This window comes from Afipia birgiae 34632, from assembly GCF_000308295.2.
In the GTDB taxonomy this organism is placed as follows: Bacteria; Pseudomonadota; Alphaproteobacteria; order Rhizobiales; family Xanthobacteraceae; genus Afipia; species Afipia birgiae.
The window spans coordinates 170486-227584 of the sequence record NZ_HG326655.1; the positions used below are offsets into that span (position 1 = coordinate 170486).

Sequence of the window (57099 nt, forward strand, 5' to 3'; positions counted from 1 at the left end):
GCCATGCCCGATTGCACCGGACAATGCGATGGGGCCGTCGAACCATTGCCGGGTCTCGGCCACGAAGGCGAACGGCGAGATCGCGCCGGCATGCCCGCCCGCGCCGGCAGCCACCAGCACCAGGCCGTCCGCGCCCTTCTCGACAGCCTTGTGCGCGAACTTTTGATTGATGACGTCGTGAAACGTGATGCCACCCCACGCATGCACGGCCTGGTTCAACTCCTCGCGCGCGCCGAGCGAGGTGATCACCATCGGCACCTTGTGCTTCTCGCAGACCGCGAGATCCTGATCGAGACGGTTGTTGGATTTATGCACGATCTGGTTGACCGCGAACGGCGCCGAGAGGCGATCGGGATGCGCCTTGTCGTGCGCGGCGAGTTCTTCCTTGATCCGGTGCAGCCATTCATCCAGCAGCGCGGCCGGGCGCGCGTTCAATGCCGGGAACGAGCCGACGATTCCCGCCTTGCATTGAGCGATGACGAGATCAGGGCCCGACACGATGAACAATGGTGACCCGATCGCCGGAATCGAAAGGCGACCTTTGAACAAGGCAGGCATCGACATCAGAAAATCCTCTCCGCCAAAACTGAACCATCAACTGAAACCGTCAGGCGCGCGTCCGCGCTGCGGCAAATGTGCCACGGTCTTAGGGGTTACAGCCATTTCTTGAAAGGGGCTTGCGTCTACTGGCAGACCGCCTTGGTGACGAAATTTTCTGTCCGGCACGCGCCCTGGCCCGAAAAATACGACTTTGCGGAGCATTTCTGAGTGGATTCGATGTCCACGCTTTTGCCCTCGGCGTAGCCCTTTTCCTTGCAGAGCTGGTCTGCCGCGGGTTTGCAGTCGGGGGCACCATTGGCAGCCGCCGGACAAAGCGTGCGACCGCTGGCCATCGTCTGGCCGGACAACGGCGCGATCCGCTTCAAGCTGTCGGTCGCATTCCGGGCGCTGGAGTTCAGCCCGTCGAGCGCCTTCCCTGGGCTGGGAAAGCTCAAACCCGAAGCGGAGTCCTTCAATAGCTTGCCGATTTCCTCGACCAGTCCCGGATTGCCGGCCGAAGGTGGAGGCTGAGGCGTCGGCGGGGCGGGTTGTTGAGAAGGCGCGACCTGAAGCTGCGGCTGAGCTTGCTGCGACCAAGCCGCCGCCGTCCCCCACACGAGCGCGAGACCGGCCACCATCAGGACCATGCGTCCTCGCACGTTCACGAACAGATCGCTGGTGTGATTGGACATGACTCGAGAGTATCCTGCCGCTTCCCTCTGGAAAAGGCTTTATGTCTGGCGCGATTTTCGCTGAACGCCGCCTAGAACAGCCTAAAGGCAATGATGAAGCCAAGTACCAGCGTGGCGGTGGCAACGATCACCCACAAGCCGAGACGTTTCTCGATGGCTTCGCGAATCCACGTGCCGTAGCGATTGAGCAGAATCGCGACGATAAAAAACCGTCCGCCACGCGCGATGACCGAAAAGATCACGAACAGCAGCAGATTGTAGTTGGCGAAACCGGACGTGATCGTCACGAGCTTGTAAGGAATCGGCGTGAGTCCCTTCAGCAGAATGATCCACGCGCCGTATTCTGCGTAAGAAGCACGGAACGCCTCGACCTTGTCGCCGTAGCCGTAGAGATTGATCAGCCACTGCCCGACGCTGTCATAGAGCAGCGCGCCGATGGCGTAACCGACAACACCGCCCGCAACCGATGTTACGGTACAGACCAGCGCGTAGAGCCACGCTTTCTGTGGCCGCGCCAGCGACATCGGAATCAGCATGACATCCGGCGGAATCGGAAAGAACGAGCTTTCAGCGAACGACACGGCTCCCATCAGCCAGAGGGCATAGGGCTTGTCGGCGGCGGCGATGCACCAGTCATACATTCGTCTCAGCATGGCGCGATGAACCACCGTCCGGGCAATTTGTCCATGTGTGGAAATGTGTAATTTAGCCGCTAATCAGCGGCGTTTCTTCAACCGGCCACTCTGGAGCGCGACAATTGGTCGCCGCGCTACGCTTTCGGTGGTCTGTGGTGGCGCAATCTTGGCAGCGGCCTTTGCGGTGGCACCGGATTTCCCTGGAACCACCGTGGTGGTGTGCGGCTTGCCCGCGGACGCTTTCGGCAGTTTTTCGGCGATGCCCTGAGCCCGTTCGCGACGATCCATTTCGGCCCACACGTCTTCCGGGCGAACACCGGCGGCCACCCAAAGGACCGACAGGTTGTAGAGCAGATCAGCGCTTTCCCGGATCACGGCTTCGGAGTCGCCGTTGACCGCGTCGATGACGACTTCGATAGCTTCTTCGGCAAGTTTCTTGGCCATTTTCGCTGGGCCGCGCTGAAACAGCCGCGCCGTTCGCGACGTCGCCGGATCGAGATCCTTGGCCGCAATAACCGCGTGATAAAGCCGTTCTAGCGAATCACTCATCTGTTGAACCTAGATCAAATCTCTCGCCAGCGTGTTAACGGCCACCCCAAATGACTGAAAATGCTCCAAAAAAGCAAGCCGCCGGGATTGCTCCCGGCGACATGATTGCCTAGTCGATCAGTAGGTCGGAATGCGGTAGTAGCCGCCGCCCTGATACGGATAGCCGCCGTAGTAGGCCGGGCCGCCGTAGTAATGGCGTCCGTAATACGGACCACCGCCGTAATAATAGTTGTCGCGATAGTAGTCGCGGCGGCGCTGCTCGGCGACGATGGCACCCACTGTCCCCAGCGCCATGCCCATGAAGGCGAGGCCAGCAGCATTGTTATTATAGCCGCGGCGCACCACACGGCGGCGGGCACGAGAGCTGAAATCAGTGGCCTCACTGGCATTCGCTGGCTCAGCGGAAGTTGTTTTGGCAGCCGGTGCGGCGAGCGGATGTGCCTGTGCGGCCGGCGGTGGAACAACCACGGTCAAGACCAGCGCAGCAGCCGTCGCCAGAACCACAGCCCAGGTGAATGGCGAAGGCAAAGTCTTACGAATGAGCATTTCAACGTCCTCACAGGTCATCCCTGGCCAGACCGGCTAGTTGGAGGATAATCCTAGTCTTTACACTAGGTTCCTCAACCCCAACGCAAGCTGAACGACAAATGGCGAAACTGCGGCAAACTGGCGCGGAAAGGGCCAAAGGGTGACGGACAGGCGCTTGTGTGCTTGTCATCATGCCAACACAGCCGATGCTCAAAAGTAGCCTCACGTCTCCCAAGTCCAAGTGCCGCGCATGTCCAGACGCCGTCTCCGCAAAACCCTGTTGCCGCTGATCGCCCTCCTGTGGGCATACGGTCCGGGCACGACGCCGGGAACCGCCGCGTCGGCGCTGCACTTCTCATATGACCGGCCGATCGACGGCGCTGCGGCGCCGTTCGTGCTGGCATCCGCCAGGGGTTTATTTCGCACCGAAGGTCTCACCGTCACGACCGGCCAAGCGGCCGATTCGGTCGACGCCATCGCGCGCGTCGCATCCGGAAGCAGCGACATCGCGCTCGCAGACATCAACGCGCTCATTCGCTACCGCGACAAGGAAGGGGCGGCGCCGGTCAAGGCGGTGTTCGTACTCTACAACAAGGCGCCCTACGCGATCATCGCGCGCAGGAGCCGCGGCATCGCGACCATGCCGGACATCGAAGGCAAGACCATCGGCGTCGTCGATGGCGATCTCGCCGCGCGGCTGTGGCCGGCGATCGCGCGCAAAAACAACATCAAGCTCGACAAGATCAGGATGGAGAAAATCAGCGCTGCGGTGCGCGAGCCGATGCTCTCGGCGGGCCAACTCGATGCCGTCACCGGCTTTTCGTTTCTGTCCGCAATCAACCTGCGCGACCGCGGCGTCCCGGCAAACGATCTCGCGGTGCTTCGCTTCTCCGATTTCGGCAGCGAAGTCTACGGCCACGCGCTGATCGTCAATCCGAAATTCGCAGCCGCCAATCCTGACGCCGTGAAAGCTTTCGTGCGCGCGACGATCGCGGGCGTTCGCCTGAGCCTCAAGGATCCGGCGCGCGCGATTGACGAGGTCCTCCTGCAGATGAGCGGCGGCTCGCGTGACGTTGAACTGGAGCGGTTGCGCGCCGTGCTGGGCGACAACATCGCCACCGACGAGGTCAAGAAGAGCGGTCTCGGCGGCATCGACAGCAGCCGTTTCGACGCGGGCATCAGCCAGATCGCGGACGATTACGAATTCCGCAAGCGGCCCTCCACAACCGACATTTTCGACGACACGTTCCTGCCGCCCGTGAGCGCGCGCACGATCAATTGAAACCGCGCAACTTCGGATTAAAATTTAACGGCAGCGGCAAAGTCCGCGATCCGCCAATAGCGAACGCGGATCTACATTTTACGAGCCTGATATCGGAGCCAAGCCACTCAACTCGCTTTCAGCTTTGAGACGGTTGCAGTTCTCGGGCGCTTCGCGGGGCGTGAGTAGTCGCGTGCGGCCACGCGCTTCACCTTCTTCACGTCGGCCTTTTTCACGTCCGGTCTCGCCTGCTTTGAGCCGCGGTTATGCGCCGCATATTCCCGGCCGTCGAGCGGTGCGACATGCGGCGGGTCCCTGCCGAGATATGGGCGTCCGATTCCGAACTCCTTCCCATGCGCATCAACCCACTTCCAGAGCTTATCGGAGGAAGCCCATCGCTGGTTGCGAGTTCCGCCCTGGACGCTCACGATATCGGCCGCAAGCCCATGCCCATAGCCACCGCGGGAGCTCCCGCCATGAAACGACTTGTTGCTCGCCGCCTTCAGGCCGCTTGCGATTGACTGGCGGTAGTCATCACGGAATGCGCTGGTGATGCCGGGCGAAAGGCCCGCCGCCTCCGCCGCGTGAAGCATATGAAACAGTTTTAGCTTGAAGCTCCGATCCATGCCTCCGATCACGTAGTCCATCATCGACATGCGGACTCGCTCCGCCGCCTTCGGATCCTTCCACCCAAAATCCTGATCAACAAGCTTGGTGAAGGTTCTGGAGACAGTCACCATCTTGCCCTTCCGCTTGACGGTGACCTTCCTCCGCTCAGGCACCTTGATGGTGTCCTCCTTGGGCGTCCGTTGATAGAGCGCCCACAGATATCGATCGACACAGATGTCCACGATCAGGCACTCGTCGATAATTTCGATGGAGCTCACGGCCCTGTTTGCATCGCCAATTTGGATATCCGACGGATCCACGCTTGCGAGTTGCATATGCGCTGGCTCGGTTGGCGGCACATCCGGCGAATTGGTCGAGGCCGTTTCGATGACCAGCTCCGGTTTGTTCAAGGCGATCAATGCGTCGGCGACTGCTCTCGATAGTTCGGCCATCGCACCATCGGTTTGACCGGGATTGTCATTGAGCATTGGCTGCGGTGCGTCGGCCAACTGCTGTCTGGCGGAGTGCGAGAGCGCGCTGATGTCGTTGCCTGGCGCCGCGCCGCTGTTCTGGATTCCTCCTGGCCCGGAGGTAGCGAGCAAGCCGACAACCCCGGTCGCGAGAACGACTGATCGCAACAATGGCGACGGCTCTGTTGAAAGTCGCTGCAGGTTCATCATTCCAGCCTCATCGGAACCGGATTGCACAAGCATGCGGACGCCGCTGATTGTTCGGACAAGGCAGCGCCCGCGCAATGGCGCAAACGGACAGGCCGTGCGCTTTTCCCGAAAGTGTTGCCTGTGTGCAACGGCAGGCCGCAGGCCCGCTGTAATGCTCGCTGTCCGTTTTGTGCCAATTTCAGCTGCGAGCATGCTTGTTCCTCACGAGTCGGATATGTGAGGTTGGTCACGGCATCGGACACGTGCTGCAACGGGGAATGGAATGGTGAATCGATTGACGCCGACGCAATCCAACGCGGTGATGCGCCATTGGGGATCTTCGGCCATTGTGATGATCGCGGCGATGGCCGCGCTGATGGCGCCGACCGCCGACGCCGCAGCGAAACAGGCGCGCCGCACGCAACCCGCCGAGACAACGGCGCCGCGCGAGGCAGGCGAGCCGATCATGGCAATCGTGTCGATCAAGAGCCAGCAGGTCACACTCTATGACGCCGAGGGCTGGATTCTGCGCGCGCCGGTGTCGACCGGCGTCAAGGAGCGCGAGACGCCCGCCGGCGTCTTCGCCATCGTCCAGAAGAACAAAGAACACCGCTCGAACATGTATGACGATGCCTGGATGCCGAACATGCAGCGCATCACCTGGAACGGCCTCGCGTTGCATGGCGGGCCGTTGCCCGGTTATGCGGCCTCACACGGCTGCGTGCGAATGCCTTACGGCTTTGCGGAGAAGCTGTTCGACAAGACGCGGATCGGGATGCGCGTGATCATCTCGCCGGACGACGCGGCCCCGGTCGACTTTTCTCACCCGGCGCTATCGCTCTTCGTGCCGAACACCGAGGTCATCGCAGCTGCTCCGGCAAGGGCCGAGATACTCTCACGCGAGGCCGCGAACGCTATCACGACAGCCGACGAGGCCAGGAAGACTGCTGCGACAGCGGCCCGCGAGTCGGCACCGCTCGCAGCGTCTCTGCGCAAGCTGGAGCGGCTCAAGGCCCGGGCCGACGCCGAGCTCGTATCCGCAGACAAGGCGGTGGCCGCCGCCAAGACCGACCAAGCCAGGGCGAAAGCCGAGGACCGTAAGCAAAAGGCCGCTGCCATGGCAGCGGAGCTGAAGACTCGATACGACGCCGCCAAGGCGGACGCGTCATCAAAGCTCGACGCAGCCAGCGCCGCAAAGGAAGCGGCCAAGACGGCTCAGCAAAAAAGGCCGACACCGCCAAGGCGGCACTCGACGCGAAGCTCGCGCTCGAGCCGGTCTCGATCTACATCAGCCGCGCGACGCGGACGCTTTACGTCCGGCGCAACACGCGTAAGCCGGCGCCGGACGGCGGCGGCGAGGTGTTCGATGCGACCATCGAGGTCCCGGTCGCGATTCGCGATCCCGGCAAACCACTCGGCACGCACGTGTTCACCGCAGTGGCACGCACCGCCACGGGCCTGCGCTGGACCGCCGTCACGATCGAAAATGGGAATGACGCCAAAAACGCGCTCGACCGCATCACCATCCCGAAGGAAGTCCTTGATCGCATCGCGCCGACCGCATCGCCGCGATCCTCGATCATCGTCTCAGACGAGCCCCTGAGCGAGGAGACCAACTATCGCACCGAGTTTGTTGCGGTGCTGAGCGACCAGCCCCAGGGCGGCTTCATCACGCGCAAGCCGAGCGAGGTTCTCATGGCGGACGACGACAGCTGGGGCAACGGCAACCGACAGAGCGACGACGGCTTCGGCTTCCTTTTCCAGCGCAATCCGAATCCCCAACCGAGCAATATGCGCCGGGGCGGCGGTCAGTTCTTTCCTCCGGTGCAACGAGGGTGGTGATACGATGCAGCACGCCGCGCGTTGCCCTGCATGTCTGCTTCGGGTCATTGGCGGACCTTCGATCGCGGCACCTCGACAATACGCTCCTGCCGCCGCTTGGCGCGCGCAAGATCCATTGAGTTGCGTAACGTGAAGGTAGCGGACGGACGCCGCCCCCATACTCTCAAAGATGCTTGCCGGAAGCCAAGCGTCGCAGCAGTCCCATTATCGTGCGTTGCGCGTCGGTTACAAACTGCGCGTCGGCCAGTGCCGCTCGTGGAACCAGGTGCGATACTCCGACGACATCTTGGCGCGCTGTGCCTGCGGCGCATGCCGCTTGCACGTCGCGACCTCATCGGTATTTTCCCGCGCCGCCCAACGTAATTCGGCGCAGTCGTTCGGGTTGTAGGCCATCTCGAAATCCGACATCCGATCAATCACGTCCTTCAGCGACAGCGTCCACTGCGAACCATCGCTTCGGGTATAGGATATTTTGCGCGAGGCAAGTTCGGAGGCGAGCACGCCCTGCAATTCGCTTTTCACTGCTTCAACGCTCTTGCCGGTCGGCACCGCGTAGCGCGCTGCCCGTCGTACGAAGCGATCCGGAAATCCCCGCACGACATCGATCGCAATCAGCAGACGGAAATCGCGCGCCGGCGTGGAGTAATCCTCCCAGGCTCCTGTCGTCTGGAAGATCGCAGGGCCGTTCGGCATCGCAATCTCGCCGGGCTTTTTCTCCTGATATTTTCGCCCGTTTTCCACCGAGGTGACGCGCGTCTTCACCTGCTCGTGGAGACTCGCGATGGCGTCCGCCATCGCTTTCACCGGATCGAGCGGATCGGGCGACATCACGTCATCCATGCGATCGTAAAAATCTTCGACACTCATCTGCGACTGGTCCAGCGAAAAATCTCCGTAACTTGGATTCTTGGCAATCTCGGCATTGGCCAGCCGCCGCAGTGCGCCGCTTCTGTCCCGCACGATCGGCCGGAAGTGCTTGAAGCCGGAACTGCCGAGCGCAGGATCGTGAGCGAACAGAAAATTGCCGCGCCAGAACCGCTTTCGCGTGATCGATCCATCAGGCTCGGCGTCGATGGCAAGGAAGACGCCGGGCTTGCCATTCAGTTCCGGCACACGATGCACCAGCATCAGCACATGGCCGTAGGGATCGGCGTACACCGTACCCGGGCGCAACGCCTGCTGTGTCAGCGCGACCGTATAGAAATCGGTGTTGTCGTCGGCACCCGCCACGCGCACCGCGCCGGTATGCACGACGTCGCCAACGTCCCTTAGATACTCGCCGAACGTCGTCGGTCGCTTCGGCACCAGTGGCGTGGCAGGGAGCGGCGCAGGCATCTCGGCTGGCTGTGACGCGGCGAACAACCCCGCAGGCGCGGCCGCGCCCGGTGTGGTGGATGCAGTCGATGCGCTGTTCGGTTCGGGCGGTGGCGGCGGACGCGTGACCTCGGGATGCTCGATATCGAACCACTGGTAGCACTTGGGCGGCTTGCCGCCAGTACCGCGCGAGCAATTCGAATAGCCAAACGGCAGACCCATTTTGTAAGCGAAATATGCGCGCAAGAAATACACGAAGTCCGCGCAATCAGGGCGAAGGCCCGACCGCGCATTGTCTTCACCCCGACCAAGATGATTGAACAGGAAATTGCGCGATCGATCATGCAGCACTTCATGCCACACCTTCCACGACAGATCCTGATCCGGCGGCGCGTCGAACAGCTTCTCGATCCACGCCGAAAACAGTGTTTCTGTGGTGTTGTTCCAACCGCCGCGCACCTGCCAGAAACTTCCCGGCAGTATCGGCACGGGCGCGGGTTTGCGCGCGCTCACCACAATGTCACGAGTGATCGTGCGGCATTCCATCGGCCCTTGATTGAGCACCAGCGTCGCATGCCAGGTGCCTGCGGCCGGTACAGCGATCTCGGCGAGCCAGAAATAGGGCGACCCGCCGTGACGGTCGGCCGATTTGGCCGCAACACTTCCATCGGGCGCGATCAGCGACAGCATGCCTTCGACCGGTTTCTCGGTCACGACCATGACACGCAGCGGTGCGCCCTTCCACGGCGAAAGCGGCGAAGGCAATACCCTAAGCTCAGTTGCATCCTTACAGACGCCGGCTGGGGTTTGGGCCCGAGACTCCACCGCTGAGAAGAGCAGAATGAAAAATGCACCTGCGATCAGCAACCGTGCCGTCGCAGCAACAGTAAACCGGCGTGCGAGAAGCATTTGAATATCACCTTGCTGGAACGCCCCCGAACAGCATTCGGCACCCTAAGCAGGCTGGAATTCCAGACTACGAATAAGGCGAGCATGAGTCAGCCAGTTTATCGACTATTTTGCGATCCGCTGATCGTTCGCCATGCCGCTGACGTCCGCTTTTACTGCTTCTGAAGTTTCGTGATCGTTTTGATTCCACCCGTTTCCGTAGAAAAATAGGTGACTTTATCACCGGCATGCACAGCATCTAACGACGAGCGGTCCTGCGCTTTGAACTCTTCCGCAGCGCCGCCGGTGTTCGCTCCAGTGGTCCCGCTTTGCTCACGTTGAATCGCGATCGTACCGTTGATCCGGTCAATTTTGGTAATCGTTCCTGTAAGACCTTGTTGGGCCAAAGCCGCCGAGTTGATGAGGGTGAGGACCGCAGCCAAAACGATGTTGGCGATTTTCATGGCAGTCTCCGGTTTTTTTGGAACATGCCCGACAAGCTGCGGCGGCCCTTATTGGTTCCTCGGGAGGACGCGATACAAATCGTCGCTGTCGGTCACTGCTCGCGGACGTCAGAAATCGCACCAGGCCCGAGACATGCCGCACATCCCGATGCCGTGCCGTGAACGTGATAAACGGCCGGTTGGAGCGATGCCCGCTGGTATCCGCGCTTTCCAATTCAGCGGAACCTCGTTAGACTTTGCATGATTGTGAGGCTGATTTTGGAAGTCATTGCGAACATTGTGATCGCGCTTGTCGTGATTGCGAATGCCGTGATCGCGGACATCTTGGCCAGAAAATTTAAATGATTCTCCCGCGCGCATTCAAAGCGCGCAGCGGATTTTTACTTGTTGATTTTCGGGGCACTGGGAATGACCGGCGGGAATGCGACCGCGGCGAAGCTCTCGCCTGCGCTGCGGAAGGGGCTTTTGGCCTCCGGGCTTTTGATTTCAACGGCTGTTGCGGCTTTGCTAATGGGCAGCGCAGCGGCCCGCGCCGCCTGCGATCCCGCCGCCGCCGACAACGTCACCGCGATCTGCACCGGCACCACCATCAATCAGGGCACGGGCGCTCCCGGCACCAGCCTTGACGTCAACGGTTACGGCAGCGTCCTCGTCGGCAATCTCAATGTCACGATCGTGCCCGGGGCGACGGTCGCCGGAGCCAATGCCGGTATCAATGCTGACTCGGCCACTGTCGCCAACTCCGGCACCGTCACCGGGGACTCCGCGGGCATCTCTGCGAACACAGTTGCTGTGACCAATTCCGGCACCATCACCGGCGGCGATTACGGCATCCGTGCCAGCACAGCCACCGTCACCAATTCCGGCACCGTCACCGGGGGCGCCTACGGCATAGATGCCGTCAATACTGCCAGTGTAACCAACTCAGGCAGCATCACCGGCGGCAACTACGGTATCGTTGCCAACACAGCCAATGTGACCAACTCCGGCTCCATCACGGGAGCAGCCTTCTCCGGCGTCTATACCGACAACACAGCCACCGTGACCAACTCCGGCTCCATCACCGGCAGCGACTACGGCATCCGGGCCAGCACAGCCAATGTAACCAATTCCGGCACTATCATCGGGGGTGGCCGCGGCATCAGTGCCGACACGGCCACCGTCGCCAATTCCGGCAACATCAGCGGGGGCTTCTACGGCATCTATGCCACCACCATCACCGTGACCAATTCTGGCACCATCACAGGAGCAAGCCTCTACGGCATCGCTACCAGCACAGCCAATGTGACCAACTCCGGCACCATTACCGGCGGCGATTACGGCATCCGGGCAAGCACAGCCAATGTGATCAATTCCGGCACTATCACGGGAGCAGACTTCGCCGGCATCCATGTCAACAATACAGCCACCGTGACCAATTCTGGCTTCATCACCGGAGGCGACAACGGCATCCGGGCCAGCACAGTTGATGTGATCAATTCCGGCACCATCACGGGGACAGATTTCTACGGCGTTTATGCCATCAACACAGCCACCGTGACCAACTCCGGCCTCATCACCGGCGGCGACTACGGCATCTCGGCCAGCACAGCCAATGTGAACAATTCCGGCACCGTCACCGGGGGCACCCGCGGCATAAATGCCCTTGTCACAGCCAATGTAATCAACTCAGGCAGCATCACCGGCGGCAACTACGGTATCGTTGCCAACACAGCCAATGTGACCAACTCCGGCTCCATCACGGGAGCAGCCTTCTCCGGCGTCTATACCGACAACACAGCCACCGTGACCAACTCCGGCTCCATCACCGGCAGCGACTACGGCATCCGGGCCAGCACAGCCAATGTAACCAATTCCGGCACTATCATCGGGGGTGGCCGCGGCATCAGTGCCGACACGGCCACCGTCGCCAATTCCGGCAACATCAGCGGGGGCATCGACGGTGTCAGTCTCATCACCACCGGCAACATCATCAATTCCGGCACCATCGTCGGCACAAACGGTACGGCAATCCGCTTCAACGCCAACGGCACAGCCGCCTCCGACAGCCTCAGTATTTTGCCCGGCGCGCGGTTCGGCGGACTGGTGAACTTTGGCGGCGGCGCAGACAAAGTGAGTTTCGGACCTGGAAGCTGGATTCTCGACACCGCGAATTTCAACGCCGCACTCTCCACTGTCACCACGTCCGGCAATGCTTATGTCGTGACACCAATCCGGATCATCGTCGCCGACCTCTCCGGCTTCGGCACCATGAATCGCGCCGTGATGGACATCACCGGCTGGATCGCGTCGGTGTTGCCCGACACGCCGGTGTTCGAGCCCGTGCGAAACAGCGCCAATGCTTTCGCCGCCATCGAAAGCGCAGCACCTCGTTTTGACCACGCCTTTGGCACCGTATCCGAAGCCATGGTCGTTGGAGCGATGGCGTTCGCGCCGACAATACCGGTGTTCAAGGGCGGCGCGGTCTCCGACCGCAACGGCAACAGTGTCTGGGCCAAGGGATTTGGCGGACGGCGCGAACAGACGACCGACGGCAACTTCATCGGCGGCGTGACGCTCGGCTACGGCGGCGCCATCGGCTATGACCGGCAGATCACCCCCGATACAAAGCTGGGCGGCTTCATCGGCGGCAGCACCAATGAGACCGCACTCGACCTCAATGCCGGCCGCTTCGACACCGACACGCTGTTCGGCGGACTATATGCCCGCAACTCGTTCGGCGCGACGTTCCTCGATCTGGCACTGATCGGCGGCAAGCTGAACAACGAGTCGAAGCGCAACATCGGCAGCGGGCTCACCTTCGAGACCGCCAGCGCCTCCTACGATGGCTGGTTCGTCAATCCCTCGCTCGCGCTCGGCCATCGCTTCGCGTTCGATCACGGCGTCACAGTCACGCCTGCGCTGAAAGTGCGCTACGTCGCCGCGCAGTTCGACGGCTACACCGAGACCGGCTCCAGCGCCAATCTTACGGTCGGCGACCGCAACATGCAGGCGTTCGAGGAACGTGCGGAGATCACGCTGGCCAACACCCATGCCTTCAACAATGGCAGTCGTCTTGGCATCCGCGTGACCGGCGGCGTGCTGGCGCAGCAGCGCACCGGCGACGCCTCCGTCAACATCGCGCTGGTCGGGCAGAACTTCATCGCCGCAACACCGGACAAGCAGAACGTGTTCGGCGTTTACGGCGGTGCGGGTCTGGACTGGCAGTTCGAGCGCATGACGCTGTTCGCCGCCGGCGAAGTCACCGGCATGAACGACAACGTCACCACCTTCACCGGCAAGGGCGGCGTGCGCATGGTGTGGTAAGTGCCACGCGCCCGCGCGGACGCGGGCCGCTGCCGCCGCAAATACCCGCAAAATCAATTAGGTGCATAACGCCGACACGACTGGTCCCGCCGCACTGTATTCGCCGGCCATCCCCGGCTAGGATGACAGCCCTTTCGTTGACGTCAGACTTGTAGGGCTGTTGCTTTGATCCGTCTTTATGTTCGCGTGCTTGAACTGCTCGGCAAGGAAGCCCGGCTCGGCTGGTTCCTCGCCGGCGCCAACCTGTTGCTTGCGGTGGCGCAATTTGCCGAACCGGTCCTGTTCGGCCGCATCATCGACGTTCTGTCCGGCAAGCCGATGACCGATACGCTGTTCGGTACCGCGATCTCATCGCCATGGCCGCTGCTCGGCGCATGGGTCGCATTCGGACTCTTCACGATTGTCTGCAGCGCGTTCGTTGCCCTGCAGGCGGATCGCCTCGCGCATCGCCAGCGTCAGGCCGTGCTTACCGGTTACTTCGAGCACATCATGCAGTTGCCGCTCACCTTCCACACCGGCACGCATTCCGGTCGTCTGATGAAGGTGATGCTTCAGGGCACCGATGCGCTGTGGCGGCTCTGGCTGAGTTTCTTCCGCGAGCATTTCGCGTCGATCGTTTCGCTGGTCGTGCTGCTGCCGCTGTCGCTGTACATCAACTGGCGGCTCGCGAGCCTGCTGTTCGTCCTGTGCATCGTTTTCACGATCCTGACCACGCTGGTGGTGCGCAAGACCTACGGCCTGCAGATGGAGGTCGAGGAGCATTACGGCGACCTCGCGGCCCGCGCATCCGACGCGCTCGGCAACGTCGCGCTGGTGCAGAGCTTCGTCCGCGTCGATGCCGAGGTGCAGGGCCTGCGCGGCGTCGCCGACAAGCTGCTGTCGGCGCAGTTGCCGGTGCTGTCGTGGTGGGCGCTCGTGGCCGTGATGACCCGCGCCTCCACTACCATCACGATTCTGGCGATCTTTGTGGTCGGCATCATCCTGAACAGCCAGGGACAGGCCAGCGTCGGCGAGATCGTGATGTTTGTCTCTTTCGCCACCATGCTGATCCAGAAGCTCGAGCAGGTCGTCAGCTTCATCAACAATGTCTTCATGGAAGCGCCGCGGCTGCGGGAGTTCTTCGACGTGCTCGATGCGGTGCCCGCGGTGCGCGACCGGCCCGACGCCATCGATCCCGGCCGCCTCACCGGCCTCGTGGAATTCAACGACGTCTCGTTCTCCTACGACGGCAAGCGGCCCGCTGTCGAAGATATCTCGTTCACCGCATTGCCGGGACAGACCATCGCACTGGTCGGCGAGACCGGTGCCGGCAAATCCACCGCCATTGCGCTGCTGCATCGCGCGTTTGATCCGCAATCCGGCTTCATCAAGATCGACGGCATGGATGTGCGCGGCATGACGCTTTCGGCGCTGCGCCGGAACATCGGCGTGGTGTTTCAGGAAGCGCTGCTGTTCAACCGCTCGATCGCCGAGAACCTGCGGGTCGGCAAGCCCGACGCCACTGACGAGGAATTGCGCGTGGCCGCCGAGGGCGCACAGGCGCTCGACTTCATCGAGCGCAGCGATCTGAAATTCGACACCAACGCCGGCGAGCGCGGACGCATGCTGTCGGGCGGCGAGCGCCAGCGCCTGTCGATTGCCCGCGCGTTGCTGAAAAATCCGCCAATCCTGATCCTCGATGAGGCGACCAGCGCGCTCGACGCGGTCACCGAAGCCAAGGTCAACGCCGCCCTCGACACCGTGATGAAGGGCCGCACCACCTTCGTGATCGCCCACCGGCTCTCGACCATCCGAAATGCAACCCGCATTCTGGTGTTCGACAAGGGCAAGGTGATCGAAAGCGGAACGTTCGATGAACTCGTCGCGAGCGGCGGCTATTTCGCCAAGCTCGCGAAAGCGCAATTCATGGTTCAGGACGAGACCCGCGCCCATTCGCCCGCACTGACGGCGGCCACGGCCTCAAAGGCGTAGCTCCATCAGGAACCGGGGTCGTGGAGAAGTGTGGGCATCGTCGAATTTTGGCCCATTTCGTGCTTGATTGAGTCTCAAAGCCCCTGTTCGGAACCGCTCGCTCCGGTATAAGTATTGAGCCTCATCTGATTTGACGATCCGGATTGCTTTCGAACCCGCATGCAACACGCCGAGGAGGCCATGGTTTCATTCGCCGCAGGCGTGCTTACAACCGTCGGACTCCGGTAGTGGTGCGGGTCGCTGCCCCGTTCCGGATGTCGTCGCTGCGACCGCTCGCGCTTTTGGCGGCGGTGTTGCTTGCGGCGATCACGCCGCGCACGGCGCAGGCCGAGGCGCTGCTGGTGATCGAGGCCGACACCGGCAAGGTTCTTCAGGCTGAGAACGCGACCTATCCCTGGTATCCGGCGTCCGTCACCAAGATCATGACGGCCTACGTGACCCTGAAGGCGGTGAAGGAAGGCCGCATCACGCTCGACACGCTGTTCACCGTGTCGCCGACAGCGGCCGCGCAGCAGCCCTCGAAGATGGGCTTCAAGCCGGGCACGCAGATCACCGTCGACAACGCGCTGAAGATGATGATGGTGAAGTCGGCGAACGACATCGCGGTCGTGCTGGCGGAAGGCGTCTCGGGCTCCGTCGATAATTTCTCGGCGGAAATGAACAAGACCGCGCAGCGGCTCGGCATGACGCAGACCAGCTACGTCAATCCGAACGGCTTGCCGGCGGAAGGACAGATTACGTCGGCCCGCGATCTCGGACTTTTGGCGCGCGCGATCATCCGCGATCTGCCGGAGTACGAGTATTTCATGCACATTTCGGCCATCAAGTTCGGCCGCCGGGTGACCGCGAACTTCAACAAGCTGATCGGCCGCTATCCCGGCGCAGACGGCATGAAGACCGGCTTCATCTGCGCCTCGGGATTCAATCTCGTCGCCACCGCGACGCGCAACAACAAGCGGCTGATCGCGGTCGTGCTCGGTGCGCAATCGTCATCGCAGCGCGCGCTGAAGGCGGCGCAATTGCTCGAACGCGGCTTCGGCGGCAACAAGCTCTCCTGGCTCAAGCCGTCACTCGGCACCGTCGATGCGCTGGCGCCGATCGACGCCTCGCCGCCGAACTTGCGCGACGAGATGTGCGGACCGAAACGCAAGCGGCCCGCCGCAGAGAACGAAGAAGACGATCCCGATATCCAGGCGGACAGCAACGACGCCGGGGTCTCGATGTTCGCGGCCGGCCTTCAGGCGCCGACCATGAAGGTGTCGGACCTGCTGGCGATGCCTGCCGCCGCCGCAACGCCCGTGATTGTCTATACCGGCCCGGCCCGCACCGGCGCGGCCATTCTCGAAGCCGATGCTGCCGAAGCCGCCAACCAGGCGGCATCCGTCGCCAAGCGGAAGGGCGCGAAGCCGAAGGTTGCCGCCAAGCCGGACACCGACGCAAAGCCCGAGAAGAAGAAGGACGAAAAGATCGCGGCGAAGCCCGACGCCAAGCCGGCGGCATCGCCTCTGAAGCCGAAGACCGCGGCTGTAGCAGCCGCGGCAGCCAAACCCGCCGGCGCGCCGAAAACCGACAAGAAGCCGGATGCCGCCGCCAAGCCCGCAGCGAAGCCTGAGGCTAAACCGGCGGCGGCGGCGAAACCCGCTGCCGCCAAACCTGCCGCTGCCAGCTCTGCGGCCAAACCTGCTGCTGCCCCGGCCGCGAAACCGGCGGCCAAACCTGCCGCCCAGCAGAAGCCCGACGCCGCCCCGCGCGGCTAACTCACTCTCGCGGCTGTGATTGTGCTCTGCGGAATCCACGTGCGTGAACGCCCGCAAGCCTGCGTACAAGGCTTCTAAAGTGCGTCGTTACCACGCACAGGCTTGCTATGGCCTGCCGCTTCGCTCAATACTTATTTCAATACTTGAGAGCATAGCCCGTGCACCCCGCCACAAGACGGGGGCCGTCTGGAAAACAGCTGAGGGGAAATGACCATGGAACGTATCTGGCTCAAGCAATATCCGGCCGGCGTGCCAGCCGACATAGACGTCAATCTGTATCCGTCGCTGGTGGAACTGCTCGAGGAAAGCTTCAAGAAATTCGCCGACCGCAAGTCCTTCATCTGCATGGACAAGTCGATCACCTATCGCGAGCTCGACGAAATGTCGGCGGCGATGGGCGCCTATCTGCAAAGCAAGGGCCTGCAGAAGGGCGCGCGTGTCGCCATCATGATGCCCAACGTGCTGCAGAATCCGGTCGCCTCAAGCGCGATCCTGCGCGCCGGCTACACCGTGGTGAACGTCAATCCGCTCTACACGCCGCGCGAGCTTGAGCACCAGCTCAAGGACTCCGGTGCGGAAGCGATCCTGCTGCTTGAGAACTTCGCCAGCACCCTTGAGAAGGTTATCGCCAAGACCAACGTCAAGCACGTCATCATGGGTTCGATGGGCGATCTGCTCGGCTTCAAGGGCGTGATCGTCAATTTCGTCGTCCGCAAGGTCAAGAAAATGGTGCCGGCGTATTCGATTCCGAGCGCCGTTCCGTTCAATGAAGCGCTCGCGGCCGGACGCAAACTGAAACTGAACAAGCCGACGCTGACCGGCGACGACGTTGCATTCCTGCAATACACCGGCGGCACCACCGGCGTGTCGAAGGGCGCAACGCTGCTCCACCGCAACATTCTCGCCAACGTGCTGCAGAACGATGCGTGGCTGCAGCCCGCACTGAAGAAGCCGCCGCATGTCGACCAGATCTTTATCGTCTGCGCGCTGCCGCTCTACCATATCTTCGCGCTGACCGCGTGCTTCCTGCTCGCGGTGCGCGCCGGCGGCGTGAACCTTCTGATCCCGAACCCGCGCGACATGGCGGGTTTCGTCAAGGAGCTGTCAAAGTATCAGGTCAACAGCTTCCCGGCGGTGAACACACTCTACAACGGCCTGCTCAACACGCCCGGCTTCGACAAACTCGACTTCTCGAAGCTGAAGAGCTGCTTCGGCGGCGGCATGGCCGTGCAGAAGCCGGTCGCCGACAAGTGGACGCAGGTGACCGGTGTGGCGCTGTCGGAAGGTTACGGCCTGTCCGAGACCTCGCCGACGCTGACGTGTAACCCGGCGGACACCGACAAGTTCTCCGGCTCGATCGGCATTCCGGTGCCCTCGACATATCTGTCGATCCGCGACGACGACGGCAACGAAGTGCCGCTCGGCGAGCCCGGCGAAATCTGCGCCAAGGGTCCGCAGGTGATGGCGGGCTACTGGAACCGCCCGGAAGAAACCGCAAAGGTGATGACCGCCGACGGCTTCTTCCGCACCGGCGACATCGGCATCATGTCGCCCGACGGCTACACCAAGATCGTGGACCGCAAGAAGGACATGATCCTGGTCTCGGGCTTCAACGTCTATCCAAACGAAGTCGAGGAAGTGATCGCCAGCCATCCGGGCGTGCTCGAATGCGCGGTGATCGGCGTTCCCGACGCGAAGTCGACCGAAGCCGTGAAGGCCTTCGTGGTGAAGAAGGACCCGAACCTCACGGCGCAGGACATCATCAAGTTCGCGTCGACCGAACTGACAGGATACAAGGTGCCCAAGCACGTCGAGTTCCGGACGGAATTGCCGAAGACCAACGTCGGCAAGATCCTGCGCCGCGAACTGCGCGACGAAAAGCCGAAAGCCGCTGCTGCGGCAAGCTGATCGTCTCGTTTCTCATCAACGAACGCAACGGCCGGGCTTGTCCCGGCCGTTGACGTCTTTAGGACCACAGCAAGCACCATGAACTCCGAAGTTACGCCCTCAATCGCCCCCCAAGACATCGTCATGTTCTGGCGCAACGCCGGATACGAGCGCTGGTACACCAAGGACGACGCGTTCGATCAGACGCTGCGCGACCGCTTCATGGGCGTGTGGAAGGCGGCGCGCGAGGGCAAGCTGAGCGCGTGGCAGGACACCGACGACGGCACGCTGGCGCTGCTGATCGTGCTCGACCAGTTTCCGCGCAACATGTTCCGCAACGATGCGCGCGCCTTCTCCACAGACGCACTCGCCCGCGCCGTTGCCGCGCGCGCCATTGCCGAAGGCCGCGACCTGCGCACCGATCCGGCGATGCGCAGCTTTATGTACCTGCCATTCGAGCATTCCGAGGACATGGCGGATCAGGAACGCAGCGTGGCGCTGTTCGAACAGCTCGACGCGGACAGTCTGAAATGGGCGGTGCTGCATGCCGACATCATCCGCAAGTTCGGCCGGTTTCCTCACCGCAACGCCGTGCTGGGGAGAACCACAACACCGGGAGAAGCCGCGTTTCTGAAGGACGGCGGCTTTTCTGGCTGATCATCTGGTTACCCGATCCAACCAAATCTTAACGAATCCTTGCTAAGGCGCATCCTGCCCCACGAGCGGGATCAGGATCGAGTACCGTGACCGTCATGCCTGCTGATAGCGCGTCTGAAGCGAAGCCCACGGGCTTGATCGCGCGGCTGCGCAGTGTGCTGACCGGCACCAGTGAAGCCTCGCTGACCAAGCGGCTCGCCGGAACCGTCTTCCTCATTCGCGTGCTCAGCGCGGGCCTCGCCTACTTCTCGCAGGTGCTGCTGGCGCGATGGATGGGCGGCTCGGACTACGGCGTCTATGTCTATGTCTGGACCTGGGTGCTGCTGCTGGGCAGCATGCTGGACTTCGGCGTCGCCGTATCCGCACAGAAAATCATTCCCGAATACCGCGCCGACGGACAGCTTTCGATGCTGCGCGGGTTTCTCTCCGGCAGCCGCTGGATGACGCTGGCGGCCTCGACCGCAGTCGCGCTGTTGCTGGCCGCACTTGTGACGGCCCTGTCGCCGTGGATCGACGCGCACACCATTATGCCGCTCTATATCGGCTGCCTCACCCTCCCCGCTTTCGTGGTTGCCAACACGCAGGACGGTCTCGCGCGCTCCCATGACTGGATGCGCCTCGGTCTGATGCCGCAATTCATCGTGCGGCAGACACTGATCATCGGATTCACCACCGGCGCAGTCGTGCTCGGCATGAACCTCGGCGCAACGGCTGCGATGATTGCCAGCGCCGCTGCGGTGTGGATCGCGATGCTTGGCCAATTGATCGTTCTCAACCGCCGCCTGCGCGAGAGCGTCGATCCCGGTCCGAAGACCTACGATTTCCGGAACTGGCTGAAGGTGTCGCTCCCGATCATGATGGTCGAAGGCTTCTATCTGCTGCTGTCCTACACCGACGTGCTGGTGCTGCAGCAATTCCGCTCATCCGAAGAGGTCGGCGTCTACTTCGCCGTGGTGAAGACACTCGCTCTGGTGTCGTTCATTCACTACGCGATGTCGGCCACCACCGCGCATCGCTTCAGCGAGTATCACGCATCCGGCGACAAGGAACGCCTCTCGGCGTATATCGCCCACGCGATCAAGTGGACATTCTGGCCGTCGGTCGCAGCCACCGCGGTGCTGCTGGCGCTGGGCAAGCCGTTGCTCTGGCTGTTCGGCCCGCAGTTCACCGCCGGTTACGGCATCATGTTCGTCGCGGCGATCGGCCTGATCGTGCGCTCCGCCATCGGTCCGGTAGAACGGCTGCTTAACATGCTGGGTCACCAGAACATGTGCGCGCTGGCTTACGCGCTGGCATTTCTGGTCAACCTCGTGCTGTGCGTGCTGCTGGTGCCGCGCTTCGGCGGCTACGGCGCTGCTGCCGCAACCTCCATCGCGCTGGTGTTCGAAACGATCCTGCTGTTCTGGATCACCCGTTCGCGCCTCGGCTTTCACGTTCTGGCGTTCGGGAAGAAAGTATCCTCAACATAACCGTCATTCCGGGACGCGCTCTTCGCGCAGGCCCGGAATCTCGATCAGTTGACATCAGAACTTATAACATCTGGATTCCGGGCTCGCTCGCTATGCTCGCGCCCCGGAATGACGGAGAACTGTTACTCCGCCGTCCAGCCGCCGTCGATCGACAGGTTCGCACCGGTGATCTGCGCCGCGTCGTCACCGCACAGAAACAGCGCCAGCGCCGCGACCTGATCGACGGTGACGAACTCCTTGGTCGGCTGCGCGTCGAGCAGAACGTCGTTGATGACCTGCTCCTTGGTCAACCCGCGCGCCTTCATGGTATCGGGAATCTGCTTTTCCACCAGCGGCGTCCAGACATAGCCCGGCGAGATACAATTGGCCGTGATCTTGTGGGTCGCCAGCTCCAGCGCCACGGTCTTGGTCAGCCCAACGATGCCGTGCTTGGCAGAGACATAGGCCGACTTGAACGGTGAAGCGACCAGCGAATGCGCCGACGCGGTGTTGATGATGCGGCCCCAGCCGCGCTTCTTCATGCCGGGCACCGCGGCGCGGATGCCGTGAAACGCCGAGGTCAGGTTGATTGCGATGATCATGTCCCACTTTTCAATGGGAAATTCCTCGATCGGCGAAACGAACTGCACGCCTGCGTTGTTCACAAGAACGTCCACCGAGCCGTAGGTCCGTTCGCCGAGCGCAATCATTTCAGCGATTTCCGCGGGCTTGGTCATGTCGGCGGGCGAATGAACCGCCTTGACGCCAAAATCCTTCTCGATGGCCGAGCGCTCTTTCTCGATGTCGGCCGGCGTGCCGAAGCCGTTGATCACGACATTGGCGCCTGCGCTCGCAAAAGCCCGCGCATAGGCCAGACCGATGCCGCTGGTCGAGCCGGTCACCACTGCCGTCTTGCCGGAAAGAGTACCCATCATTCGCTCCTGTTTTCACTCACTTGATTTTTTCCGATCCCGCTTGGCAAAGATCGTAGGTCACCATGCTCTCGCCAGATTGCGGCCGGTTCAGCCACTCCGGATGCCTCATGGAGGCATACACATCGCGCTCGCCCGCGGCCCAGTGCTCGGTCATGCCAAGCCGGGAGAAGTCGTAATCTTTCGACGATGTCTCATGCAGCTTGCTGCGATAGATCAGGTGCACAATCGTGACCGTATTTTCCTTCGCCGCTTGATTGAGCGTCGCGACCAGCGGGTCATCCTTGAAACTCGGCGGCAGCTTGGCGATCAGTTCGCGCACTGCTTTCTTGGCGTCGTGGATCTTCTTGTTCATGTCGGTGTTCATGCGGGTGCGGCTGGAATAGCGGATGTCCTTTTCCCGCTCCGCCGCTTCCAGCACCGTGGCCGGAACCTCGCCCCGCGCGCTGAACAGGTCGACCTGGAAAATCAGAAGGTCGTTGTCCCGGTCATGCTCAAGCACGTAGTCGAGCGGCGTGTTGGAGACGATGCCACCGTCCCAGTAAAATTCGCCCTCGATTTCGACCGGCGGGAAGCCCGGCGGCAACGCGCCGGACGCCATGATGTGTTCGGGTCCAATCTTCTTGCCAAGCTTCTTGAACTTGTGATTGTCGAAATACTCGAAATTCCCGGTCTTGATATTGACCGCGCCGACACTGAGGCGGACACCGTCATTGTTGATGCGGTCGAAATCCACCAACCGCTCCAGCGTCGCGCGCAGCGGTGTGGTGTCGTAGTAACTTTGCGACTGCGGACTTCCCGCAGGCCAGACCGGCGCCGGCGGAAAGCGCGGCGTGAAAAATCCCGGCACACCAAAGGTTGCGATCAGCGCGGCGCTGGTTTCGTTGAAGACCGAGCGCGCGTGGTCGCCCTGAACGAACGGAGCCCAAGGCATCGGCGAGGCCGACGACACCGTCTCCCAGAATTCCTTCAGCTTTCCGATGCGCTTTTCTCGGGGATTCCCGGCGATAATCGCCGCATTGATCGCACCAATCGAAATGCCCGCGATCCATTTCGGCTCGAAATCGTGATGACAGAGCGCTTGATAAGCACCGGCCTGATAGGAGCCGAGCGCGCCGCCGCCTTGTAGCACCAGTACACGCTGCGCCTGTGCGGGATTCGTTGCGGCCGGTTTGTCGGGAGAACGTTGATCCATAAGCCATCACTGAACTCGTGTCCCGTATCCGAGGTTCGCCTCGCTTTGCAGCGCTATCCAAGCGAACCTCGGATACGAAAGGACACTAGCAAATTATAATTCTAGTAATCCTCTGGTTCTGACATTCGTAAAAGCGCCTGCGAAGGATATGATACGAATGTCAGAACCGGATCACCAGCACCGGCAGGGAACCGATGCTGCAGTACGGTGGCCTCAGTTCGCAGCCGCGTCAATTGCTGAAAGAGGGAGGCGTGTCACAGAAGGTTTATCTGGAATCCGGCGCGGCAAGGATCAGCGTCCAGAACACCTTGTATTTGGTGTTCGGCACATAGGTTGCGGCGATGCCCATTTTTGTGACACCGCTCGCCAGCATGTTGGCCTTGTGGGGTGGCGAGTCCCTCCAGCCCGAGAATGCTTCCGCGAGAGTGTGATAGCCCGCCGAGACGTTTTCGACCGCCTTGGTTGCGTCGAAGCCCGAAGCCTTGATGCGCTTGTCGAGCGGCCCGGCGACATTGTGATCGAGTTTATTGCGGGCCCCCATCGCCTGCGACTGGGTTTCCGCCGCCTTCATCAGCAGGGGGTCGACCTGGACCGCGCCAAGGCCGTTGTTCTGCCGGTAGCCGGAGATCATCGATGCCGCGACATTCGGATCGAGCTTCGCGCCGGCACTCGCCATGCTGAGATAGAATGCCGGCTGTTCGGTGGACGTGTCGCCGCCCGTCCCACAGCCGCTCAAGATCGCCAGCGCCAGAATGGCCCCCGCCGCACGCATCATTTGCTTTCCCCACCCCGTCGATCGGCGTTTGTTGCACACCAACAGTGGCTGAAAGGTGAACGGCTTGATTATTGGGAGGGAACCGAACAGCTGAGCGATGCGCTCCCTCTCCCCGCCTGCGGGGAGAGGGTTGGGGTGAGGGCTAGCTGGATGCGTTCTGCTTGAAGTATGCCCCTCACCCGGATCGCAAAGGAGCGATCCGACCTCTCCCCGTCAGAACGGGGAGAGGTGAAGAACTCACGACTGCGCCGGAAACAGCCGGTAGCGCCGGGGCTGCAGGCTGACCACGTCGCCCGGCTTGAGATCGCGGTCGCGCGGCGCGTCGATTTCAATGAGGGTCTCGTTGGCGCCGTTGTGCAGCACCACGTCGGCGCGCTGGGTCGGGCCGAATGCGCGCACATGCTTGACGTCGCCCTCGAAGATACCGCTGCCGTTCGGCACGATCGAAACGTCGTGACGGCGGATGAACAGGTTCGATGGTCCCGACACCGCGTCGCGCGGCTCGAGGTTCAGCACCTTGTCGCCGAGCCGGACCTTGCCGTCCGCCACCTGCACCGGCAGCACGATGGATTCGCCGATGAAGCCGTGAACGAACGCGGTCGCCGGATTGTCGTAAACGTCACCCGGCGTGCCGATCTGCTCGATCTTGCCCTTGTCCATCACCACCACGCGGTTAGCGACTTCAAGTGCTTCTTCCTGATCGTGGGTGACGAAAATCGATGTGACGTGGATCTCGTCATGAAGCTGGCGCAGCCAGCGGCGCAGTTCCTTGCGCACCTTGGCATCGAGCGCGCCGAACGGCTCGTCCAGCAGCAGGATGCGCGGTTCGATGGCGAGCGCGCGGGCGAGCGCGATGCGCTGGCGCTGGCCGCCGGACAACTGGCTCGGATAGCGATCCGCGAGCCAGTCAAGCTGCACCAGATCGAGCAATTCCTTCACGCGCTTCCTGATGTGTGCCTCGTCCTTGCGGACGGCGCGCGGCTGCACCCGCAGGCCGAAGGCGACGTTCTCGAACACGCTCATGTGGCGGAACAGCGCGTAGTGCTGGAACACGAAGCCGACGTGACGCTCGCCGGCGCCGCGAGAAAGCGCATCCTCACCATCGAAAATCACCGAGCCTTCATCGGGCCAATCGAGGCCGGCGATGATCCGCAGCAATGAGGTCTTGCCCGAACCCGACGGGCCGAGCAGCGCCACCAGTTCGCCGGTTGCCACCTTGAGATCGACATGATCGAGCGCGGCAAAGGTGCCGAACTTCTTCACGATGTTGCGGACTTCAATCGTCACTTTCGGTCTGTCCTTCTTCGAGATGGCTTTCGAGGATCGTTTTCACGATCAGCGTGACGAGCGCCAGGAATGCGAGCAGCGACGCGATCGCGAACGACGCCACAAACTGGTACTCATTGTACAGGATTTCGACGAGGAGCGGCATGGTGTTGGTTTCGCCGCGAATATGCCCGGAGACCACGGAAACCGCGCCGAATTCGCCCATGGCGCGGGCGTTGCACAGCAGCACGCCATAGAGAATACCCCATTTGATGTTGGGGATGGTCACGCGCAGGAAGGTGCGCAGGCCGGACGCGCCGAGCGAAATCGCCGCCTCCTCCTCCTGGGTGCCCTGTTCCTGCATCAGCGGGATCAGTTCGCGCGCCACGAACGGGAACGTCACAAACGTCGTCGCCAGCGCGATGCCGGGCACCGCGAACAGGATCTGCACGCCATGTTCCATCAGCCACGCGCCGAAATAGCCCTGCGCGCCGAACAGCAGCACGAATACCAGACCGGAAATCACCGGACTGACAGAGAACGGCAGATCGATCAGCGTGATCAGGAACACCTTGCCGCGAAACTCGAACTTCGCGATCGCCCAGGCCGCGATCACACCGAACACCAGATTGAGCCCCACCGAAATGGCGGCAACGGTCAGCGTCAGCCTGATCGCGGAGAGCGCTTCCGGGTCCGACAGCGCCGCGAGATAGGCGCCGACGCCTTTCGAGAAGGCCTCGGTGAACACCACGACCAGCGGCAACACTACGAAGATCGTCAGGAACGTGATCGCAATGGCGATGAGGGTCCATCGCACCAAAAACGGCTCGGTGCGGATTTCGTGCGCGGAGGGACTTGCAGGCCGGTTGATCACCATGACCGGGCTCAGACCTGAACCGCAACGCCGCGCGTCTGCGCCCAGCGTTGAATGCGGTTGATGGTGAAAATGATCAGGAACGAGACGATCAGCATGATCACGGCAATCGCGGTGGCATCCGCGTAACGAAATTCCGACAGCCGGATCACGATCAGCAACGGCGCGATCTCGGACACGTTCGGCAGGTTACCGGCGATGAAGATCACCGAACCGTATTCGCCGACGGCACGGGCAAACGCCAGCGCGAATCCGGTCAGGATCGCAGGCGTCAGGCTCGGCAGGATCACACGCCGGATGATGTCCCAGCGCGACGCGCCGAGCGAGGCCGCCGCCTCCTCCACCTCGATTTCGAGGTCGATCAGCACCGGCTGCACCGTGCGCACTACGAACGGAAATCCGATGAAGATCATCGCCACGAAAATGCCGATTGGCGTGAACGCAACTTTGATGCCCCATTCCGCGAGCGGCGCGCCGAGCCAGCCTTTCTGCGCGAACAGCGCCGTCAGAGCGACACCCGCAACCGCCGTCGGCAGCGCGAAGGGGATATCGACGATGGCGTCAAAGATACGGCGTCCGGGGAAACGGTAACGCACCAGCACCCACACGATCACCATGCCCATCACCAGATTGACGATGGCGGCCAGGAACGCGAGGCCGAAGGAAATCTTCAACGCATTGAGGGTGCGGCGGGCGGTGAGAATGTCCCAGAACTGAAGGAGACTGAGTTCAGAGGTCCTGAGGAAAAGGCCCGCGAGCGGAATAAGGACGATAATGGAGAGCCACGTCAGCGTCAGCCCCATGGTGAGGCCAAAACCCGGCAATGCCCGTCGTCGTCCCGTTCCTCCGCTCACGATGCCCCCACCATTCCGCGATCAGATCAGTTCTTGTAGATCTGATCGAAAACGCCGCCTTCACCGAAGTGTTCCTTTTGCGCCTTGATCCAGCCGCCGAACACATCGTCGATGGTAAAAAGGTCAACCTTTGCAAAGGAGTCCGCATACTTTTCACCGACCGCAGCGTCGCGCGGGCGATAGAAATTCCGCGCCGCGATTTCCTGACCTTCCTTGGTGTACCAGTATTTCAGGTAGGCTTCAGCAGCGGCGCGGGTGCCTTTCTTGTCGGCCACCGTGTCCACCACCGCAATCGGCGGCTCGGCCAGGATCGACAGCGGCGGCGCCACGATTTCGAACTTGTCCTTGCCGAATTCCTTCACCGCGAGGAAGGCTTCGTTCTCCCAGGCGAGCAGGACGTCGCCGACGCCGCGCTCAACGAAGGTTACCGTTGAGCCGCGCGCACCGGTGTCCAGCACGGGCACGTTCTTGAAGATGTCGCCGATGAAGGTCTTGGCCTTGTCTGCGGAGCCGAACTTCTTCAGGCCATAGCCCCATGCCGCGAGGTAATTCCAGCGCGCGCCGCCCGACGTCTTGGGATTCGGCGTGATGACCTGAACGTTCTTCTTGATGAGATCGTCCCAGTCCTTGATGCTCTTCGGATTACCCTTACGCACGAGGAAGACGATGGTCGAGGTGTAAGGCGATGCATTTTGCGGCAGCTTGGCCTGCCAGTCCTTCGCGATCAGGTTCTTGCCCGCAATCGCGTCGATGTCGTAGGCCAGCGCGAGCGTCACCACATCGGCCTGCAAGCCGTCGATCACCGAGCGAGCCTGCGAACCCGATCCGCCGTGCGACTGCTTGATCTCGATGCTCTTGCCGGTGTCCTTCTGATAAGCGGCAGCGAACGCCTTGTTGAAATCGCCATACAACTCTCGCGTCGGATCGTACGAGACGTTCAGCAACGTGACATCCGCAGCAAGCGCCGAGCTTGCCCAGATCAAACTTCCAATCACGAGAAGCCGGCCGATAAGAGGCTTGGGGCGAACCATTTCAAACTCCATTCGAACTGACGACATCATTGCCATCAGGGAAGGCGTGAAACTCTGGAAATCACGTGGTTCTGTCAACGAAACCGGATTTCATTCTTAGCAAGATTGCGGTGCAAACGTTCCAAGAAATACCGAGTTTCAAGAAGGCAAAATTTAGGAGGTTTTTGTGACGTGAATACCGCATTCCGTCTTGCCCCTGTCGCGCCAGCGGCCCGCACGCGGATCCTCGCCCGGTAGCGTGCGGCTGGTGCAAGGCATACACCCGATCGAAGTGAAGCCGGATGCGACCAATGGATGCGGCGGCAGCTTCATGGCGGCGTACAATGCCTTCAAGTCGTCCTGCGCGACATTCGCCAGCGGATTGAATTTCAGCCGCGCGCCGTCGGCTTCAACGACGGGAATCGCGGCGCGATCGCCGCCCTGAAAACGCTTGCGGCCATTGATCCAGCCGTCGAACGACGACAGCGCGCGCGCCAGCGGTTCCACCTTGCGAATGAAGCAGCACTGATCCGGATTCGAAAACCACAGGTCGCGGTCCTTGTCCTCGCGCGCGAGTGTATCGCCCAGCGGATGAATGGTGCGCACATCGGTCAGCCCGAGCAGCTTCGTCAGCGTGTCGCGATAGGCCAGCGTTTCTTCGAACAGCCAGCCGGTATCGAGAAACACCACCGGAATCGCCGGATCGACATCTGCCGCAATCTTCAGAAGCGCTGCGGACTCGGTACCGAACGATGACACCACAGCGAGCCTGTCACGGCCGACCTGCCGCACGGCAGCCGCGATGATCTCCGCAGGCGACGCCTTGGCCAGCGCGCGATCCAGTTCAGCGGCTTCCGCAACGGTGAGCGACGACGAAGGGGTCGCAGGAACCTGCGACAGGAACGATGGTGCAGCGGCCGTCATGAACGCACTCCTTCCGGCAGGTGCATCAGCCGGCGGTGAAATGCGGTGATGCGACCGTCTCCAGTCGGCTGATAGAACACCGAATAGCGTTTCGCGACATTGGCGAAGGCATCGGCATCGCTCTGCTTCTTGACCTCAAATGCATCGAACCCGGCGCGTAGCATGAACACGAACTGATCACGCAGCACCTGGCCGGTGGCGCGCAGTTCGCCGCGAAACCTGAAGCGCTCGCGCAGCAGGCGCGCCTGGGTGTAAGCGCGGCCATCCCGGAACACCGGAAACACAAGCGCCACCGCCGCCAATCGATCGAGATATGGCAACAGATCATCAATGTCGCGATTGTTCGGCCAGATCACGCCCGTCTTGGCCTTGCGCGACAGCGCCGCCTCGGGATCGGCAAGAAACCGCTCGGCCGAGACCAGCACCGCGCCGTCGACGGGGAGTTCTGCATCGTCGGCCAGATGCACGTATTCGTCAGCGACGACGGTATTGCCCTTAACGAGTGGCATAGACCCGCTCCTTGAAAGGCTCGACGCCAAGGCGCTTCACCGCATCGACGAACAGTTCGTCGGGGCGCTGGCGCAGCGCCAGATAGGCCTCGACGATGTCCTCAATGACATCGGCCACCTGATCGAACGGCACCGCAGGCCCCACGAGATGGCCAAGAATGGCGTTCTCGTCGGCGCGGCCGCCGATGGTGATCTGGTAAAATTCCTCGCCGTTCTTCTCGACACCGAGAATTCCGATATGGCCGACGTGATGATGGCCGCAGGCGTTGATGCAGCCTGAAATATTGATGTGCAGCCGGCCGATCAGGTTCGCGGTATCCGGATTCGCAAACCGCCGCGTGATTTCCTGCGCGATCGGGATCGAGCGCGCGTTGGCGAGCGAGCAGTAGTCGAGGCCCGGGCAGGCGATGATATCGGTCACAAGATTCACGTTCGGCGTCGCGACGCCGATCTTGTCGAGCGCACGCCACAGCGCGGGCAGATCGCGCTTGGCAACATGCGGCAGCGCCAGATTCTGCTCGTGCCCAACGCGGATTTCGCCGAACGAATATTTATCCGCGAGATCGGCGATCTCGTCCATCTGTTCGGCCGTGGCGTCGCCCGGAGGCCCGCCGACCGGCTTCAGGGACAGCGTGACAATCCCGTAGCCCGACGCCTTGTGCGCGGCGACGGAATTCTTGTACCAGGCCTCGAAATTCGGATTCTGCACCTCCTTCTTCAGCTCGTCTGGCGTGTCCGAGAGCTTCTCGTACTTCGGATAGAGGAAACGCGAGCGGATGTCCTCGACTTCAGCGGCGTCGAGCGCCAGCGCGCCGTCGCGCATTTGCACCCACTCTTCCTCGACCTCCTGCTTGAACTTCTCGATGCCAAGCTCGTGCACCAGGATCTTGATGCGCGCCTTATAGATATTGTCGCGGCGGCCGTACTGGTTGTAGACGCGCAGGATCGCCTCAACGTAACTCAGAATGTCGCGGTGGCTGACAAATTCGTTGATGGTTTTGGCAATGAAAGGCGTGCGGCCGAGGCCACCGCCGACCAGCACTTCAAAACCCGCCTCACCCGCAGCGTTCCTGTGAATGCGCAGGCCGATATCGTGAACCTTGATGGCGGCGCGGTCATGCTCGCTTGCCGTGATCGCGAACTTGAACTTGCGCGGCAGGAACGAGAATTCCGGGTGCAGCGTGGAATACTGGCGCAGGATTTCCGCCCAGATGCGCGGGTCTTCGACTTCGCCCGGCGCCACACCTGCCCACTGATCGGAGGTGACGTTGCGGATGCAGTTGCCGGAGGTCTGCATGCCGTGAATGCCGACCTTGGCAAGGTCCGCCAGCGCGTCGGGCAATTCGGCCAGCTTGATCCAGTTGTACTGGATGTTCTGCCGGGTGGTGAAATGGCCGTAGCCGCGGTCATACTTGCGTGCGACATGCGCCAACGCCCGCAACTGCTTCGACGACAGCGTGCCGTAAGGGATGGCGATCCGCAGCATATAGGCATGCAGTTGCAGATAGACGCCGTTCATCAGCCGCAGGGTCTTGAATTCGTCCTCGGTCAGTTCGCCGGACAACCGGCGCGCGACCTGATCGCGAAACTCCGAGACACGTTCATTGACGATGGTCCGGTCGAGTTCGTCGTAAGCGTACATAACACTTTGCCTTAAAGGTATCGCGGCTCAGGCCGAGACGAGAAGATCGATGGTGACGCCCTGCTGGCGGATCTTTTCGCGCAGGTTGCCGGGCTGGATGCCATCCTCGCCGATTGCCACCGGTGCGATGTAAGCGCCAATTGCGCCGACGTCGTCGGCAATCGACTCCGCAAGCAGAGCGCGCGCGTCGTCCGCGGTCCTTACGACGGCGGCATCGGACAATCTGTCCGACCATCGGTGCGAAACCGTCCGGTAAATCACCGCGCCGTCGCCGGTGCGGTTGGCCGTGACAATGGAGGGACCGGTGATCTTGATTTTCTGTTGCAGAGGTGAGGTCATTCGGCAGCCATTAAAAGGTCAGAGATGAGGTCATCGGGGTTTGCTTGGAGTTGTCCGTTCCGCCACGGGGCAGAACGGGACACGACGTCGCCAATGATCAGGATCGCAGGACCGGCCTTCACCTGATCGGCAAGCGAAGGCAGATCGCGAAGCGTTCCGACCACGGCCTGGGAATCGGGCCGCGTCACACGCGCGAACACACCGACCGGCGTGTCCGGCGAACGTCCAGCGGCGAGCAGGCCTTCGCGGATGGTCGGTGCGGCCGTCATGCCCATATAGACAACGACGGTCATCTTGGTGTCGGTCAGCGCGGACCAGTCGACATTGCCGGCATCTTCCGCCTTGTGCGCGGTGAGGAATGTAATGCGCAGCGCCTCTTGCCGGTAAGTCAGCGGCACTTCGGATTCAGCGGCGGCGCCTAATCCCGCGGTGATACCGGGGATCACGGCATAGGCGACGCCCGCCGCGCGCAGTGCCGCGATTTCCTCGCCGCCGCGCCCGAAGATGAAGGGATCTCCGCCCTTGAGCCGCACGGCACGCTTGCCCGCCTGCGCAGCCTCGATCAGAAGGCGATGAATCTTGTCCTGGCCGATGCCGGGCTTGCCGACGCGGCGGCCGACCGGCACCCGCGCAGCGTCACGGCGCGCGCGGTCGAGAATTTCGGGCGACACCAGATCGTCGTAGAACACCACGTCGGCATCCTGCAGCGCGCGCAGCGCCTTGACCGTCAACAGATCCGGATCGCCCGGCCCTGCGCCGACCAACGTGACAATGCCGTCACCACCGCTCGCTGCGAAAGCCACCGGATCATGGATCGATGTGAGCTTGCGCTCGGCGTCGTCAACGCGTCCGGCGAGAACATCTGCGCCAATCGGGCCGTCAATGACGCGCTCCCAGAACAGCCGCCGCATTGCCACCTCAGGAAGACGCGCTTTGATCGCATTGCGCCAGCGCCCGGCGAACGACGCGAGATCACCGATGCGCGCCGGCAACAGCGTCTCGATCCGCTCGCGCACGCGGCGCGCCACCACGGGCGATGCACCACCGGTGCCGACCGCCACGACCACGTCGCCGCGATCGACGATAGCCGGGAAAATGAAGGTCGAATGCGCGGCCTCGTCCATCACGTTGACGGGGATGCCCAGAGCGCGTGCGCGCGCCGCCACGGCATGACCGGTTTGGCCGGCACCCGCGCAAAGAATTGCAATCACATTGGAAAGGTCGGCGGTGAGCGGATCGCCAGCTGCGCGTTCAACGCGCCCGGCCGACTCCGCATCAAGCCGCGAGACATCATGATGGCCATCGGTTGAGAACCATCGCACGCGCGCATCCGCCGCCAGCAGCAGGCGCAATTTGGCCTGCGCAAGCTCGCCCTCGCCGACCAGAACGACCGGTCCAGCTTGCAGATCGAGGAATACCGGCAGAAACCGCATGCGAAACTCCGCTTCCCCATTTACAGGGTTGACTGAAATTATTTTCTATTTATGTATCTTGCAAGCGGCTTAAAGAGAAAATTATTTCTTCTACGCTGCGATGCAAAATTGGAATTTGGTACCACAAACGCAGCGCAAAAGAGATGCTTCTTCTCGTGCCCCATCCGGATGGCCGAAAGCCCCGTCTGAGTGCCGCTGCATCTTTCGCAAGCAACGGCCTGCGGGCACAGCCCGCGACGGAGTAATTCCATGTCGAATTCCTTGGCGAATTCTTTGGCGACCTCGCCCGCACCAAAGTCTGCTGCACCGTTGATATCGACCGTGCCGTCGATGGATCATCTCGACGAACTCGAAGCGCAGAGCATCTACATTTTCCGCGAAGCCTTCGCCCGGCTGAAGAAGCTCGCGCTGCTCTGGTCGCTCGGCAAAGATTCCAACGTGATGATCTGGCTGGCGCGCAAGGCATTCTTCGGCAAGGTGCCGTTCCCCGCGCTGCACGTCGACACCCAAAAGAAATTTCCCGAGATGTACGCCTTCCGCGATCAGTACGCGAAGGAGTGGGGTCTCGATCTGAAAGTCGATTTCTGCCCGCCGATCGAAGAGATCGATCCGACGCTGCCGCCCGCCGCACGTTCGGCGGCGCGCAAGACGGAAGGCCTGAAGCTCGCACTCGCCAAGTACGGCTTCGACGGATTGATCGCCGGCATCCGCCGCGACGAGGAAGCCACCCGCGCGAAAGAGCGCGTGTTCTCACCGCGCGGTCTTGAAGGCGGATGGGACGTCCGCGATCAGCCGCCGGAATTCTGGGATCACTTCAACGCCTCGCCGCCGCAGGGCGCGCATTTGCGCATCCATCCGATCCTGCATTGGACCGAGGAAGACATCTGGGCCTACACCCAGCGCGAAAACATTCCGATCATCCCGCTTTACCTGTCGAACAACGGCAAGCGTTACCGCTCGCTGGGCGATCAGGACATTACCAATCCTGTCGCGTCGGATGCCTCGAACATCGAGGAAATCCTGACCGAGCTGAAGGCCACGAAAGTGCCGGAGCGCGCCGGACGCGCGCTCGACCACGAAACCGAAGATGCCTTCGAGCGGCTTCGTGTCGCCGGCTACCTCTGACGCTGAATGAGCGCCCTCATGAACATCGCTGTATCCCAGGCTTCCCTCGCACCCGCGCCGAACGGCGTGATCGCCCGCCCGCAGGTCCGCATCGTCATCGTCGGCCATGTCGATCATGGCAAGTCGACGCTGGTCGGCCGCCTGCTGCATGAAACCGGCAGCCTCCCGGACGGCAAGCTGGAAATGCTGCAGGCCGTCAGCGCGCGGCGCGGCATGCCGTTCGAATGGTCGTTCCTGCTCGATGCGCTGCAGACCGAGCGCGACCAGGGCATCACCATCGACACCACGCAGATCCGCTTCCGCACGCCGTCGCGCGACGTCGTTCTGATCGACGCGCCCGGCCATGCGGAGTTTCTGCGCAACATGATCACCGGCGCGTCGCAAGCCGACGGCGCGATCCTGATTATCGATGCGCTGGAAGGCGTGCGCGACCAGACCCGGCGTCACGGCTATCTGCTGCACCTGCTCGGCGTGAAGCAGGTCGCCGTCGTGGTCAACAAGATGGACCGCGTCGATTACAGCGCGACGCGTTTCAAGGAGATCAGCGACGAGATTTCGGCACATCTGATCGGCCTCGGTGTTACCCCGACCGCCATCGTTCCGATTTCCGCGCGCGATGGCGACGGCGTCACCGAACGCACGGCCAACATCAACTGGTACAGCGGCCCGACCGTGGTCGAGGCCATCGATGCACTGACCCCGGCGCGTGCGCTAGACGAACTGGCGCTGCGACTGCCGGTGCAGGCGATCTACAAGTTCGACGACCGCCGCATCGTCGCGGGCCGCGTCGAATCCGGCAACATCGGCACCGGCGATGAAATCGTGATCATGCCGACCGGCAAGGTGGCCAAGGTGAAGTCGGTCGAAAGCTGGCCACAAACACCGGTCTTCGGTCGGCAAGGCGCGGGCCGTTCGGTCGGCATCACGCTCGACCGCGAACTGTTTCTGGAACGCGGCGACATCATCGCCCACGTCAAGGCCGCGCCGCGCGACACCCGCCGCCTTCGCGCCCGCATCTTCTGGCTGCACGACACGCCGTTGAAAGCCGGCGCATCGGTTCTGGTGCGGCTCGGCACCATGGAAACCCGCGCCTCGATCGTCGCCATCGACAAGGCGGTCGATCCCGGCGAGCTTGAAAGCGTCGCCACTGCTGCCATCGGGCGCAACCATGTCGGCGAAATCGACATTTCACTGGCGAAACCTGTCGCTGCCGATCCCTATACCGACAATCCGCGCACCGGGCGTCTCGTCATCGAAGTCAACGGCCGGATCGCCGGCGGCGGTCTCGTGCTGAGCGTCGATTCAGGCCAGCGCGCCATTCCTATCGACATCGTCCCGGTCGAGTCCGCGCTGCGCTCGGACGAACGCTCGGCGCGTTACGGCCATGGCGGCGCCGTGGTCTGGCTGACCGGCCTGCCCGGCTCGGGAAAATCCACATTGGCGCGCGCGCTGGAGCGCAAGCTGTTTACGCGTGGCGGCTCGCCGCTGCTTCTTGATGGCGACACCCTGCGCGCCGGACTCAACGGCGATCTCGGCTTCTCACCGAAGGATCGCGCCGAAAATATCCGCCGTCTCGCCGAGATGGCGACGCATCTCGCGCGCAATGGTCATATCGCCGTTGTCGCAGCTGTCTCACCGTCCAGCGACGACCGCGCGCAGGCCCGCCGGATCGCCGGTGATCTGTTCCGCGAAATCTATGTGGCGACCCCCGCCGAGGTTTGCGAAAGCCGCGATCCGAAAGGCCATTACGCCAAGGCGCGCGCGGGAAATCTGCCGAGCTTCACCGGCATCGCCAACGACTATCAGCCGCCGGCCAATGCCGAGCTGACCATCGACACCTCGACGCGTTCGGTCGCCGATGGGGCCGACGAGATCGAGCGATTACTGGCTACTACCGGCGTGCTGTTCGGCGAACTGAACGACCTCGCGGCCAACATCTAAGTCCGAATCCACAGGAGAGATACCTTGCGCAAGATTCTCATCGCCCTCGCCGCCAGTGTTGGCATCGCCTCATCCGCGCAGGCGCAGACGCCGAACACGCTGCTCAACGTGTCCTACGACATCTCGCGCGAGCTCTATGCCGCGATCAATGTTGAGTTCGCCAAGCAGTGGAAGACCAAAACCGGCCAGGACGTCACCATCAACCAGTCGCACAATGGTTCGTCGCGTCAGGCGCGCTCCATCCTTGAAGGACTCGAAGCCGACGTCGTGACCTTCAATCAGGTGACCGACGTGCAGGTGCTGGCCGACAAGGGCAGGCTGATCCCGGCCGACTGGCAAACGCGGCTGCCGAACAATTCCTCGCCGTACTATTCACTCCCCGCGTTCCTGGTTCGCGCGGGCAATCCGAAGAACATCAAGGACTGGGACGACCTGGTCCGTTCCGACGTGAAGGTGATCTTCCCGAACCCGAAGACCTCGGGCAACGCGCGCTACACTTATCTGGCGGCCTACGCTTACGCCAAGAGCAAGTATGACAGTACCGAGAAGGCCGACGAATTCGTAAAGAAGCTGTTCGCCAACGTGCCGGTGTTCGACACCGGCGGCCGCGCCGCGACCACGACCTTCGTGGAGCGTCAGACCGGCGACGTGCTGATCACCTTCGAGGCCGAGACCAACGGCATCCGGGACATTGCTGGCGCCGACAAGTATCAGGTCGTCGTGCCTTCGCAGAGCCTGCTGGCGGAATTCCCGGTGTCCGTGGTCGACAAATACGCCGACAAGCACGGCACGCAGGCGCTCGCCAAGGCCTATCTTGAGTATCTCTACTCGCCGGGGGGCCAGACCATCCTCGCGCAGCAGTACAACCGCGTGAATGACAAGGCCGTGGCCGAGAAGTTCAAGGACAAGTTCCCCGCGGTGAAGCTCGTGACTATCGAGAAGGAGTTCGGCGGCTGGGACAAGGTCAATGCCGAGCACCTCAATCCCGGTGCGAAGCTGGACCAGTTGTTCGGCGGCGCGAACAGGTAAGGCGACCGTTTCGTCATTACGAGCCAACGGGTCCGCGCAAAGCGCGGCCCGATGACAGGCTCCGCGAAGCAATCCATTCTTGCAAAAAGTTGGATTGCTTCGTCGCTTCGCTCCTCGCAATGGCGAGGAAGGATCGCTCTCTCCATTCCAGAAGTGGACGTTTTGATTTGCGACGCCGGGTCATCCCAGGTTTCGGACTGGCACTGGGGACGACCGTCCTCTATCTCGGCGCAATCGTGTTGTTGCCGCTCTGTGCACTGCTGCTGAAAGCATCGGGCATTGGCCTCACACAATTCTGGGACATTCTCTCTTCGCCGCGCACGCTGTCGGCCATTCGCGTCACCCTGAGCACCGCGTTCGCAGCGACCCTCTTCAACGCCATCTATGGCCTGCTGCTGGCCTGGGTATTGGCGCGCTACAGTTTTCCCGGCAAACGCATTCTCGACGCGCTGGTCGATGTCCCGTTCGCGCTGCCGACTGCTGTGGCAGGCCTCGCGCTCACCGCGCTGTTCGCCAAGAACGGCTGGTTCGGCGCGCCGCTCGACAAGATCGGAATTGCGGTCGCCTACACGCCGCTCGGCATCGCCCTCGCCATGGCCTTCACCAGTATTCCCTTCGTGGTGCGGACCGTGCAACCCGTGATCGAGGATCTCGGCTCGGAGGTCGAGGAAGCCGGACGCTCGCTCGGCGCCAGCGATGTCCAGATCCTGTGGAAGATCATCTTTCCTGCGATCTTCCCGGCTTTCCTTGCGGGATGTTCACTGTCCTTCGCGCGCAACCTCGGCGAATTCGGCGCGGTGATCTTCATCGCCGGCAACCAGCCGATGAAAACCGAAATCGTCGCACTGCTGACCTATATCCGGCTCGAGGAATACAACTACGAGGCGGCAGCCGCGATTTCGGCGGTAATGCTGCTGATGGCATTCGCGATGCTGATCGTCACCAATGCCGTGCAGACCTGGCACCTGCGTTACGTCGGCCGCGGAGAAGTATGATGTCCATTGCATCGGAGCGCGACAGCGAGCAGGCCGAATGGATGCACCATCCGGTCGGCGGCGGTATCGTCACCCGGCGGATCGTACTGTGGACCGTGCTGGTGCTAACCGCTCTGTTTCTGGTTGCACCGCTGGTGCTGATCGTCACGTCGGGCCTGTCATCTGGCGTCGGCGTTTTCATGCGAAATCTCACCGAGCCCGCGACGCTGCACGCGATCTGGCTCACGCTGCTGACGGCGCTGGTGGTCGTGCCCATCAATATCCTGTTCGGATTGGCGGCTGCGTGGACGGTGACCAAGTTCGATTTCAGAGGCAGGACGCTGCTGATCGCGCTGATCGAACTGCCCTATTCGATTTCACCGATCGTCGCCGGTGTCGCTTATCTGTTCGTCTACGGCTCGCAAGGCCTGTTCGGTCCGCTGCTCGACACTCTCGGCATCAAGGTGATGTTCGCGCTGCCGGCGATTTTTCTCGCGAGCCTGTTCGTCACCGCGCCGTTCGTTGCCCGAGAGCTGATTCCGCTGATGCAGGTGCAGGGCACCGACGAGGAGGAAGCCGCAGTGACGCTCGGCGCGGGCGGCTTCACCACGTTCTGGCGGGTCACGCTGCCGAACGTGAAATGGGCCGTGGTCTACGGCGCAATTCTGTGCAACGCGCGCGTGATGGGCGAATTCGGTGCAGTATCGGTGGTGTCCGGGAACATCCGAGGCCAGACCACCACGCTGCCGCTGCAGATCGAACTGCTCTATCAGGACTACAATGTCGTCGGCGCCTTCGCCGCCGCGACGGTGCTGACCGCGGTCGCCCTGATCACGATCCTGATCAAGGTCACGCTCGAGCGATTTGGCGAAGTACCGCAGAGCGGAACTGGTCACTAGCGGCGGCTGAATTATGCTGAGAAATCAGCCGTAGGATAGCCTCGGCAAGGGCGGTGGTATACGCCTTTCGGACCAGGGGAAGGGCCTTCTCATAGGCCTGACTTTGGCGCTAAAACCCCTCCGCACCAAAGCCGCTTCCAGCGGCAATCACCATTCATCCTGAAGCCCTGAGACGGCGCCGTTTTTCGCTGTTTTCCGTGAGATTTATCATGAAACGTATCGACGCCAGCGGTTTGAAGATCGCGCCTGTCCTGTTCGACTTTGTTGCCAAGGAAGCGACCGCTGGAACCGGCATCGCGCCCGACGCCTTCTGGGCGGACCTCGCCGCGATCGTCAAGGATCTCGCGCCGCGGACGCGCGACCTGCTCGCCACCCGCGATGCGCTGCAGGCCAAGATCGACGACTGGCACAAGGCGAACAAGGGCAACGCGTTCAACATGGACGCCTACACCGCATTCCTGAAGGAGATCGGCTACCTGCTACCGGAGCCTCCTGCCAAGGAAGTGCAGACCGCGAATGTCGACGAAGAACTCGCCAGCATGTTCGGGCCGCAGCTTGTTGTGCCGCTGACCAATGCGCGTTATTCGCTGAACGCAGCGAACGCGCGCTGGGGCAGCCTCTATGACGCGCTCTACGGCACCGATGCGATTCCGCACGATCCGTCGGAAACCGGCAAGGGCTACAACAAGGCGCGCGGCGACAAGGTCATCGCCAAGGCCAAGACATTTCTGGATCAGGCTGTCCCGCTCGCAACCGGCAACCACAGCGACGTCACCGCCTATCACATCGAGTACGGCCAACTCGCTGCCAAGCTCAAGAGCGGCAACGCCACGGCTCTCAAGAGCAAGGCCCAGCTCGTTGGCTATCAGGGCGATGCCGCCTCTCCGACCTCGATCCTGCTGGTCAACAACGGCATGCACATCGATGTGCAGATCAATCGCAATAGCCCGATTGGCAAGGACGATCCTGCCGGCGTCGCCGACATGATCCTGGAATCCGCGGTCTCGACCATTCTCGACATGGAAGACTCGGTTGCCGCCGTCGACGCCGACGACAAGGTTCTGGTCTACCGCAACGTGCTCGGCCTGATGAACGGCACGCTGTCGGCAGATTTCGAGAAGGGCGGCAAGTCACTGACCCGCACGCTCAACGCCGACCGCACCTACACGGCGGCGGACGAGAAGGGCAAGGTGACCCTGCACGGCCGCAGCATGATGCTGATCCGCAACGTCGGCCATCACATGTACACCGACGCCGTGCTCGACAGCGAGGGCCAGGAAATTCCGGAAGGTATTCTCGATGCCGCCGTGACCGGTCTGCTCGCGCTTCACGACCTGCAGGGCAAGACCAAGTTCAAGAACAGCCGCGCCGGCTCGGTCTACATCGTCAAGCCGAAGATGCACGGCCCGGATGAAGTCGCTCTGACGGTCGACCTGTTCGGCCGCGTCGAGAAGATGCTGTCGATGGCCCCCAACACCATGAAGGTCGGCATTATGGACGAAGAGCGCCGCACCACGGTGAACCTCCAGGCCTGCATCCAGAATGCAGCTCAGCGCATCTGCTTCATCAACACGGGATTTTTGGATCGCACCGGCGACGAAATCCATACGTCGATGGAAGCGGGTCCGATGATCCGCAAGAACGACATGAAGGCGCAACCCTGGATCAAGGCCTACGAGGACTGGAACGTCGACATCGGTCTGGCCAACGGCCTGCCGGGTCACGCGCAGGTCGGCAAGGGCATGTGGGCGGCTCCCGACAAGATGGCCGACATGCTGGCGCAGAAGATCGCGCATCCGCAGGCCGGCGCATCCACCGCGTGGGTGCCCTCCCCGACCGCCGCGACGCTGCATGCGCTGCATTATCATCAGGTCGATGTCGGCGCGCGGCAGAAGGAACTGAAGATCCGCCCGAAGGCGAAGCTCTCGGACATTCTGACGGTCCCGGTGTCGCAGTCGAACTGGGCACCGGATGACGTCAAGCAGGAGATCGACAACAACTGCCAGGGCATTCTCGGCTACGTCGTGCGCTGGATCGATCAGGGCGTCGGCTGCTCCAAGGTGCCGGACATTCACGATGTCGGCCTGATGGAAGACCGCGCCACGCTGCGTATTTCGGCGCAGCATCTCGCCAATTGGTTGCATCAGGGCGTCGTTACCAACGATCAGGTGATGGAATCGCTGAAGCGCATGGCGGCGATCGTGGACAAGCAGAACGCTGGCGATGCGCTCTACAAGCCGATGGCGCCGAAGTTCGACGGCGTCGCGTTCAAGGCCGCCTGCGACCTGATCTTCAAGGGCCGCGAGCAGCCGAACGGTTACACCGAGTTCATCCTGCACGCCCGCCGCAAGGAAGCGAAACTCGCGGGCTGACAACACGACAGATTCGTGACGAAACCCCGGCGCTTGCGCCGGGGTTTTTGTTTGAGCGGCATCCTCATGCCACGGCCTTTTAAGGTTTACGCCATCTTAACAGCGCGTCGTGAATGATCGATTCGGTGGCAGACCACGCGTCTGATCCACACTGATGATCCCGCCCTTCCTGCGCGAATGCAGGTTTTCAAAACAAGGAAGAAGAAATCGATGCGTGCATCGCTTGCTACGAAGTTGTCTTCTATGGTCGCTATCGGATTGGCCGCAGTCACCGGCGCCAGTCTCTGGCTAGCCGACGCCAGCATTGAATCTGAACGCCAAGCGGTCGCGCGGCAGGCTGAATTCAAGCAGCTCGGCGACGATCTCGCCACCGGCTCCGACCTGCTGACCAACGAAGCGCGCCGATACACCATCTTCGGAGAGAAAAAGCATTACGACGCCTACTGGCGCGAGGTAAACCAAACCAAGACACGCGATCGCGTCGTTCAGCGCCTGACCCAGCTCGGCGCTCCAAAGGCAGAACTGGATCTGATCGAAAAGGCCAAGGCCAGCTCGGACGCGCTCATCAAGATCGAAGAAGCGGCTATCGCTGCTGTGCAGAAAGGCGATCTCGAGCAGGCCCGCAAACTGATGTTCGACGCGAACTATGATCGCAACAAGGCTGTGATCTTGCAGCCGCTCGACGAATTCCAGAGCAAGATGAACACCCGCGCCCGGCTGGAGGCGGAAAGTGCGCAATCCCGCGCGCGCTGGATGGGTAACATCGCGGAGATGATGACAATCCTGTCGGCCATCACCTTCATCGCGATTCTCTATTTCGTTTTCAGCCGTCGCGTGGTCGCCCCGTTGACGCAGCTCGGCGCAGTCGTAACGCGCCTTGCCGAGCAGGATTACAAGGCTGAGGTGCCGAATATCGACCGGCAGGACGAGATCGGCGACATGGCCCGCGCGGTGCAGATCTTCAAGCAGAACGGCATCGAGCGTGAGAGGCTGGAAGCCGAACAGCTCAATGAACGCTCCGCCAAGGAACGTCGCGCTGCGCAGATGGAGCGACTGACTCTGGAATTCGAGACCAAGGTCGGCAATCTCGTTCAACTCCTGTCAACGGCGTCGAGCGACATGCAGATGACCGCCCAGTCGATGTCGGCGACGGCCGAAGAGACCAACCAGCAGTCGACCGCCGTCGCCTCCGCTGCCGAAACGGCATCGCTGAACGTCGAGTCGGTTGCCGCAGCGGCGGAAGAGCTGTCGTCGTCGATCGGGGAAATCAGCCGTCAGGTCACCCAGTCGGCAACCATCGCAAGCACCGCGGTGGCTGACGCCAAGCGCACCGACCAGACCGTTCAGGCACTGGCCGAAGGCGCCCAGAAGATCGGAGAAGTGGTCACGCTGATCCAGACGATCGCATCTCAGACCAACCTGCTCGCACTCAACGCCACAATCGAAGCGGCACGCGCCGGTGACGCGGGACGCGGGTTTGCCGTTGTTGCAACCGAAGTGAAGAGCCTCGCCACCCAGACCGCCCAGGCAACAGAGGAGATTTCAGCGCTTGTGAACCAGATCCAGATCGCGACGCGCGATGCGGTCGCGGCAGTCCAGGGCATCGGCACGACGATTGACGACATCAGCAAAATCTCCGCCGCCATCGCTGCCGCTGTGGAGGAACAATCCGTCGCCACCAAGGAAATTGCGCAGAACGTTCAACTCGCCTCCGCCGGCACCGCCGAAGTCACCGCCAACATCGGCGGCGTGCGACAGGCTGCAACCGACACCGGTTCTGCGGCCGAAAAGGTGCTCGGCGCAGCCGGACGATTGTCGCAGCAGTCGGATGAGTTGCAAACCGAAGTCCGCGTGTTCCTTGGCAACGTGAAGGCTGCCTAGCAGGGAACGATCGCGGGGTCGCATCGTTATCGATCATTCTTACACAGGAGATGATCGATGGATTGGAACCGCGTTGAAGGTAACTGGAAGCAGTTCAAGGGTGCTGCGAAGGAAAAATGGGGCAAGCTGACCGATGACGATCTCGATGTCATCGAAGGCCGCCGCGAGCAGCTCGAAGGCAAGCTCCAGCAGCGCTACGGATTCGCCAAGGATCAGATCCACAAGGATGTGGACGACTGGTTCAAGACTCTGAAGTAACCGCTCAATGAAAAGCCCCGGCAACGCCGGGGCTTTTTGTTTGTGGCGCCAACTCCCTCCCGAAGCGCGCCTGCGCTAGAACACTGCGAGATATTTCAGGATCGAAATGATGCCGATAATGATGACGATAGCGCGGACGATCTGCTTCGCGCGGCCGTCGATCGGCAGCAGATTGACGAGATAGAGAACCAGAATAACGACGAGGAACGTAATCAGAACGCTGATAAGCAAAGACATGGTGACCCCTCATGCAATCGAAAGCAGGGAGCGAGAAGCTCGTCCCGTATCCCTGCAGTCCAACGATCCCATGGGGGATTGGTTCCCATCCGGGAACAGAGATCACATCGCTCGTGTTACTGCGTCGCAATGACCGGGAGCCGCTCGAATTTCGCACGAACCGATTTCGGCGCTGGCGTGAAATTGAGCGCAGCGCTGCGGCGGCTGCTCCCCGCGATCATCAATCCATCCGCGCCGGCCACGATATCACCCTTGCGCAGGGTCGGATCGTCTTCAATCTTGACCGAGGCCAGGCCCGCCGGGTCCTTGCCATTGCAGGTGCAGCCGGCGATCAATTCCTTGCGGTAACGAAATGCATTCGGAAGATCCGAGTACGATTTTCCGGTATCGCTCGATGCGTCTTCGATCGAGCCGCCGTGAAAGATTTTCGTTTCGGTGGCCGGACAAAAGCTCTTGCAGGCCTCCGCCTTGGTCTGTCCATCCGATGCGACCACCGGGAAATAGCGCCCGTCGCAGGTGCGCACGCAGTAAGTGGTCGAACCGCCGTAGCTGCCGCCATAGATGTTGACCCGCCTGTTCGGCGGCGGCGCATCACCGAAGTCAGTCGAGAACGGCATTGAGACGGCCGGCGCAGGCGCGCTTCCAAAGCTGCCGAAGAACGAGGAGAAGAAGTCGCGGGCATGCGCAGACGAAGCTCCGGCCGAAGCCGTGACAAGCGCGATCACGACGGCAACGGCCGTCGACCGGCGATACAACTTGAACTGACGCATGATGCCCTCTTCAACCTGGTTCATCCGCTACACAGCTCCTTCAAATTTTCACTCAATTTAATCCGGACAATTTGACGTTTTGTGACGTACTGACGCGCAGCGGCTTGAGTGCACTGGCTCGCGGCGCCGCACGTTCTCTGGCGGCGTCGGCCTCTATCCGTCCGCTCTTCGGCAACACTACAACCTTGGTGCCAATGGAGACCCGGCTTGCCAGATCCTGCACGTCGCCATTGGTCAGGCGAATGCAGCCGCTGGAGACGAACTTGCCGATCGTGGACGGATCGTTGGTGCCGTGAATGCGGTAGGCGCTGGAGCCGAGATACATCGCCGCCGCGCCCAGCGGATTTCCCGGGCCGCCCGCAACGAACCGCGGCAGGTAAGGTTGGCGCGCGATCATCTCCGCCGGCGGATGCCAGTCAGGCCAGGCCGCCTTGCGCGAGACGGTCTGCACGCCGGACCAGGTGAAGCCCTCGCGGCCGACGCCAACGCCATAGCGGATCGCGCGGCCCTGGCCGAGCACGTAATAGAGCGTGGTATTGCCGGTATCGATCACGATGGTGCCGGGCGCTTCGCGCGTCTCGTAGGAGACGACCCTGCGTTGCAGCCGCTCGGGAAGGACAGCAGAACTGTCGCTATCATCCTCGGTCACGCGTGGCGAGGGCAGCGCTTGCCGGTCCGACCAGAACAAGCCCTGCGAATATCCATTTGAATATCCAGCGTATCCAAGCGTTTGCGACATCGCGGGCGTTGCCAGGACAATGGGGAATGCCATCGCCGCGATGGTGAAGCCGCGAGCGGATCGAAGGGACGTGGTGAAGATCCGGGAAATGGAATTTCGAGACACGGAATTCGCCTGCACCGAATGTGTCATGACCAGCCTCGGGGTTCTGCGATGGCATCGTGGGATGCGGATACAGATCGAACGCAGCGCCATGGCTTTTGGTTCCGGCGTCCCGCGCGCGACCAGCTGTTTGTATCCGTCGTTGCAAGGCCGGTTCACGCCACTGCAGCGGAACATTGGAAGCGCGAGACGGTTAGCGGTCCCTGAAGCCGTGCATGACAGTAGGCCCGGCACAAATTGAGGACTTTGATCATGTCTCTTGGCACCATTCTGATCATTATTTTGATCCTTATCCTGCTCGGCGTCATTCCAAGCTGGGGCCACAGCGCAAACTGGGGTTACGGCCCGTCGGGGATCGTCGGTACCATCCTGGTAATCGTGGTGATCTTGCTGCTGCTCGGCAGAATCTGACATGCCCGACGTGCGCCGGGAGGTGCGCGACAGGATTCGTCCGGCGAAGTCTTCGCCGGACGAGCAGGAAGACCAGCAGCCTCCAGCTATTGGACAGTCAGAGATCGTCGCCCTTTCTCTGGTCGCGCTGCTCATCATCAGCGTGGTCGCGGTGCTATATGTCGCGCGGGCTTTCTTCCTCCCGACGGTGACGGCGCTTGTGATCGGCACCATGCTGTCTCCGGCCGCAAAATTTTTCGAACGCTATGGGATTCCGCGTTCAGTCTCGGCGGTCCTGATCGTCTCGGCGACCTGCGCCGGACTGGCGTTCATGGTGGCGCTGATTTCCGCGCCGGTGATGGAATGGACCACGCGGCTGCCGGAGCTTCAGTCGTCGCTCAAGGACAAATTCCACATCTTCGACCGGCCGATGGCGCTCTGGCATCAGATGCAGAGTCTGTTCGGCGGCACACCCGCAGAAACCGGCTTCCCCCTGCCGAAGATCGAATGGGTCCAGCCGACGCTCGAATTTTTGTCGCCGACATTCACGGAGATCCTGCTGTTCTTCGCCGTCCTCGTGCTCTTCATCGCAAGCTGGCCGGATCTGCGCCGTGCGCTCGTTCTGAACTTCACCGGACACGACTCGCGGCTGCGCGCCCTGCGCATCCTGAACGCAATCGAGAGCAATCTCGGCGGCTATCTCCTGACGGTGACGCTGATCAATATGGGGCTCGGCGTCGCCACCGGATTGATCTGCGCCGCCACCGGAATGCCGAATCCCGCCGGCCTCGGCGCGCTTGCCGCGACCCTGAACTACATTCCGATTATCGGCCCCATTGTCACGTTCGTGGTGCTTGCGGCGGTTGGCATCGTCACGGCATCGACCCTCGGCGGAGGACTTGTTGCGGCGACCGGCTTTGCCATTGTGGCTTTCATCGAAGGCCACTTCATCACGCCGACGATCATCGGGCGGCGGCTCGCGCTGAATGCGCTCGCGGTGTTTGTCGCACTGGCTTTCTGGACATGGCTGTGGGGACCGATGGGCGCCTTTCTGTCATCGCCGATCCTGATTGTCGGCCTGGTCATCAAGGAGCACTTGATGCCGGTCAAGGACACCCAGCTGCCCGCCGACTAATCAGCAATGGAACCTTCGTCGGAACCGTGCGTTTTCGCACGGAGCAATGCGGCACTCGGGAGTTTTTAGATGTCTAGCACCGATGGTGAAGACGCGATGAGAACCATGACGGATAAAGTCACATATGAACGCCTTCAGAAGGATGTAGACGCCGTGAAAAACGATATCTCAGCACTCGCAGACCAGATTTCGGATGTCATTGAGGCCTTCAAGGGTGACGCGCGTAAACAGGCCCGGCGAACCTACAAGCAGGCCCGCGCCAATGTGGACTCCATGATGTCCGACGCCGGCAAGCGCGGCAGCGAGGCGCTGGACGCCGCGCAGGACTATGCCGGGACGCTGGAGGAATCGCTCGAAGACGCCATCACACAGCGTCCCCTCGCCGCTGTCGGCCTCGCCGTCGGGCTCGGCTTTCTGATTGGCGTGACCTGGCGCAGGTGACATGAATTTTCAGCGTCCCGCCGGCAATGCCGGTGGGGCTTTCGCGCCATTTTGTTGACGGATACTGATCGGATTTTCGATGCTTCAGAAGTTCATGGATGACTTTCGCGAAAGCACCGGGAGCGCGTTGCGGCTGACATCTCTGGCGATCGCCGTCGCGGTATTGCTGTTCATCACGACCTCGTTCGTGTGCGCCGCAGCCTTCGTTTTCGTGTTGCAGAAATACGGACTTCTGCAGGCCTGCCTCGCTGGTGCCGGCGTGTTCTTCGTGGCGACGATGCTGGCGGCGATCTCCTATGCCGTGCGAAAGCGGCAAATCCGCAAGAGGCCGGTTGAGGCGGCCAAATCCACCATGCAGACCGCCCTGAGCGATCCGATGGTGCTGGCCGCAGGGCTGCAGATCGTCCGGACGATCGGGCTAAAACGCATCATTCCCCTGGTCGCCATCGGTGGCATTGCGCTGGGCTTGATGGCAAGCCGCCGCCAGACCGAAGAGGAGCCCGGAGAATAACGGCTTGTCGCCGACCTGAATGCCGTCAAAAGGGAGCGCCAACTGGCGCTCTCTTTCTTTGATGGTCGAGAAGGATCAGGTCACGCAGCGGCCCGGCGCCAGCTGCTTTGCTACAGCCGTCAGAACGCTCACCACGGGCTCGCAAGCCACTGGACGTGCGCCTGCGGACGAACCCTTGCCGGTGCCGGTGGTCAATGCCGGTGCCTTACGCTGTGCGTCTGCGGCATCGCCCGACGGCAGCCGGACCATGACCGAGGAATCCGAGGATCCCGGCACCTTGAATGAAATCGTGACGCCGCCGGAAGGCGACACCGACAGTTCGCGATCACCCTTCGCCGAACGATCGACGTTGACTGCGATGGGTTCAACGCGCGCCGGACTTGTCATCGTCGCGTCACCACGAGCCGGACCGAGCAGGTCGTTTCCTGCCGATACTTCCAGATGCACGGCACCCAGTGCCAGCACCCCTGCCACCACTCCGAGAGTTCCAGAAGCCAGGTAGGACATCTGCCGCCTCTACACGTTGCCATGCCGCATAATTGCGGCTCGGCAAAACAACGTGACTCGCTCGGCTTTCGTTCCGGGCGGGAGGTAGCGAAGGCTGAAGAAAAATTCGATTCGGCTGGGAACATTGTCGTGATGTGTGCGTCGTATCCAAAGCCGGTCAAATCCCCCTGCCCCTAATCGACCGGCTTATGGGGGTGTAGCCGTGGTGATGCCGGCTGCACCCCTTCTCTTTGTCTTCGCCTTGTCCTTGTACACGACGCATGAAAAAGCCGGAGCGCGATCCTCGCACTCCGGCTTTGTTGTTGCATCCCACGTGACGGCGCCCGCTCAGGACGCCGCGGCCCTTGGCCGGCTCTTGGAATTGCGCTGGAAGAACAGCGCCTGGCTTGCCACCGCCGACACCATGGCCGGCTGGAAAGGCTTCGATATCAGGAAGGCGGGTTCAGGACGCTCGCCGGTCAGGAACCGCTCGGGGTAGGCGGTGATGAACACCACCGGCACCTCGAACGACTTGAGCAGTTCGTTCACGGCATCAAGACCCGAACTGCCATCCGCAAGCTGGATGTCCGCCAGGATCAGACCCGGCCTTTTCGACTTCGCCAAGGCTATCGCATCGGTGTGGGTCCGCGCCACGCCGATCACATTGTGACCGAGGTTTTTGACCAGACTTTCAAGATCCATCGCGATGAAGGTCTCGTCCTCGATGATGAGAACATCGGTCGCGATCTCGGCGGCCAGTTCGCGTCCGGCGGTGTCCGCCAATTCACGAACATGTGTCACATCCGTATCCAGGATGTGAGCGACCTCGTCCTCCGAGAAGCCTTCAAGCGACAGCAGCAGGAACGCCTGACGCGCCAGTGCGGTCAGGCTCGACAGCCGTTGCTCGGACGCAACCGGTGCAGCCCCCTTATCGGTCGTCTCATTGAGAGACACCGAATTCCAGATTTGAGTGAAAAGCCTGAACAACCCCACGCGCGGCCCGTGCTTTTCCTCAAGCAGCGAGGGATCTTGAAGCAAGGCTTCAAGCATGGCCGCCACATAGGCATCGCCCGATGCCTGACTTCCGGTGAGCGCGCGGGCATAGCGCCGCAACAGTGGCAGATGTTCAGCGACGAGCTGAGAACGAGACATACCCCCTCCAATCAATCATCATTTGCTATGGACCGGATTTCCTTTGGACCGGTAACGCGACCCGGCGACCGCCGGTTCCCCGCTTCGGATTATCTACGTCTTAACAGGGGAAAAGTTCCTTCCGGCTGGAACTTTAAGCCGCCGGCCCCGTTTACGACGTGATCAATGGGCTGAAAGGCTTCGGAAAGAACTAAAATTCCAGTGTTTCCAGCTAATTAGCTCCATGGGGAAAAAACGGATCGGGCCAATGAAAGATTCAAAGCCTCCACAAAACAGGGCATCCACCGGCGCCGGCAAGCAAGGTGGCCTCAATGCCGAAATTCAATCCCGTATCGGGCACCAGTTGCGCGCGATGTACGACGATGTCGTGCGTCAGGGCGTGCCGGACCGTTTTGCCGATCTGATCCGCCAGCTTGATTCCCAGGAAGCGGCAGCCCAGATCGCTGGAGACCCGCCAAAAGACGGGAGGGACTAATGCCTCTCACCGACTCACTTCGCGACGACATTCTCGCGACCGTGCCAAGCCTGCGCGCGTTCGCTATCTCCCTTAGCGGCAATGCCGACCGCGCGGACGATCTCGTGCAGGAAACGCTGTTGCGCGCGCTTGCGCACATCGATTCCTTCCAGCCGGGATCCAATCTGCCGGCGTGGCTGTTCACGATCCTGCGCAATCTCTTCCGCTCGGACTATCGCAAGCGGCGGCGGGAGGTTGAAGACGCCGATGGCAGCTACGCCAAGACGCTCAAGTCGCAGCCTGCCCAGAGCGCTCATCTCGAGTTCGAAGAGTTTCGAACCGCGCTCGACAAGCTGCCGCAGGATCAGCGCGAAGCGCTCATCCTCGTGGGTGCCTCGGGCTTCTCGTATGAAGATGCCGCGGCGATCTGCGGATGCGCGGTCGGCACCATCAAGAGCCGCGTCAATCGCGCACGGTCGAAATTGAGCGCCTTGCTCTATGTCGACGGTGCCGAAGACTTCGGACCGGATAACACAATCCGCGCCGTGATCGGCGGAGGTGGCGGCTAGGCCGCCATCTCTGAAACACGAACGAATCTCAGGACTTCCAGGCGCACGAAGAAACGCGGCCACTCGCAAGTGGTCGCGTTCTTCTGTTGATCAATTCAGGCCGCCGAAGGCCCAGATCAAAACCAAGACGGGAATGGGAATCCCGAGCAGCCACACCAACAGATAGCGTCCCATTATGATGACTTTCCCTTGCGTGACAGCATCTGCTGCTCAATTCATCGCCGGAAAGTTTGTTCCTCGATCTGCCCGGATCAGCGCTTCTTGACCGGCGCACCGATTCGTTCGGTGCGATCCATTTCGGTCTCGTCCACCACCGTCGCCATCGGAGCCGTCAGTTCGTAGACGTAGCTAACGTCGGTGAAATATCGCTTCGACGTGCCGCCCAGCGCTTCGGGAGCAACGCGATCCAGCAACACGATTCCGAATTCGCTGTCGGCCCGGCGGGTCGCCGCACTGGTGTTGAATTCTTCCCAGCGGAAATGAAAAACGGCGTCCGGCTGTTCGCTCACGCTCCATTCCGCGACGATATGCGGGTGCTTGCCGACCAGCGACAGGCCCTCATCGGCGTGAGACGCCAGCTCGAAAAACAGCAGCGACAGGCTCTGCGCCGCGCGCGCGCTGACAGTGACGTCAGGCCCGCTCAGCGCGATCCGGTCCGCGTGGGGAATCGCCCGCGGTTCGAACAGGCCCTTGAGCTTGACGCCCTGCCACTGGCTTTCGCTGAGCAGCGACACGACATGCGACATGGCATGAATACGGCCGATCAGGAGGTCGCGAGCGATGTCGATATCCGCGCCATGACGCATCGTCCGCGTCACGATCGACTGGATGACGGCCAGAATATTCTTCACGCGATGATTGAGTTCGTCGATGACGGCGGTCAGCCGGCGCTCGAAATCGATACGGGTCTGGATTTCGCGGCTGAGGCGAATGTTGTTGTAGGACACATATCCGAACAGGCCGCAGAGAATGAGGGTCAGCGCCACACCGATCAGCGTCACGATGCCGGCGATCTCCTGCGCCCGTGCTGCGGGGTTGGTCTTGGCGTAATAAATCAGCGTCCAGTCCCGTGCGCCGAATGAAACGACGCGCAACAGCGGCGGATTGTCAGCGTCCAGCAGCAGCGGAACGGATGTCACGTTGCCTTCGGCATCGGAGGTCAGGTTATCCGATGCGTTGCGCGGATCGCGCAGCGCCACCGAGAACAGTGACAGATCGTCATTGGTGAGCATCAAGGGCGCCAACCGGTAGGAAATCGTCAGAAAGCCCGCCACGCTGGCGCCGGTGTCCGTCCGCACCGGCGACGCCAGCACGATGCCCATGGGGCCGCCGACACGCAGCAGCACGAAGGGGTCGGACGACACCGGCCTGCCCTCCTCCACCGCACGATTGAGCATGGGCATGATTACCGGGTGATTGTTCAGCACGCGGCCGACGAACGCCCTGGTTTCATCGTTCTGCGGCTCGACATCCATTATGGCCGTCACCGGATCAGGCACCGCAGCCGGATTCAACGGCGTATCATCGACGTTCCGGAGCACCGGATTGGGGAAACCGGCAACCTTCAGCTCGTTCTGCGCACGACCGAAATCGGCGCGCGGAACGCGAGCCACCCAGCTTGCGACGAGAAAATCGGTCTTGAAGGCATAGATCGACGACCGCAACGGCTGCAGTGCATTGGCCATGTTGACCGAGGGCGAGCGAAACAACCCGACCGCGACCCGGGCCAGCAGTTCACGCTCGCTCAGCCGCTCCTGAACCAGACTGGCATGAGTGTCGACCGAGCGCGCCAGATCGATCCGGGCGATCGATAGTTCCTGATCGTAGACCTTCATGGCCGCAAGACCGGAGACCAGCACTCCGATGATCGCCATCAGCCCGATGATGAGACCCAGCCGGAGCACGCACTTACTCGAAAGCGATAGGGGATGAAAATGAACTCGGGCCAGTGAGGCTGGCCCGGCGGAAATGGTTGTCGTACGCGGATACCGAACTGGTCGTCATGAATACTCTGCTGCTGCCGGATCGCCGGTCAACCCGCCGGCACGGCCCGAGAATGTGTCGCGAATGGATTAATGTAAGTGCTGCCAGATGGTTCCAGCGACCGGAAAATATACCTGTCGGCCGTCATGGTAAATCCGGCGCCACCTCCCCGCGTATCGCCGCGTCGACAGGCCGGCTAGGCCACCATGACCAGACCGAGGACCACCACGACGATCCCAATCAGAATCGCGCCAAGAAAGACGCCGCTATAGTCTCTGCCGGGGGCTATGACGAGTGACCGTTTCATGCAGGGCTAACACCCCTGCCCCCACGAGCGTTCCTGACAATATCAATGCAGCATGACGTAGCGGCTGTGCAGGAACGCCGGGTGTTCCTTTAGTTAACCCTCTCCGGAACCGATGCCTGAAGGCCACCCTTCGCCTCAATGAAGCGGATAATCCGATCGAGCCCCTCACTCTTCTTCAGGTTGGTCATGACGAATGGCCGCTCGCCGCGCATCCGCTTCGCATCGGTGTCCATTTTTTCGAGCGATGCCCCCACATACGGCGCCAGATCGATCTTGTTGATCACCAGCAGATCTGACCGCGTAATGCCGGGCCCGCCCTTGGAGGGGATCTTGTCGCCGGCTGCGACGTCGATCACGTAGATTGTCAGATCCGCCAGTTCCGGCGAGAAGGTCGCCGCCAGATTGTCACCGCCGGATTCGATCAGCACCAGATCGAGATCGGGAAACTTGACCCGCATGTCGGCCACCGCCGCGAGATTCATCGAGGCATCCTCGCGGATCGCCGTGTGCGGGCAACCGCCCGTCTCCACACCCGCAATGCGATCCGGCGTCAGCGAACCCGAACGGACCAGAAACTCCGCATCCCATTTTGTGTAGATGTCGTTGGTGATGGCCGCGATCTCGTAGCGTTCGCGCATCGACTTGCAGAGCAGATCCATCAGGGCCGTCTTGCCGGACCCGACCGGACCGCCGATGCCGACGCGAAGCGGGCCGTTCATGCTGGTGCTCATGGCAGAACCTCTCTCAAGACCGAAACAGCCGGGTGTACTGCGCTTCATGACGCATGCTGGCGATATCGGCGCGAAACGTCGCGCTCGCCAGATCATCCAGCGATGCATCGAACGATTTTTCGGCCGTCGCCGCGATCACGGACTCAAGGGCGGCCAGCACGCGCTGGCTGTCGGTCTGTCCCAGCGGAATGAGCCGCACGCTGGCCGAAATCCAGTTCGATGTCGTCGCGTGCAGAAAGGCATGGAGCGTCAGGGCAGGTGGAATGCGATGCCCCGCCGCGAGCACGCCGACGGCGACGGGATAGGCAACCGGCCCGGCGACATGCGATGCTAGGAGGTCGAGCGCCTCGCAATTCCAGGCTGAGCGGGCGATTTCGACAAAGGCACGGCCCTGCGCGGTGGTTTCGAGATGCCGCTCGCGCGACGGCACGAACGCCGCCGCGAGTTCGGCGACATCGTTCAGCATCGGCCCGTCCATCGCGGACGCAGCCCGGTAGGCGTGGCAAAGCAATATGCCGTCGCAGAAGCCCGCGCCCTCCAACAACATGGCCGCTAGCCATTGCTGTAACGTCGTCATGTCGGCGATGTCACCGGCCTCGACGGCCCACTCGATGCCGCTGGAATAGGAGAACGAGCCGACCGGAAACGACGGCGACAGCCACGTCATCAGCCGAAACAGCGCAGCCGATTCTTCTGCCTCGGACGCAAGGCCGCCCTGACCGTGATCATTTGTGCTCAAGAGCATGGGAATGACCGTGATGATGATCGTGGTCGTGCTTGCCGTGATCATGCGCATGATCGTGATGCTTGTGATCGTGACCGTGCTCGGTGTGACCATGATCATGTTTGCCATGATCGTGGTCGCCGTGCTTGTGACTGCCATGATCGTCGTGATCATGCGCGGCATGGCCGCCGCCAGCGTAGGCGCCGCCCTCGGGATCGAACGGGGCTTCGATGACGATCACGCGTGCGCCGAGGCCGCGCACCATGTCTTCGATCACATGATCGCGGCGGATGCGAAGACCCTTGCCGACGATCTGCGTCGGCAGATGCCGGTTGCCGAGGTGCCAGGCGATCCGCACGAGATGGTGCGGATCGGTGCCGCGAATTTCCACCAGCGGTTCGGGCGCAGCGACCACCTCGATCAGCCGCCCGTCTTCCAACACCAGCGCATCGCCGCCGCGGAGCGCGACGGCCTCCTGCAAGTCGAGCAGGAATTCCAGCCCGTGCGTGCCGGTCATCGCCATCCGCCGCCGGTGCCGGTCGTCGAAGCCGAGGACCACCGTATCGGCGGCGGCCTCGGTCCAGCGAACCTGCGGGAACACCTGCGTCGCGCGGATCATGACGTGAGCTTCTGCACTTCGCCGCCAATAATGACTTCGATATTGGTCGGCGATGCCTTGAACGATCCCGAGAGCGTGCGCCACGCTTTCAGGTGCGGCGTGAGACGATGCGCCGCGAGGTGATCATGACTTTCCCACCGTTCGACAAACACAAACGTATCGGGGTCGGACACGCTGCCGTGAAGATCATAGGCAATACAGCCCGGCTCCTTGCGCGTCTCGGCGATGCAGTCCTTTGCACCGGCGACATAGGCGGCACGGTGTTCAGGCTTCACCTTGGTGGTGGCGACGACGTAGATCATCGGACCTCCACATTCGCCGGCGTGATAACCTCGATCTTCGGCGGCGCGGCGAGGCAATTCACAACGACACGCCCGAACGTCTTCATGTGCTCGGCCTTGCGGTGCGGCACGAGCGCTTCGGCGTTTTCCCACTGCTCGACGAACACCAGCTTGGTGGGGTCGGTCACGCTCTCATGCAGATCGTAAGCGATGTTTCCAGTTTCCTTGCGGGTCTCGGCGATGCAGGCTTTCGCCGCGGCAATCATGTCCGCACGCGTCTCAGGCTTGATGGTCAAAGTCGCAACAACGTAAATCAAGGCATCCTCCCAGCGTTTTTCTTGATGTCGGGTGGACCCTAGTACATGAAATACCGCTGCGCCATGGGCAGCACCTCCGCGGGTGCGCAGGTCAGCAATTCGCCATCGGCGCGCACCTCGTAGGTTTCGGGATCGACCTCGATGTTTGGCGTTGCGCCGTTGTGAATCATGCTTTTCTTCGAGATTCGGTCGCGGGTGTTTGAAACAGCGTACAGCTTCTTGTCGATGCCCAGCTTTTTAGCGAGCCCGCCCGTAATAGCTGCCTTGGACGTGAACACCACCGACGACGCGGTCAGCGACTTGCCGTAGGCCGCGAACATTGGCTGGTAGTGCACCGGCTGCGGCGTTGGGATCGACGCGTTCGGATCGCCCATCGGGGCTGCTACGATGGAGCCGCCCTTGACGATGAGATCCGGCTTCACGCCAAAGAATGCCGGCGACCACAGCACGAGGTCGGCCATCTTGCCCTTCTCGACCGAGCCGATCAGCTTCGAGACACCATGCGTGATCGCCGGATTGATGGTGTATTTCGCAATATAACGCTTCACACGGAAGTTGTCGTTGTCCTTACCCTTGTCTTCCGGCAGCGAGCCGCGCTGCTTTTTCATCTTGTCGGCAGTCTGCCATGTACGGATGATGACCTCGCCGAGACGGCCCATCGCCTGACTGTCCGACGACAACATCGACAGCGCGCCGAGATCGTGAAGGATGTCTTCCGCCGCAATGGTTTCCTTGCGGATGCGGCTTTCGGCAAACGCCAGATCTTCCGCGATCGACGGATCGAGATGGTGACAAACCATCAGCATGTCGAGATGTTCGTCGATGGTATTGCGCGTGAATGGCCGCGTCGGATTGGTCGACGACGGCAGCACGTTTTTCAGGCCTGCGACCCTGATGATGTCCGGCGCATGGCCGCCACCCGCACCTTCGGTGTGGAAAGCGTGAATGGTGCGGCCCTTGAAGGCCTTGATGGTGTCTTCGACGAAGCCGGACTCGTTCAGCGTGTCGGAGTGCAACATCACCTGAATGTCATAGTCGTCAGCGACCGAAAGACAGTTGTCGATCGCGGCCGGCGTGGTGCCCCAATCCTCGTGCAGCTTGAGCGCGCAGGCACCAGCCTTGATCATCTCCACCAGCGCGGCAGGACGCGAGGCATTGCCTTTGCCCGAAATGCCGAGATTGACCGGAAACGCGTCGAACGACTGGATCATCCGCGCCATGTGCCACGGTCCCGGCGTGCATGTGGTCGCGAACGTGCCATGCGACGGGCCGGTGCCGCCGCCCAGCATCGAGGTGACGCCGGACATCAGTGCGTGTTCGATCTGCTGCGGGCAGATGAAATGGATGTGGCTGTCGAAGCCCCCGGCAGTGAGGATCTTGCCTTCGCCCGCGATGATGTCGGTGCCGGGACCGATCACGATAGTCACGCCGGGCTGGATGTCGGGGTTGCCAGCCTTGCCGATGGCGGAGATATAGCCTTCCTTGATCGCCACGTCGGCCTTGACGATCCCCCAGTGGTCGACGACCAGCGCGTTGGTAATGACAGTGTCCGCCGCGCCCTGCCGATTGGTGACCTGTGACTGGCCCATGCCGTCGCGGATCACCTTGCCGCCGCCGAACTTCACCTCCTCGCCGTAGACGGTGAAGTCCTTTTCGATCTCGATGATCAAATCCGTATCGGCAAGGCGCACGCGGTCGCCGGTGGTCGGACCGAACATGTCCGCATAGACAGAACGGGAAATTCTGGTGGCCATGACTAATCTTTCGGTGACTGATCTTTCAGTATGACTTGCCGTCGAATTTCTTCACGCTCAGGGAATCGATATCGACGTCGTCGAGACAACGGACGTTGACCGCGACCATCTCGGCTCCATTCGGGGCCTTGCCGTTTGCGAAGGACTCGACCCCGCAC

Annotated in this window: 54 protein-coding genes and 1 pseudogene (2 of these 55 only partly in view); 22 read left to right on the top strand and 33 right to left on the bottom strand. The window is 61.7% G+C overall.

All coding sequences use genetic code 11. The features are described from left to right. The 5 genes from BN32_RS23865 to BN32_RS23885 all read right to left on the bottom strand — a co-directional run. A protein-coding gene (locus BN32_RS23865) for an NAD(P)H-dependent flavin oxidoreductase (protein WP_019199948.1) crosses the window boundary here: on the bottom strand, nt 1–564 show its 5' portion. The gene continues 405 nt to the left of window position 1, outside the view; 564 of the gene's 969 nt are visible here — the first part of the coding sequence; it begins with the start codon at nt 562–564; its stop codon lies beyond the left edge, outside the window. A gap of 119 nt (nt 565–683) precedes the next feature. Continuing rightward, the gene (locus BN32_RS23870; RefSeq protein ID WP_019199947.1) at nt 684–1232 is read right to left on the bottom strand and encodes a hypothetical protein; all 549 of its coding nucleotides are present in this window, start codon (nt 1230–1232) and stop codon (nt 684–686) included. A 71-nt stretch (nt 1233–1303) separates the two neighbouring features. Continuing rightward, the gene (locus BN32_RS23875) at nt 1304–1885 is read right to left on the bottom strand and encodes a YqaA family protein (protein WP_040427552.1); all 582 of its coding nucleotides are present in this window, start codon (nt 1883–1885) and stop codon (nt 1304–1306) included. Between the two features lie 63 nt (nt 1886–1948). Then, nucleotides 1949–2416 carry a phosphoribosyl-ATP diphosphatase gene (gene hisE / locus BN32_RS23880; protein ID WP_019199945.1) on the bottom strand — a complete coding sequence of 156 codons (468 nt, stop codon included), beginning with the start codon at nt 2414–2416 and terminating at the stop codon, nt 1949–1951. A 117-nt stretch (nt 2417–2533) separates the two neighbouring features. Beyond that, a complete protein-coding gene (locus tag BN32_RS23885; RefSeq protein WP_040427659.1) occupies nt 2534–2962 on the bottom strand; it encodes a hypothetical protein in 429 nt (142 codons plus the stop codon). Nucleotides 2963–3194: 232 nt separating this feature from the next. Between BN32_RS23885 and BN32_RS23890 the strand changes: the two genes are divergently transcribed. Further along, a complete protein-coding gene (locus BN32_RS23890) occupies nt 3195–4226 on the top strand; it encodes an ABC transporter substrate-binding protein (RefSeq protein WP_019199943.1) in 1032 nt (343 codons plus the stop codon). Between the two features lie 107 nt (nt 4227–4333). Here BN32_RS23890 and BN32_RS23895 read toward each other — a convergent pair whose 3' ends face one another. Then, a complete protein-coding gene (locus tag BN32_RS23895) occupies nt 4334–5494 on the bottom strand; it encodes a M15 family metallopeptidase domain-containing protein (protein ID WP_040427661.1) in 1161 nt (386 codons plus the stop codon). 262 nt (nt 5495–5756) lie between these two features. Here BN32_RS23895 and BN32_RS23900 point away from each other — a divergent pair. After that, nucleotides 5757–7315: pseudogene (locus BN32_RS23900) on the top strand (L,D-transpeptidase family protein). A gap of 225 nt (nt 7316–7540) precedes the next feature. Here BN32_RS23900 and BN32_RS23905 read toward each other — a convergent pair. Both BN32_RS23905 and BN32_RS23910 read right to left on the bottom strand, forming a co-directional pair. Further along, complete coding sequence (locus BN32_RS23905; protein ID WP_040427557.1) at nt 7541–9538, bottom strand: hypothetical protein; 1998 nt, start codon at nt 9536–9538, stop codon at nt 7541–7543. A gap of 152 nt (nt 9539–9690) precedes the next feature. Next, on the bottom strand, nt 9691–9981 hold the full coding sequence (locus BN32_RS23910) for a copper-binding protein (protein ID WP_019199936.1): 291 nt from the start codon (nt 9979–9981) through the stop codon (nt 9691–9693). A gap of 408 nt (nt 9982–10389) precedes the next feature. Here BN32_RS23910 and BN32_RS23915 point away from each other — a divergent pair, with 408 nt between their 5' ends. From BN32_RS23915 to BN32_RS23940, 6 genes are all read left to right on the top strand, one after another. Beyond that, nucleotides 10390–13287, top strand: a complete 2898-nt coding sequence (locus BN32_RS23915) for an autotransporter outer membrane beta-barrel domain-containing protein (protein ID WP_019199934.1) — start codon at nt 10390–10392, stop codon at nt 13285–13287. A 165-nt stretch (nt 13288–13452) separates the two neighbouring features. Then, complete coding sequence (locus BN32_RS23920) at nt 13453–15258, top strand: glucan ABC transporter ATP-binding protein/ permease (protein ID WP_019199933.1); 1806 nt, start codon at nt 13453–13455, stop codon at nt 15256–15258. A 254-nt stretch (nt 15259–15512) separates the two neighbouring features. After that, nucleotides 15513–17015, top strand: a complete 1503-nt coding sequence (locus BN32_RS23925; RefSeq protein WP_019199932.1) for a D-alanyl-D-alanine carboxypeptidase family protein — start codon at nt 15513–15515, stop codon at nt 17013–17015. Between the two features lie 213 nt (nt 17016–17228). Continuing rightward, the gene (locus tag BN32_RS23930) at nt 17229–18923 is read left to right on the top strand and encodes a long-chain fatty acid--CoA ligase (protein ID WP_040427663.1); all 1695 of its coding nucleotides are present in this window, start codon (nt 17229–17231) and stop codon (nt 18921–18923) included. Between the two features lie 78 nt (nt 18924–19001). Continuing rightward, nucleotides 19002–19559: a DUF924 family protein gene (locus tag BN32_RS23935; protein ID WP_040427559.1), complete on the top strand. Its 558-nt coding sequence runs from the start codon at nt 19002–19004 to the stop codon at nt 19557–19559. A 95-nt stretch (nt 19560–19654) separates the two neighbouring features. Further along, entirely contained in the window at nt 19655–21028 is a 1374-nt protein-coding gene (locus BN32_RS23940; RefSeq protein WP_019199929.1) for a lipopolysaccharide biosynthesis protein, read from the top strand. 122 nt (nt 21029–21150) lie between these two features. On the opposite strand, the gene BN32_RS23945 is transcribed toward BN32_RS23940, so the two are convergent. The 12 genes from BN32_RS23945 to cysG form a co-directional block, all read right to left on the bottom strand. Then, nucleotides 21151–21939, bottom strand: a complete 789-nt coding sequence (locus BN32_RS23945; RefSeq protein ID WP_040427665.1) for a 3-hydroxybutyrate dehydrogenase — start codon at nt 21937–21939, stop codon at nt 21151–21153. Nucleotides 21940–21958: 19 nt separating this feature from the next. After that, a complete protein-coding gene (locus BN32_RS23950) occupies nt 21959–23134 on the bottom strand; it encodes a DUF3734 domain-containing protein (RefSeq protein ID WP_019199927.1) in 1176 nt (391 codons plus the stop codon). A 265-nt stretch (nt 23135–23399) separates the two neighbouring features. Next, nucleotides 23400–23909 (bottom strand): CAP domain-containing protein, encoded by a 510-nt coding sequence (locus tag BN32_RS23955; RefSeq protein ID WP_019199926.1) that lies wholly within the window; start codon nt 23907–23909, stop codon nt 23400–23402. Nucleotides 23910–24146: 237 nt separating this feature from the next. Further along, a complete protein-coding gene (locus tag BN32_RS23960) occupies nt 24147–25196 on the bottom strand; it encodes a sulfate/molybdate ABC transporter ATP-binding protein (RefSeq protein ID WP_019199925.1) in 1050 nt (349 codons plus the stop codon). Beyond that, nucleotides 25186–26052 (bottom strand): sulfate ABC transporter permease subunit CysW, encoded by an 867-nt coding sequence (gene cysW / locus BN32_RS23965; protein ID WP_019199924.1) that lies wholly within the window; start codon nt 26050–26052, stop codon nt 25186–25188. The genes BN32_RS23960 and cysW (BN32_RS23965) overlap by 11 nt, the downstream gene beginning before the upstream one ends. Before the next feature lie 8 nt (nt 26053–26060). Further along, nucleotides 26061–26903, bottom strand: coding sequence for a sulfate ABC transporter permease subunit CysT (cysT, locus tag BN32_RS23970; RefSeq protein WP_082773468.1), 843 nt, complete (start codon nt 26901–26903; stop codon nt 26061–26063). A 26-nt stretch (nt 26904–26929) separates the two neighbouring features. Next, nucleotides 26930–27946: a sulfate ABC transporter substrate-binding protein gene (locus BN32_RS23975; RefSeq protein ID WP_019199922.1), complete on the bottom strand. Its 1017-nt coding sequence runs from the start codon at nt 27944–27946 to the stop codon at nt 26930–26932. 141 nt (nt 27947–28087) lie between these two features. Next, complete coding sequence (locus BN32_RS23980) at nt 28088–28837, bottom strand: phosphoadenylyl-sulfate reductase (RefSeq protein ID WP_019199921.1); 750 nt, start codon at nt 28835–28837, stop codon at nt 28088–28090. Next, nucleotides 28834–29346: a DUF934 domain-containing protein gene (locus BN32_RS23985; protein WP_019199920.1), complete on the bottom strand. Its 513-nt coding sequence runs from the start codon at nt 29344–29346 to the stop codon at nt 28834–28836. Before BN32_RS23985 ends, BN32_RS23980 begins: the two co-directional genes overlap by 4 nt. Continuing rightward, nucleotides 29333–30988, bottom strand: a complete 1656-nt coding sequence (locus tag BN32_RS23990; RefSeq protein ID WP_019199919.1) for a nitrite/sulfite reductase — start codon at nt 30986–30988, stop codon at nt 29333–29335. Before BN32_RS23990 ends, BN32_RS23985 begins: the two co-directional genes overlap by 14 nt. 27 nt (nt 30989–31015) lie before the next feature. Next, nucleotides 31016–31327 (bottom strand): DUF2849 domain-containing protein, encoded by a 312-nt coding sequence (locus tag BN32_RS23995; RefSeq protein ID WP_019199918.1) that lies wholly within the window; start codon nt 31325–31327, stop codon nt 31016–31018. Further along, complete coding sequence (gene cysG / locus BN32_RS24000) at nt 31324–32760, bottom strand: siroheme synthase CysG (RefSeq protein WP_019199917.1); 1437 nt, start codon at nt 32758–32760, stop codon at nt 31324–31326. Before cysG ends, BN32_RS23995 begins: the two co-directional genes overlap by 4 nt. Nucleotides 32761–33090: 330 nt before the next feature. Here cysG and cysD point away from each other — a divergent pair, with 330 nt between their 5' ends. The 8 genes from cysD to BN32_RS24040 all read left to right on the top strand — a co-directional run bounded on the left by cysD (nt 33091) and on the right by BN32_RS24040 (nt 43239). Continuing rightward, nucleotides 33091–33885 carry a sulfate adenylyltransferase subunit CysD gene (gene cysD, locus BN32_RS24005; RefSeq protein WP_430641981.1) on the top strand — a complete coding sequence of 265 codons (795 nt, stop codon included), beginning with the start codon at nt 33091–33093 and terminating at the stop codon, nt 33883–33885. Nucleotides 33886–33903: 18 nt separating this feature from the next. Then, nucleotides 33904–35826: an adenylyl-sulfate kinase gene (cysC, locus tag BN32_RS24010; RefSeq protein ID WP_040427671.1), complete on the top strand. Its 1923-nt coding sequence runs from the start codon at nt 33904–33906 to the stop codon at nt 35824–35826. Nucleotides 35827–35850: 24 nt separating this feature from the next. Further along, nucleotides 35851–36855 (top strand): thiosulfate ABC transporter substrate-binding protein CysP, encoded by a 1005-nt coding sequence (gene cysP, locus BN32_RS24015; RefSeq protein WP_019199914.1) that lies wholly within the window; start codon nt 35851–35853, stop codon nt 36853–36855. A 167-nt stretch (nt 36856–37022) separates the two neighbouring features. Then, entirely contained in the window at nt 37023–37850 is an 828-nt protein-coding gene (cysT, locus tag BN32_RS24020; protein WP_019199913.1) for a sulfate ABC transporter permease subunit CysT, read from the top strand. Then, nucleotides 37850–38728 (top strand): sulfate ABC transporter permease subunit CysW, encoded by an 879-nt coding sequence (gene cysW, locus BN32_RS24025; RefSeq protein ID WP_019199912.1) that lies wholly within the window; start codon nt 37850–37852, stop codon nt 38726–38728. Before cysT (BN32_RS24020) ends, cysW (BN32_RS24025) begins: the two co-directional genes overlap by 1 nt. 209 nt (nt 38729–38937) lie before the next feature. Then, nucleotides 38938–41100 (top strand): malate synthase G, encoded by a 2163-nt coding sequence (locus BN32_RS24030; RefSeq protein ID WP_019199911.1) that lies wholly within the window; start codon nt 38938–38940, stop codon nt 41098–41100. Nucleotides 41101–41310: 210 nt separating this feature from the next. Further along, nucleotides 41311–42981, top strand: coding sequence for a methyl-accepting chemotaxis protein (locus tag BN32_RS24035; protein ID WP_040427673.1), 1671 nt, complete (start codon nt 41311–41313; stop codon nt 42979–42981). A gap of 57 nt (nt 42982–43038) precedes the next feature. Then, nucleotides 43039–43239, top strand: a complete 201-nt coding sequence (locus BN32_RS24040) for a CsbD family protein (protein ID WP_019199909.1) — start codon at nt 43039–43041, stop codon at nt 43237–43239. Between the two features lie 75 nt (nt 43240–43314). Here the strand turns inward: BN32_RS24040 and BN32_RS27305 are convergent, their stop codons facing one another. The 3 genes from BN32_RS27305 to BN32_RS24050 all read right to left on the bottom strand — a co-directional run bounded on the left by BN32_RS27305 (nt 43315) and on the right by BN32_RS24050 (nt 45117). Further along, on the bottom strand, nt 43315–43476 hold the full coding sequence (locus BN32_RS27305; protein WP_002714461.1) for a Thivi_2564 family membrane protein: 162 nt from the start codon (nt 43474–43476) through the stop codon (nt 43315–43317). Between the two features lie 116 nt (nt 43477–43592). After that, entirely contained in the window at nt 43593–44270 is a 678-nt protein-coding gene (locus BN32_RS24045) for a DUF2865 domain-containing protein (RefSeq protein WP_019199908.1), read from the bottom strand. 28 nt (nt 44271–44298) lie between these two features. Continuing rightward, the gene (locus BN32_RS24050) at nt 44299–45117 is read right to left on the bottom strand and encodes a L,D-transpeptidase (RefSeq protein WP_019199907.1); all 819 of its coding nucleotides are present in this window, start codon (nt 45115–45117) and stop codon (nt 44299–44301) included. Nucleotides 45118–45339: 222 nt separating this feature from the next. On the opposite strand from BN32_RS24050, the gene BN32_RS26550 reads away from it, so the two are divergent. The 4 genes from BN32_RS26550 to BN32_RS24070 all read left to right on the top strand — a co-directional run bounded on the left by BN32_RS26550 (nt 45340) and on the right by BN32_RS24070 (nt 47564). Continuing rightward, nucleotides 45340–45498, top strand: coding sequence for a DUF3309 family protein (locus BN32_RS26550; RefSeq protein WP_019199906.1), 159 nt, complete (start codon nt 45340–45342; stop codon nt 45496–45498). Nucleotide 45499: 1 nt separating this feature from the next. Next, entirely contained in the window at nt 45500–46612 is a 1113-nt protein-coding gene (locus tag BN32_RS24060) for an AI-2E family transporter (RefSeq protein WP_019199905.1), read from the top strand. Between the two features lie 69 nt (nt 46613–46681). Further along, nucleotides 46682–47053: an ElaB/YgaM/YqjD family protein gene (locus tag BN32_RS24065; RefSeq protein WP_051488589.1), complete on the top strand. Its 372-nt coding sequence runs from the start codon at nt 46682–46684 to the stop codon at nt 47051–47053. A 79-nt stretch (nt 47054–47132) separates the two neighbouring features. Continuing rightward, on the top strand, nt 47133–47564 hold the full coding sequence (locus tag BN32_RS24070; RefSeq protein ID WP_019199903.1) for a hypothetical protein: 432 nt from the start codon (nt 47133–47135) through the stop codon (nt 47562–47564). Nucleotides 47565–47639: 75 nt separating this feature from the next. Here BN32_RS24070 and BN32_RS24075 read toward each other — a convergent pair whose 3' ends face one another. Continuing rightward, the gene (locus BN32_RS24075; protein WP_019199902.1) at nt 47640–48071 is read right to left on the bottom strand and encodes a hypothetical protein; all 432 of its coding nucleotides are present in this window, start codon (nt 48069–48071) and stop codon (nt 47640–47642) included. Between the two features lie 327 nt (nt 48072–48398). Beyond that, nucleotides 48399–49202: a response regulator gene (locus tag BN32_RS24080; RefSeq protein WP_019199901.1), complete on the bottom strand. Its 804-nt coding sequence runs from the start codon at nt 49200–49202 to the stop codon at nt 48399–48401. A 247-nt stretch (nt 49203–49449) separates the two neighbouring features. On the opposite strand from BN32_RS24080, the gene BN32_RS24085 reads away from it, so the two are divergent. Together BN32_RS24085 and BN32_RS24090 are read left to right on the top strand one after the other, a co-directional pair. Beyond that, a complete protein-coding gene (locus BN32_RS24085; RefSeq protein ID WP_040427679.1) occupies nt 49450–49677 on the top strand; it encodes a NepR family anti-sigma factor in 228 nt (75 codons plus the stop codon). Further along, nucleotides 49677–50225, top strand: coding sequence for a sigma-70 family RNA polymerase sigma factor (locus BN32_RS24090; RefSeq protein ID WP_019199899.1), 549 nt, complete (start codon nt 49677–49679; stop codon nt 50223–50225). The genes BN32_RS24085 and BN32_RS24090 overlap by 1 nt, the downstream gene beginning before the upstream one ends. Before the next feature lie 251 nt (nt 50226–50476). Here the strand turns inward: BN32_RS24090 and BN32_RS24095 are convergent, their stop codons facing one another. The 8 genes from BN32_RS24095 to BN32_RS24130 all read right to left on the bottom strand — a co-directional run. Continuing rightward, entirely contained in the window at nt 50477–52129 is a 1653-nt protein-coding gene (locus BN32_RS24095) for a CHASE domain-containing protein (protein ID WP_019199897.1), read from the bottom strand. A 475-nt stretch (nt 52130–52604) separates the two neighbouring features. Continuing rightward, entirely contained in the window at nt 52605–53246 is a 642-nt protein-coding gene (ureG, locus tag BN32_RS24100; protein ID WP_019199895.1) for an urease accessory protein UreG, read from the bottom strand. 13 nt (nt 53247–53259) lie between these two features. Further along, nucleotides 53260–54042 carry an urease accessory protein UreF gene (locus BN32_RS24105; RefSeq protein WP_430641983.1) on the bottom strand — a complete coding sequence of 261 codons (783 nt, stop codon included), beginning with the start codon at nt 54040–54042 and terminating at the stop codon, nt 53260–53262. Further along, nucleotides 53972–54589, bottom strand: coding sequence for an urease accessory protein UreE (locus BN32_RS24110; protein WP_019199893.1), 618 nt, complete (start codon nt 54587–54589; stop codon nt 53972–53974). The genes BN32_RS24105 and BN32_RS24110 overlap by 71 nt, the downstream gene beginning before the upstream one ends. Continuing rightward, the gene (locus tag BN32_RS24115; RefSeq protein WP_019199892.1) at nt 54586–54891 is read right to left on the bottom strand and encodes a putative quinol monooxygenase; all 306 of its coding nucleotides are present in this window, start codon (nt 54889–54891) and stop codon (nt 54586–54588) included. The genes BN32_RS24110 and BN32_RS24115 overlap by 4 nt, the downstream gene beginning before the upstream one ends. After that, nucleotides 54888–55187, bottom strand: coding sequence for a putative quinol monooxygenase (locus BN32_RS24120; RefSeq protein ID WP_019199891.1), 300 nt, complete (start codon nt 55185–55187; stop codon nt 54888–54890). Before BN32_RS24120 ends, BN32_RS24115 begins: the two co-directional genes overlap by 4 nt. Before the next feature lie 38 nt (nt 55188–55225). Further along, nucleotides 55226–56941 carry an urease subunit alpha gene (ureC, locus tag BN32_RS24125; RefSeq protein ID WP_019199890.1) on the bottom strand — a complete coding sequence of 572 codons (1716 nt, stop codon included), beginning with the start codon at nt 56939–56941 and terminating at the stop codon, nt 55226–55228. Nucleotides 56942–56966: 25 nt separating this feature from the next. Beyond that, nucleotides 56967–57099, bottom strand: partial view of a GFA family protein gene (locus BN32_RS24130; protein ID WP_019199889.1) — the 3' portion only. The gene runs 221 nt beyond the window's last position; the window shows 133 of its 354 coding nt (coding positions 222–354); its start codon lies beyond the right edge, outside the window; the stop codon is at nt 56967–56969.

Coding starts and splice junctions, on each gene's coding strand:
- BN32_RS24115 (WP_019199892.1), bottom strand. CDS start 54,891: ATGATCTACGTCGTCGCCACCACCAAGGTGAAGCCTGAACACCGTGCC.
- BN32_RS23925 (WP_019199932.1), top strand. CDS start 15,513: ATGTCGTCGCTGCGACCGCTCGCGCTTTTGGCGGCGGTGTTGCTTGCG.
- BN32_RS23995 (WP_019199918.1), bottom strand. CDS start 31,327: ATGACCTCACCTCTGCAACAGAAAATCAAGATCACCGGTCCCTCCATT.
- hisE (WP_019199945.1), bottom strand. CDS start 2,416: ATGAGTGATTCGCTAGAACGGCTTTATCACGCGGTTATTGCGGCCAAG.
- BN32_RS26550 (WP_019199906.1), top strand. CDS start 45,340: ATGTCTCTTGGCACCATTCTGATCATTATTTTGATCCTTATCCTGCTC.
- cysC (WP_040427671.1), top strand. CDS start 33,904: ATGAACATCGCTGTATCCCAGGCTTCCCTCGCACCCGCGCCGAACGGC.
- BN32_RS24040 (WP_019199909.1), top strand. CDS start 43,039: ATGGATTGGAACCGCGTTGAAGGTAACTGGAAGCAGTTCAAGGGTGCT.
- cysG (WP_019199917.1), bottom strand. CDS start 32,760: ATGCGGTTTCTGCCGGTATTCCTCGATCTGCAAGCTGGACCGGTCGTT.
- ureG (WP_019199895.1), bottom strand. CDS start 53,246: ATGAGCACCAGCATGAACGGCCCGCTTCGCGTCGGCATCGGCGGTCCG.
- BN32_RS23885 (WP_040427659.1), bottom strand. CDS start 2,962: ATGCTCATTCGTAAGACTTTGCCTTCGCCATTCACCTGGGCTGTGGTT.
- BN32_RS24035 (WP_040427673.1), top strand. CDS start 41,311: ATGCGTGCATCGCTTGCTACGAAGTTGTCTTCTATGGTCGCTATCGGA.
- cysW (WP_019199912.1), top strand. CDS start 37,850: ATGTCCATTGCATCGGAGCGCGACAGCGAGCAGGCCGAATGGATGCAC.
- BN32_RS23895 (WP_040427661.1), bottom strand. CDS start 5,494: ATGATGAACCTGCAGCGACTTTCAACAGAGCCGTCGCCATTGTTGCGA.
- BN32_RS23930 (WP_040427663.1), top strand. CDS start 17,229: ATGGAACGTATCTGGCTCAAGCAATATCCGGCCGGCGTGCCAGCCGAC.
- BN32_RS24075 (WP_019199902.1), bottom strand. CDS start 48,071: ATGTCCTACCTGGCTTCTGGAACTCTCGGAGTGGTGGCAGGGGTGCTG.
- BN32_RS23940 (WP_019199929.1), top strand. CDS start 19,655: ATGCCTGCTGATAGCGCGTCTGAAGCGAAGCCCACGGGCTTGATCGCG.
- BN32_RS23955 (WP_019199926.1), bottom strand. CDS start 23,909: ATGATGCGTGCGGCGGGGGCCATTCTGGCGCTGGCGATCTTGAGCGGC.
- BN32_RS24085 (WP_040427679.1), top strand. CDS start 49,450: ATGAAAGATTCAAAGCCTCCACAAAACAGGGCATCCACCGGCGCCGGC.
- BN32_RS24070 (WP_019199903.1), top strand. CDS start 47,133: ATGCTTCAGAAGTTCATGGATGACTTTCGCGAAAGCACCGGGAGCGCG.
- ureC (WP_019199890.1), bottom strand. CDS start 56,941: ATGGCCACCAGAATTTCCCGTTCTGTCTATGCGGACATGTTCGGTCCG.
- BN32_RS24090 (WP_019199899.1), top strand. CDS start 49,677: ATGCCTCTCACCGACTCACTTCGCGACGACATTCTCGCGACCGTGCCA.
- BN32_RS24050 (WP_019199907.1), bottom strand. CDS start 45,117: ATGACACATTCGGTGCAGGCGAATTCCGTGTCTCGAAATTCCATTTCC.
- BN32_RS24080 (WP_019199901.1), bottom strand. CDS start 49,202: ATGTCTCGTTCTCAGCTCGTCGCTGAACATCTGCCACTGTTGCGGCGC.
- BN32_RS23935 (WP_040427559.1), top strand. CDS start 19,002: ATGAACTCCGAAGTTACGCCCTCAATCGCCCCCCAAGACATCGTCATG.
- BN32_RS23950 (WP_019199927.1), bottom strand. CDS start 23,134: ATGGATCAACGTTCTCCCGACAAACCGGCCGCAACGAATCCCGCACAG.
- BN32_RS23945 (WP_040427665.1), bottom strand. CDS start 21,939: ATGGGTACTCTTTCCGGCAAGACGGCAGTGGTGACCGGCTCGACCAGC.
- BN32_RS24030 (WP_019199911.1), top strand. CDS start 38,938: ATGAAACGTATCGACGCCAGCGGTTTGAAGATCGCGCCTGTCCTGTTC.
- BN32_RS23985 (WP_019199920.1), bottom strand. CDS start 29,346: ATGCCACTCGTTAAGGGCAATACCGTCGTCGCTGACGAATACGTGCAT.
- BN32_RS23875 (WP_040427552.1), bottom strand. CDS start 1,885: ATGCTGAGACGAATGTATGACTGGTGCATCGCCGCCGCCGACAAGCCC.
- BN32_RS27305 (WP_002714461.1), bottom strand. CDS start 43,476: ATGTCTTTGCTTATCAGCGTTCTGATTACGTTCCTCGTCGTTATTCTG.
- BN32_RS23975 (WP_019199922.1), bottom strand. CDS start 27,946: ATGGAGTTTGAAATGGTTCGCCCCAAGCCTCTTATCGGCCGGCTTCTC.
- BN32_RS24110 (WP_019199893.1), bottom strand. CDS start 54,589: ATGATCCGCGCGACGCAGGTGTTCCCGCAGGTTCGCTGGACCGAGGCC.
- BN32_RS23870 (WP_019199947.1), bottom strand. CDS start 1,232: ATGTCCAATCACACCAGCGATCTGTTCGTGAACGTGCGAGGACGCATG.
- BN32_RS24065 (WP_051488589.1), top strand. CDS start 46,682: ATGTCTAGCACCGATGGTGAAGACGCGATGAGAACCATGACGGATAAA.
- cysW (WP_019199924.1), bottom strand. CDS start 26,052: ATGGTGATCAACCGGCCTGCAAGTCCCTCCGCGCACGAAATCCGCACC.
- BN32_RS23905 (WP_040427557.1), bottom strand. CDS start 9,538: ATGCTTCTCGCACGCCGGTTTACTGTTGCTGCGACGGCACGGTTGCTG.
- BN32_RS23915 (WP_019199934.1), top strand. CDS start 10,390: ATGACCGGCGGGAATGCGACCGCGGCGAAGCTCTCGCCTGCGCTGCGG.
- BN32_RS24060 (WP_019199905.1), top strand. CDS start 45,500: ATGCCCGACGTGCGCCGGGAGGTGCGCGACAGGATTCGTCCGGCGAAG.
- BN32_RS24105 (WP_430641983.1), bottom strand. CDS start 54,042: ATGCGCATGATCACGGCAAGCACGACCACGATCATCATCACGGTCATT.
- BN32_RS23990 (WP_019199919.1), bottom strand. CDS start 30,988: ATGTACGCTTACGACGAACTCGACCGGACCATCGTCAATGAACGTGTC.
- BN32_RS23910 (WP_019199936.1), bottom strand. CDS start 9,981: ATGAAAATCGCCAACATCGTTTTGGCTGCGGTCCTCACCCTCATCAAC.
- cysD (WP_430641981.1), top strand. CDS start 33,091: ATGGATCATCTCGACGAACTCGAAGCGCAGAGCATCTACATTTTCCGC.
- BN32_RS23980 (WP_019199921.1), bottom strand. CDS start 28,837: ATGACGGCCGCTGCACCATCGTTCCTGTCGCAGGTTCCTGCGACCCCT.
- BN32_RS23890 (WP_019199943.1), top strand. CDS start 3,195: ATGTCCAGACGCCGTCTCCGCAAAACCCTGTTGCCGCTGATCGCCCTC.
- BN32_RS24045 (WP_019199908.1), bottom strand. CDS start 44,270: ATGAACCAGGTTGAAGAGGGCATCATGCGTCAGTTCAAGTTGTATCGC.